Genomic DNA, 57671 nt, shown 5'->3' with positions numbered 1-57671 from the left:
GATTGAGTGAACGATCCTCAGTAGCTCAGTGGTAGAGCGATCGACTGTTAATCGATTGGTCGCAAGTTCGAATCTTGCCTGGGGAGTTTAATTAATTTAATTGTAAGGATGAAGCATGAAAGAGAAAATTTCAGACTTCATCCTTCGTCATTCAGAATTTCAGAAGTTATGGTCGCTTGACCCAGCCGTAACGTTCCTGAATCATGGTTCGTTTGGTGCTTGCCCGCTACCAGTTCTGGAAGCCCAACAACGCTTCCGAGCGCAACTGGAAAGGGAACCTTTGCGATTTTTTGTGCGCGAATTTGAGCCGCTGCTGGATGCTGCGCGGGATGAGTTAGCTCAGTTCGTGGGTGCTGATCCAGAAGAGTTGGTATTTGTCCCGAATGCAACAACTGGAGTGAATGCGATATTGCGATCGCTTGGCTTAGCCGATCCGAGCGATGCATCGCTTGCTTTCTCCCCAGACGACGAATTACTGACAACAGATCAGGAATACAATGCCTGCCGCAATGCGCTCAATTTCATTGCCAGTCGGACTGGGGCGCGGATAGTGGTGGCGACAGTACCTTTTCCCATCACATCGCCAGAACAAGTCATCGAAGCCGTGATGGAACAGGTTTCACCCAGAACAAAGCTAGCGCTGCTAGATCATGTAACCAGCCAGACAGGGCTAATTTTTCCTATCCAGCAACTCGCTCACCAACTGGCAGAGCGCGGCGTCGATACACTGATAGACGGTGCCCATGCGCCAGGGATGCTGCCGCTGAATCTGCGGGAACTCGGAGCGACTTATTACACTGGCAACTGTCATAAGTGGTTGTGTTCCCCGAAAGGAGCCGCATTTTTATATGTGCGGCGCGACAAGCAATCGGCAATTCGTCCGCTAACGATTAGTCATGGTGCCAACTCGCCCCGAAAAGAGCGATCGCGCTTTCATCTAGAATTCGACTGGATGGGCACCGACGATCCCAGCGCTTATCTGTGTGTCGCAGAGGCAATTCGGTTTTTGGGTTCGCTGTTGCCGGGGGGATGGCGCGAATTGATGGCGCGTAACCGAGCAATGGCTTTGACAGCACGACAACTACTTTGCGAAACGCTACAGGTGTCGCCACCGTGTCCCGATGAGATGATTGGTTCGATGGCAACCGTGCCATTGCCGGATGAAATACCGGACAGCCCAGGAGAAATGCAAATAACGCCGCCACTACAAGATGCGTTGTGCGATCGCTTTGGGATTCAGGTGCCGGTAATTTATTGGCCTGCACCTCCCAAACAGCTGATTCGGATTTCAGCTCAACTTTACAACACTCCGGCGCAGTATGAATATCTAGGTAAAACGCTTGTGGAATTACTGTCTAGCTGACGAAAGACAACTGATGTAAGCCACTAAAACATCCAGAAAACCTTCCTGGAAGATAGAAATTAACCTTACCTTTACAGTTTTTTCTGGATTTCTAAAACCGTGACTAAACTCACGTTTGCATTTTTACAAAAGTAAGATGTACTCTTTTTGTGAAAAAAAAACGAACCAAGCATTTCTACTTGGCTCTAAGAGCAAACACCAAATCACAGAAGTCTATAACCAAGGGAGAAAGACTATCTCAGGAAGGGAGATAATTTTGATAGCAGTTCTAATATTTAATACTTAGGCTCAGAACCGCGCTGTCTTTATACTTATAAAGTTATCAATTGCCAAAACAAACAGAATCAATCTTCGGTGGGAAACTTTCTGAGGTCTTAACTCTCTCTGAAGGAATATAAAGCTTTCTGTTTTGCTGGGACAAACGCCTGTAAGGGCAGAATGCCCAGTTAGACCATTTTTGATTGGAGATTGGAAATGCTTGCGGCTTATAGATAACAAGAGATCGCTTTTCTCTGAACCGATATCTACTGCGAACCTTGCTGAGTCACTCGCGCTAGCTGATTGGCAAAGTAAGTTTCCTGATACTTTAACGACCTTGCCAATTCCAACCCTTGTTCAAACGCTGCTTTTGCTGGCGCTAAGTCCCCGCGTTCTAGATAAATCTGACCGATTTGGTCGTAGGTTTTCATCAAGTTATAGTAATCGTAGGACTGCCGCTCTACCTGCAAAAGAGCTTGATAAACCTGCAAAGCATATTCAGGTTGTTTATAAGTTCGGTAGAGATCTCCTAGTTTTTTCAAAGCTTCGCTGGCAGAAGCAAACTGCTGTAAAGACCACGCTATATTATAGGCTTCTTGGTAGTTTTTACTCGCTTCATCTGGTTGTTTGAGAGCTTCGTAATCGGTAGCGATCGCTATCTTCAACGCTGGTATCTGAGTTAGATCATTAATGGCAAGGTAACTTTCTGCCAGCCGTTGCTTCACTTTGAGAGAATTTTCCGGTTGCTTCGCCTTGTCGTAAATGTAAGTCAGCTGTTGCAGATAAACCACTTGGTTGACCGTATCGCCCTGTTGAGTGGCAAAACTCAGCAATTCCTCATAAGTTGCCGCTGCCTTGGGATAATCAAACCAGTTCAGGTGCAATTGGGCAATGATTTTCAGCATTGCCTCTTCTGTGGCTTTATCTTGGCGCTGCCGTGCATCAGCCAGCAACAGCTGATAATCCTCCAGCGCGGGGGCTGGCAGTCGTATCTGCTGGTAAGCTTGACCCAAAGCTTGCAACAGCTTTATGTCCACTGCCGAGACAGGGGAAGACAAAACAATTTCTTCAGTTTTGCCTCCATTCAAGTTTGTTTGCTGGCGCGGCGTTTTGCCTTTCGGCTCTGGTGTCCTGCCAAAAGCCCGATCCTGAATTGCTTGCAAACGCTTGGTGATGATTTGCAAATCAAGTTTTTGATTATTTTCCCAAGCGATCGCTCCAACTCGTCCTAGCGCTTCTACCTCTTCCACCGTCCCTAGCGATCGCCGCAATCGCAATTCCCGATACCAAATTTCAAACGCTGCCGGTGCATTACCGGCTTTAAGCTGAGCAGCTGCCTGGGCATTTAATTCATCCAGAGCCTGCCTGAGTTGGCTGATTTCTTGAAGAGTCAGAGGACGATCTACCTGCGGCTGCGGCAGCAGCGGATCGGGTGTCGTTATCTCTAAGGGGTTGGGTTTGGGTTTATTATCCGCCGCAGTTGCTGCCCATCCGGCAGAACCAGAACACAGTAGGAACAAAACGGCAGCAATTCCCAGTCCTAAAGCGCTTGAGCGACGTTGCTGCAACCACAGACGAGCAAGCAAATTCTGCATAATATTTTTAGCGCGAGCAGTTTAAATTGTTAATAACAAACTATACAAGCAGACCTGGTTAATATCAGAAGTTGTAGCGTTTCTCACCCAACTGACTGCTACAGTAAAGCGATAGTTTCCGCGCTTGTTGTGAAGTTTAGGAGAAAGCTGGTGAACGGTGGGCAATTTAGACCACGATCTTGGGTGCTGGGGATAGCGATCGCCTTATTGACTTTTGTCACTTCCTGCGGAGTCCAGCCAGGAATGACACAAGATCGAGTTTTTCTGGATCTATCCCTCGACTTTTTGGGGGAATACCAGCTGCCCAAGACGAAATTTAAGGATACACCTGTTTCCGGCTTATCGGGGCTGACCTACGACCGGAAGCAGAACCGTTTTTACGCAATTTCAGATGACCGCAGTAAGTTTGCCCCAGCCCGGTTCTACACTCTCAACATGGTTATCGATGATGCCAGCGATGGCAAAATTGGCATCCAGAAAGTAGAAGTTGAGAACGTTACCTTTCTAACCAAGGAAGATGGCAACACCTATCCCAAGAGTACGGTGGATACGGAAGGGATTGCCGTGTCTCCTCAACAATCCGTATTTATCTCTAGTGAAGGGGTCGCCCGCGATGGCATTCCCCCCTTTATCGGGGAGTTTGACTTAAAAACTGGACGTTTGCGGCAGAACTTACCCATCCCGGAACGCTATCTTCCCGATGTCAGTGGCAATACAACCCAGACTCGTGGCATCCAGAATAACCTGGGGTTTGAAGCCCTGACCCTCAATCCCGTCGGTACTCTCCCAGCAGCCGGGGAACCGTTTCGTCTATTTACTGCCACTGAGTCATCATTGATGCAGGATAGCGAAGCAATTAGTTCAAAGCAGGGAGCAAAATGTCGGATCTTGCACTATTTGCTCAGCGATGGCCCACCGCTGTTGATTGCCGAACATTTATATGCAATGGAACCGCCTCCAAGTGGGGCACTCAAAGATGGCTTGCCGGAATTTTTATCTTTAGATGCAGGGGGGCACTTCCTCACCTTGGAACGTTCTTTGAGCCTGTTAGGTTACAGGGTGAGAATTTATCAGGCAGCAATGGGCGGGGCAACAGATATTTCTAGTGTTCCCAGCCTTAAAGGTGAGCTTACCGGCATTGAGCCAGTGAAGAAAAAGTTGCTGTTGGACTTGGATGAAATAGGCATTCCGTTGGGCAATTTGGAAGGCATGACTTTTGGCCCCCGCTTGCCGGATGGCAGCCAAAGTTTACTTCTAGTCAGTGATGATAATTTCCAAGATAAACAGACGACTCAGTTTCTATTGTTTCGACTCAAAAGTAAGCGTTAAAAACAGTTGACGCTCGCATTTCTCACCCTTCAATTCATCTCGATAATCTTTGCAATCCCATGACTAAGTTGTTTACCTTCAAACATTCGCGTCTCGCTATAGTATCCGGGATCAGCTTGATGACAATGATTGCTACGTCAAGAGCGATCGCGGCTTGGGTGCCCGTAAGCAAAACCCTCGACAACACCCCTATCTATATCGACGATGCGCGAATTGTGCGTCAGGGAAATCTTGTAGAATTCTGGCGACGGAATCTATTTCAAGCTCCGGAAGCAGATGGTGCGATTGGGGTGGACAATTATCATGCAATAGAGTGTAAAAAAGGCTTATTCCGATGGCGTCGCTCTATTCGTTTTGACCAAAGCGGTCGGATTGTCGGGGATATCGACGTAGGTAAAAACGACAAGCTGCTAGAAGCAAAAATTCAATCGGGAAGTATCATCGGGGATTTCTATCAAGCAGTGTGCCCAGCCCAGATAGAGGAACCTAAAAAAAAATAACAAAAAGGGGATTTTTTCTTCAGCTTAAACCTATTTGAATGCGATAAGAAAAACTTCACACTTAGCCACTCGACCTTCACGGAGAGGGGAGCAAGAAAATCTTGTGTGTATCTCCTGTGCATCTACCTAAAACGGGTAGCGCGTTCAGTTTTTTAACTTGATTTTGCATTTTTAATAACTTTCGCCAACAAAAATGCTTGAAAAATTATCTGGCAACGGTTCCCTCGCCTGAATCCACGGGGTAGGGACTCCTTTTTGGCGTGCGGAAAGGGCAACAATCCCGCCTACAATGGCGCAGTTTGTGTCCATGTCGCCTAAACCGCTAATTGTCGCCCAGAAAGCTTCCTGGTAGTCTTCCAGATGATGGGCAGCACACCACAGGGCAAAAGGCACCGTATCTTGAGCTGAAATTTTGTAGCCGGAACCCAGTTGTTGCGCTACCACAGGTGGAGAGCGATCGCTCGGAATATCTATCGCTTGCCGAATGCCTCTACGTGTCTCGCTTTCCGGGATATTTTCGACAACATATTGGAGAAATTGCTCTCCAGACATCAATTCACCTTCACCCACCCTGTAAGCGATCGCAGCCGCAACTGCAACAGCGATCGCTCCAGCAATTCCCTCTGGATGAGCGTGTGTTGGTTGCGCTGAGAGTATCGCGTTTTCTCTCACTGCGTCTAGATCGTGAGCAAAATAAGCGCCTAACGGTGCTACCCGCATCGCTGCACCATTGCCATAAGAACCAGTACCCCCGAACATCTCCGAAGCTGCCGTGCGCCAGTCTGCGCCCCATTGCAGCCTTGTTAACAGCTGCTGCGCCCCTGCACCGTAGCCGCGAGAAGGGTTGAAGCGTTCGGCAAACGCTGCGGCAAGAGCATCGGGATCTATCCTCCCATAACGCCACAGTGTCTCCACGATAGACAGTGCCATCTCGGTATCGTCACTGTAGCACCAGCGTCTGGGAGGAACTTGACGCTGTTGGATTCTTTCGTTCAGTTCCTCTACCAACCCAAAAAACCTTTCACCCAAGGCATCTCCGACAGAAAGCCCCGTCAAAGACAACTGCATTCGTTCTAATGGCTTCATCGTTTCAAGAAACTTTAGGAGGAGCGATCGCGCATCTTAAAATAAGGGGGATCATTTCTCAACAACGGCATTTTAATAAACAATGACGCATTCTACTGATATTGCTACCTTAGCTCGCTGGATGGCAGCAGATTTCAGCAACCAGGCACAAGCATTTGAAAATCCTCCCATCTTTGCCCATATCCGCGTCTGTATGCGTCCCCTACCGCTAGAACTGTTGTCTGGCGTGAGTTTCCTGGTGGAACAAGCGTATGACTATATGATTAATGACCCATATCGGCTGCGGGTTTTAAAGTTAATTACGAATGGCGATCGCATCGAAATTGAAAACTACACAGTTAAGAATGAAGAACAATTTTATGGTGCCTCCCGCGACCCCAAGCGCCTGCATAACCTCAAAGCAGACCAACTGGAAAAATTACCAGGCTGTAACATGATCGTCGAATGGACAGGCCACAGCTTCAAAGGTTACGTCGAACCCGGTAAAGGTTGTATGGTGGTTCGCAAAGGTCAAAACACCTATCTCGACAGCACCTTTGAGATTGACGAAAACAGGTTTATCAGTCTCGATCGGGGACGCGATCCCGAAACCGATGAGCATATTTGGGGATCGGTCGGGGGTCCTTTCGAGTTCGTCCGTTGGGGAAGTTTTGCCGAGGAAGTGAAGGTGTAAAGGGTTCAAAGCTAAAGGTTGAAGGTTCCTTGTCGCTAGGAACCTTCAACTTTCAATCTGGAGGTCTTGGAGACACTTTCACATCTGATTGCTAGGTCGCCCTGATTGCTGGGTCGCCGCCACTGGGACAACAACGCTTTCCTCCCAAAGAGTGATGACGAAGGAGGGAAGAAATACGAGAAAGAATCAAACGACTACAAGCTCGATGGGGTGTACCGGCGATCGCTCAGAAGGAATTCACTTCGATGGTCTAGAAGGTACCATTACCTGGTAAATTTACCGAGTGTTGGCAAGCAAGATTAATTGAACCCGTATGAAAGTCTTGGTTATTGGCGGTGATGGCTACTGCGGTTGGGCAACCGCGCTTTATCTTTCCAGTCGAGGATACGAAGTCGGCATTCTAGACAGCCTGGTGCGGCGTCACTGGGATATGCAACTAGGCGCAGATACCCTAACCCCTATTGCACCCATTCAACAACGCCTTCAGCGTTGGAAGGACCTCACCGGCAAATCCATAGACCTATTTATTGGGGATATCACTAACTACGAGTTCCTCCAGTCAGCGCTGCACCAGTTTGAACCACAGACAATCGTTCACTTTGGGGAACAGCGTTCGGCACCCTTCTCGATGATTGACCGAGAACACGCTGTCGTCACCCAGGTGAACAACGTGGTGGGGACGCTGAATCTGCTGTATGCGATCAAAGAAGATTTCCCCGACTGTCACCTCGTCAAATTAGGGACGATGGGCGAGTACGGGACACCTAACATTGATATTGAAGAAGGCTACATCACCATCGAACACAACGGGCGTAAGGATACTTTGCCCTATCCGAAGCAGCCCGGATCGATGTATCACCTCAGCAAAGTTCATGATAGCCACAATATCCACTTTGCTTGCCGGATTTGGGGGCTACGCGCCACCGACTTGAATCAGGGCGTCGTGTACGGCGTCTTGACAGAAGAGACGGGCATGGATGAGCTGTTAATTAACCGCCTGGACTACGATGGAGTCTTTGGGACGGCACTCAACCGCTTTTGTATCCAAGCAGCAATTGGGCATCCCCTGACGGTGTACGGGAAAGGCGGTCAGACGAGAGGCTTTTTGGATATTCGGGATACGGTGCGATGTATGGAACTCGCGATCGCGAACCCCGCCCAACCCGGCGAATTCCGCGTCTTCAACCAATTCACCGAACTATTTAGCATCGGTGACTTAGCCGCAATGGTGAAAAAAGCCGGGAATTCCTTGGGACTGAATGTTGATATCCACAACCTCGACAATCCCAGAGTCGAGAAAGAAGAACACTACTTCAACGCCAAAAACACCAATTTGCTCGATCTCGGCTTACAACCTCACTACCTATCCGACGCCCTACTCGACTCGTTGCTCAACTTTGCCGTCAAGTACCAGCACCGCGTCGATAAAAATCAGATCATGCCCAAAGTTTCTTGGCACCGTCAGTAATCAGGATTGAGGACTGAGGACTGTTAGCGAAGCGGTGCGAAGCACGGACTGAGTGAAAAGAAAGATAGAGGAGAGAGTGGCAACTGGCAAGCAATTTGTTGGGTTGAATTGTTGCATTGAAAAGACAGATAAACTTTAATAACTCCTCAGACTTGACCGTTCATTGAGTCCTTAGCCCTCAGTCGCGATCGCTCTTAAATCTATCACTCAGCCCTCAGTCCTCATCCCTCAGCACTGAATTATGCGAATTGCTCTTTTTACCGAAACCTTTTTGCCCAAGGTTGACGGCATTGTGACGCGCCTGCGCCACACCGTTGAACATTTACAGCGCAGCGGCAACGAAGTGCTGATTTTTTCCCCAGATGGGGGGTTAACCGAATATAAAGGAGCCAGGATCTACGGAGTCTCTGGCTTCCCGTTGCCTTGGTATCCAGAGTTGAAAATGGCTTTTCCCCGCCCCTCCATTGGTTATCAACTAGAGAAGTTTCAACCGGATATCATTCATGTTGTCAACCCAGCTATTTTGGGACTAGCGGGTCTGTATTACGCCAAAGCGATGCAGATTCCCTTACTAGCGTCTTATCATACCCATTTACCCCAGTATCTCCAGCATTACGGCTTGGGAATGTTAGAAGGTGTGCTGTGGGAATTGCTCAAATCAGCCCATAACCAAGCGCGGCTGAATCTCTGTACTTCTACGGCGATGGTGCAGGAACTTACCAGTCATGGCATCCAGCGAGTGGATTTGTGGCAGCGGGGGGTAGATACAGAATTATTCCAGCCCCACTTATCAAGCCGAGAAATGCGATCGCGTCTTAGCCAAGGACACCCGGAAAGCCCTTTATTACTCTACGTAGGGCGTCTGGGCGCAGAAAAGGAAATTGACCGCATTAAGCCCGTCCTAGCAGCCATTCCCAACGCGCGTCTCGCCTTAGTGGGAGATGGCCCCCATCGACAAGCCTTGCAACAACACTTTGCCGGGACACCCACCCATTTCGTCGGCTATCTGACCGGCGTTGAACTCGCCTCAGCCTTTGCCTCAGCAGACGCCTTTATTTTTCCCTCGCGCACCGAAACTTTAGGATTAGTGCTGTTGGAGGCGATGGCAGCCGGATGTCCCGTTGTCGCCGCGCGTTCCGGAGGGATTCCCGATATCGTTACCGATGGCGTTAACGGTTATTTATTTGACCCAAAAGATGAAGAGGGAGCGATCGCTGCTACCAAGCGCCTTTTGGCCCATCAAGAAGAACGGGAAACCCTACGGCAAAATGCCCGCCTCGAAGCCGAACGCTGGGGTTGGGCTGCCGCCACCCGCCAGTTGCAAAATTACTACGAATCAGCGATTCATTAACAATCAATCATTAGCAGTCAGGGTTCAGCAGTCAGGGTTTCCGAAAAACAACTGATAACTGAACCCTGAAATGCTCCTATTTAATACATATTCCTAAACACTACGGATGAGGATTTCAGGTCTCCGAGGTTAAATTAAGTTAGTGGGTGCTTATTTTTTAAGCGTTAACGATTAGCTCAGTAGGTGGAGACCAAACAAACCCAGATTGAACAACGCTTTTCCCCGTAAAGATGCGAAAATTTGCGTTTTTCGGCTAGTTTTTACAGAATTAATCGCGATTTTAGGCTTTTACGGGTATTTTGACTAAATTGAATCTAAAAAAAAGTGTGAATCGCATACTAATAACAGCTAACAGCTAAAACCACAGCTTGCAAATGCTTCTCCCCATGACACTCTCTAATACCGGCAGCGTTCTGGCTACGTTAACTCAGCTTACGCAACTCAATCGTACTAGCGCCCTGACCTCGCGCGTCAAAGACCTGTCATTCGGCGAATTTATCTGCTTACTCGACTTTATTACCGCTGAGTTCCAGCAGTTTCTGCGGGCGATCGACATGATCAACAACGAAGCGCTGGAAACCATGCTGGAGCAGGTCATGGACGCCTTTACCCTCAAAATGGGTCAGATTCTGCAAGCAGACCTCACCACTATTTTTTTAGTAGACGAAGAAAAAAATCAACTTTGGTCAAAAATTCCCGATACGGAGACTGGGAGAGCCACCAAACAAATCCGGATTCCCATTAATATTGGCGTTGCCGGTCACGTCGCCAGCACCGGCGAATCTTTGAATCTTCCAGACCCTTACTCTCACCCACTCTTTAACAAAGAAGTTGACGAGCGACCGGGCTACCGAACCCGCAGTCTGCTTTGTATGCCGATTTATAGCAGCAAAAACCAGATTGTTGCGGTCGTTCAGCTATTAAATAAAGCTGGGGATGGGCCGTTTACCGAGGAGGATGAGCAGGGATTCCGCGACTTTGCTGCCTCTATCGGCATTATCCTAGAAAGCTGCCAATCGTTTTATATGGCGGCACGCAAGCAGCGGGGGGCAGAGGCACTGTTGCGGGCAACCACCTATCTCGGTCAAAGTCTTGACTTGGAAGCAACTCTGCGCTTTGTGATGGAGCAAGCGCGGGATCTGATGCAGGCGGATCGCAGCACCCTATTTATGCTGAGCAAAGAAACGGGAGAACTCTGGACGAAAGTTGCCAACAAAGATGGCACGGAGATCATCCCGATTCGCATTCCTTCTAACAAAGGAATTGCCGGTTATGTTGCCTCCACTCGTCAGCCGCTAAATATCCCGGATGCTTATAAAGATCCGCGTTTCGATCCCAGCGCCGACCAACGGACGGGTTATTTGACACGCAATATCCTGTGTATGCCGGTATTTAATTCATCAATGGAATTAATCGGCGTTACGCAGTTAATTAACAAGCAACCCGGCAGCTTCACGAGTTCAGATGAAGAGTTTATGCAGGCATTTAATATCCAGGCGGGAATTGCGCTGGAAAATGCCAAACTCTTCGAGAATGTGTTGTTGGAAAAGCAGTATCAAAAAGATATCCTGCAAAGTCTCTCAGATGCAGTCATCTCTACAGACATGCAGGGACGGATTGTCACGATTAACGAAGCTGCACTGGAGTTGTTAGGGTGCCCAATTCGGGAAACCACGGGTAAAAACAACAAGCATCTGTGGGAGCAGAAACTAATCGGTCGTTTCGTTTGGGATGTGGTGCCCATCGAACATCTCCAGTTTCGCCTCCAGGATAGTCTGAAGACGGGTGCCAAGCAATATGTGCCGGAGCAAACCCTGACAGTGGGATTGTATGTAGAGAAGAACCACCAGCCGTCAGTAGCAGCCGTAGGAGCAATGCCAGAATTGTCCGTGCAGGCACAATGCGCCCAGTGTCAGCAGGTAGCAGAAGTTCTCAATTCGGAAGCGACTCACTCGGAGGGAGAACCCACTGGAGTCCATATTCTGGCAATTCGCGATCGCATCAATCCAAACATCTTCATTCCCTGGAATGAATCATGCAGTCCTGGCACTGTCGCCACTCACAGTTGTCATCAGATTTTGAGTGCCGATCAAGTCCAGGAAATTGAACGGAGTATGAATCTCACCGTTAATCCCCTTACCAACCCGGAAGGAGGCGTCAGAGGAGGCTTGGTGGTCTTGGAAGACATCAGCCACGAAAAACGGATGAAATCTACCTTGTATCGCTACATGACGCCTAGAGTGGCAGAGCAAGTCATGGCACTGGGCGATAAAGCGCTGATGATGAGCGAACGCAAGGAGGTGACAATTTTATTTTCTGACATCCGGGGCTACACCACTCTGACGGAAAATTTAGGGGCTTCGGAAGTGGTTTCGCTGCTGAATCAGTATTTTGAAACGATGGTAGAGGCAGTCTTTAACCACGAAGGCACCTTAGATAAATTCATCGGCGATGCCTTGATGGCGGTGTTTGGTGCGCCCCTGCCTTTGGCAGAAAATCATGCTTGGATGGCGGTTCAGTCGGCGTTGGATATGCGCCGCCGGTTGGCAGAGTTTAACCGTCGCCGTTTATTTGGAAACCAGCCGCAAATTCATATTGGCATTGGACTAAGTTCTGGAGAAGTCGTTTCCGGCAACATTGGTTCCCACAAACGGATGGACTACACGGTGATTGGGGATGGGGTGAACTTGAGTTCTCGCCTGGAAAGCGTCACCAAGGAGTACGGCTGCGATATTATCTTGAGCGAGTTTACCTACAACTTGTGCCGCGATCGCATCTTGGTGCGAGAGTTAGACAAAATCCGCGTCAAGGGCAAAAATACCGCCGTTAGTATTTACGAGTTGATCGGCGACCATCGACAGCATCTCGACGACTCCACGAAGAAGTTTCTCGATCTCTATCATCTGGGGCGTACAGCCTACACGGGAAGAAGCTTCCAGAAAGCGATCGCCTACTTTGAGGACGCCTACAGCCTACGACCCACCGATCAGGCAGTCACCGTCCACTTGGAACGGTGTAAGAACTACCTTCGGCAACCGCCTTCAGATGCCTGGGACGGAGTCCACACGATGACCAGCAAATGAGGTTAATCGCTATTCGCGAATTGGTGTAAATTCTCTAGACGCTGCCCTTTTGCACCTCACCTTTCCGGATTATCATCTCCACTCTGGAAAGGGTTCTCACCGATGGCGAGTTGCTTTTTGGTTTTTTTCAACTGCTTCCAGAGACTCTTAATTTGTTCGTAGGCTTCGGAGGATGAAATTTTCCCCCCAGTTTCCAGGTTGCAGATGAAATTCACCCGTTGAGCAAATTCCTGCAAATTTGCGTTAAAAACCAGGTTTTCTGGCTTGACTTGACCGTAGTAACGACTACGAGGATACAGAAAATCAGAGCGGTCTGCCATAGATTACCTCCTTGGGATAAACTACTCAACCTACTGGTGTGAGAAACGAACCTATCGTTAATCCTGTTTTTTGCCCAAGCTGGAAAAGCTAGCAACAGAAACAGGGAGATATTCCGACCGTTGCCCGATCCACCTTGGAGTCGGTAGAACTTTCTTGCGATCGCCCGCTGTTGGAATCAGGCTTTACCGGGTGTTTTGTTCGAGTCTTGACCACTATTGTGATCTTTGCACAAAGGGCTGCGCTTATTTTAATTACAAATTAATCAAAATTTAACCTTATCTTAATCAAAGATTATGCCAGTTACTCGCAGATGCCCAGATGTTGACGCCATTCGGCTCCTAAGGCATTAAAATCTTCTGTGCTGCTGCCGACGATCCATTAATACAAATAACGACTCTCCATGTCCGCCCAATCAACCAACCTTTACGAAGGCAAAGCCAAGATTCTCTATACCACGGACGATCCGGACATTCTGCTGGCTCACTTCAAAGACGACGCTACCGCCTTTAATGCCAAAAAGCGCGGTCAGATTATCGGCAAAGGTGAAATTAACTGCACCATTGCCGCTTATTTGTTCCAGGTTTTGGAAGCATCGGGCATCCCGACCCACTTCATTGACTGTCCGGCACCCAACCAAATGCGCGTCCAAGCGTTAAAGATTCTGCCCCTAGAAGTGGTGGTCAGGAACATTGCTGCGGGAAGTCTGTGTCAACAAACAGGGTTGCCCGTAGGTACTGTCCTGCCCGATCCGCTGGTGGAATTTTATTTTAAAAATGACGATCTCGGAGATCCCTTGTTAACACGCGATCGCTTGTTGTTATTGAAATTAGCGACACCAGAACAGCTTGACCAATTACAAAGTAGCGCCTTGCGGATTAACGAAATCCTCAGAGACTTTTTTCACCAATGCCGGATTACCCTAGTGGATTTCAAGTTGGAGTTTGGCGTTGACCGGCATGGCGAGATACGACTGGGAGACGAAATCAGCCCCGATACCTGCCGTCTTTGGGATGAGTCTGAAGACGATCCCGACCGGCGAGTGCTGGATAAAGATCGGTTCCGTCGGGATTTGGGGCAGGTGGAAGACGCCTACCAGCAAGTTCTAAAAAGAGTTCTTGAACAGGTAAATCGTAAAAAGTAAAAGCAAAAAAAATTCTTTCTTTGACTTTTTGCTTTTTTACTTTTGTCTCTATTTTCAAGGTGTGTGGAAGTGTCGAAAACGAGAAAAAGAATGCGCTTATCTCCCTTTTTATTGACGATTTTGGCTGCCTCATCTGCCTGCTGTGTAGCATTTCCTGCCAGAGGGCAAACGACAAATTCTTCGTCGGATACCTCAGAGAGAACAGCTTGGTATGGCGATTATATTGAGCAGACCCAGGCTGACGCAGGACGCGATCGCCCAGAATCTCAACCAACCAATAACGTAGTCGTCAATGCTGTGAGTGCCCCAGAGACGACACCGCCTGGGAGGGCGCTTAGACCGTCGTCCAGCCTCACGGAGATTGTTACACGCTCCACCACCGCACCCGCCCCAGTTAACGTCCCAGTTAAACCGGAGCGCGTAGAGGTCGCCAGTAGCAGTCGTCGGGAACCGCCACCCGCCAATAACGTGGTGGTTAACACCATGAGCGTTCCAACAACAAAAGAGCCTGTAGGGGCAAAATCCCCCTCATCCGTACTCAGCCAAACTCCCACAACCCAATCTCCATCCTCTCCCACGCCGGAAACAGAGCCAGTGGTTCCGCGCACCGGCGAAGAATCAACACCGCAACAAGAAACGCCGGATACCATTGAATTCGATCTCACGCCAGGGACGACTGGTGAGCCGAATCTTGAGTTGCCAGAGCCACGCGAACAACCTGTACCAACCCCTGAAGGTGGACAACCCGCGACAACGCCTGAAACGGTACAACCTGCGCCTACTGACCAGCCAGAAGCCAGAGTGCTAGTGGGTGAAGTCGTTGTTACTGGCGTAGAAGGGGATCTCGAAAACGAAGTTTATGAGGCAATTCGCACCCGACCCGGACAAACGGCGACCCGGAGCCAGTTACAGGAAGATGTGAATGCCATCTACGCCACAGGTTTTTTCAGCAACGCCAGAGTAGAGCCACAGGATACCCCGCTGGGTGTCCGTGTCGTCTTTGTAGTAGAACCTAACCCAGTTTTACGTCAGGTGGTCGTTGTCCCCGTCCCTGCCGACCAAAATCAGCGGGCACTCCCCCAAAAGGTAATCGATGACGCCTTCGCGCCTCAGTATGGTCGCACCCTCAACATCCGCGAACTGCAAGAAGGCATTAAAAAAATAAACCAGTGGTACAAAGAAAACGGCTATGACTTGGCACAAGTAGTTGCCGCACCCCAGATTGCTGAGGATGGCACGGTACGTCTAGAGGTAGCAGAAGGACTGATTGAGGATATTGAAGTCCGCTTTCTCGACAAAGACGGACAACCCGCAAATGATGAAGGTCAACCCATCCGGGGTCGCACCCGCGATTTCATCATCACGCGAGAAATTGAACTGAATTCTGGAGAAGTCTTTAACCGGACGAAAGCCGAAAGGGATCTGCGCCGAGTCTTTCGCTTAGGTATCTTTGAAGATGTGCGACTCTCATTCAGACCGGGGCAAGATCCGCGCAAAGTAGTGGTGGTCGTGGACGTGATTGAGAAGAACACCGGCTCAGTGGCGGCGGGTGCTGGGATTAGTTCCGCCAGTGGATTATTCGGCACCATTAGCTATCAAGAGCAAAATCTGGGGGGCAATAACCAGAAGCTGGGGGCAGAGTTGCAGGTCGGTCAGCGAGAACTGCTATTTGATGTCAACTTTACAGATCCCTGGATTGCTGGCGATCCTTACCGGACTTCCTACACCGTCAATGGGTTCAGACGCCGATCCATTTCGCTGATTTTTGATGGCGGTGACACAGAGGTGGAATTACCCGATGGAGACAGACCCCGCGTCCTGCGATTGGGGGGTGGCGTCACCTTTACCCGTCCGCTTTCCCGAGATGTTTTTGCAGATCCGGAATGGAGAGCGAGTCTGGGCTTGCAGTATCAACGGGTTTCGATCCGAAATTCCGACGGCGACATTAGCCCGAAGGATGAGCTAGGCAACGACCTGAGCTTTAGTGGGGAAGGGAAAGACGACTTGTTGACCCTGCAATTTGGGGTTGTGCGCGATCGCCGGAACAGCGCCGTAATTCCGACCTCTGGATCTCTACTGCGCCTAGGCGTTGAACAGTCTCTCCCCGTAGGTGTGGGAGGGATTCTGTTTAACCGTCTGCGCGGTAGCTATAGCTACTATCTTCCTGTCAGATATACGAACTTCTCCCCAGGGCCACAAGCGCTCGCCTTCAACGTTCAAGCCGGAACCGTCCTCGGCGATTTACCTCCCTATGAAGCTTTCTCTCTAGGCGGTAGTAACTCGGTGCGGGGTTTTGAGGAAGGAGATGTCGGCAGCGGTCGCAGCTTTATCCAAGCGACCGCAGAGTATCGCTTCCCGATTTTCTCGATTGTGGGTGGTGCTTTGTTTGTCGATGCCGCAACCGATTTCGGGACTGGTAGCACCGTGCCCGGAGATCCGGCTGGGGTGCGGGGTAAGCCCGGAAGCGGCTTTGGTTATGGTCTTGGCGTCCGCGTGCAATCTCCCCTCGGCCCGATTCGTATCGACTATGGTTTTAATAACGAAGGGGACAGCCGCCTCCACTTTGGAATTGGGGAGAGATTCTAAAAATTAAAAATGTAAAATTAAAAATTAAAAATTAGGAGAATTTCTTCAATTTTTAGTTTTTAATTTTTAATTTTTAATTATGAAACAACACACGCTAAAAGGATCTTTTGAACAATCTGGCGTCGGTCTACATAGCGGCGTCCCTACCCATGTCCGAGTGCTACCAGCGGCGGCTGGAGAGGGACGTTACTTTGTCAGAGTTGACCTGGCTGGGGCACCCGTGATTCCAGCGCGGGTGGAAGCAGTCAGTCAGACAACCCTCTCCACCGAACTTGCTAGCAGTGGAGAAGCGCGGGTTCGGACTGTGGAACACCTGCTAGCCGCTTTAGCAGGCAGCGGTGTCGATAACGCTCGAATTGAGATTGATGGCCCGGAAGTGCCCCTGCTGGATGGTTCAGCGCTGATTTGGGCGGAAGCGATCGCGCAAGCGGGCGTGGTCGAGAACGATGAATTAATTCCCGATTCAACTTTTAAGCTGGAAAAACCTGTATGGGTCTATCAAGGCGATGCCTTTGTCGCCGCCCTACCTGCACCGGAGTTGCGCTTTTCCTACGGAATTGACTTCGACTCAGCAGCGATTGGCAACCAGTGGCACAGCTGGACGCCGAGGCAAGAAAATTTTGCAGACGCGATCGCACCCGCCCGCACGTTTGGTCTGGCGCACCAAATTGAGCAGTTACAAGCCGCAGGTTTAATCAAAGGCGGAAGTTTAGAAAATGCCCTGGTTTGCGATTCACAAGAATGGCTTAATCCTCCCTTAAGATTTTCAAATGAGCCAGTGCGTCATAAACTTTTAGATTTAGTAGGAGATTTAAGTTTACTGGGATATTTCCCGCAAGCTCATATCCTCGCCTACAAAGCCAGCCATCACCTGCATATTCAACTCACCCAGCAGTTACTCCAAGAAGTTGCGAGTCGCCCTGAGTGAGCCTGTGTAAAGTGGCTGCGCGATCGCAACTCTAGCCCCTAGCCTCTAATCCCTGTCATACAGCCCATGTCCACACTGATTGAAGTCAATACACCCGATGCTGAGACTGCGACGCCCCAAGCCAAGAATGTCGGGGAAGAAACAGCACAAAACAGCCAGTCTGCTGCCAAAACCATCCTGACGATCGAAGACATTCAAAAATTGCTGCCCCATCGGTATCCTTTTGCATTGGTGGATCGGATTATCGAGTACGTGCCCGGAGAAAGGGCTGTGGGCATCAAAAATGTCACCTTTAATGAACCCCATTTTCAAGGGCATTTCCCCGGTCGTCCGATTATGCCTGGGGTATTAATTGTGGAAGCAATGGCTCAAGTGGGCGGGATTGTATTGACCCAACTCCCAGATATTGAAAGCGGCTTATTTATGTTTGCTGGCATTGATAAAGTCCGCTTCCGTCGCCCCGTAGTACCGGGAGATCAGCTAGTCATGACCGTGGAACTGCTGTGTGTCAAACGGCGTCGTTTTGGAAAGATGCACGCCCGTGCCGAAGTCGATGGTCAATTGGCTACAGAAGGCGAACTGATGTTTTCCATCGTTGACTAAAACAGTCATGAGGACTGAGGAGTGTTTGCTTAGCCCTACTCTATTCGCAGGCTAAAAAACAGGTTTGAGAAAAGAAGTTTGATGGCACATTAGTTGAAGAAGCTGATGGTTAAATTCTGACTCATAACTCCTAACGCTAACTTTATTCCTCATTCCTCAGTTTTGATTTGTGACTTGTCACTTTTGTTTACTCAGTCCGTGCTTCGCTAACAGTCCGCGCGATCGCGCCGAAGAGCGCTAACAGTCCTGTATATGATTCATCCCACCGCGATAATTCACCCTGACGCTCAACTACACCCCAGCGTGCAAGTTGGGCCTTATGCGGTGATTGGAGAACAAGTAAAAATTGGTGCTGAAACCACGATTGGCGCTCATGTTGTAATCGAGGGACCAACGGAAATTGGTGCACAAAATCACATTTTTCCGGGGGCAGCAATTGGCTTAGAACCCCAAGACCTCAAGTATGACGGGGCTAAAACCTGGGTAAAAATTGGTGATGGCAATCGAATTCGAGAGTATGTCACAATTAACCGGGCAACTGGCGAGGGTGAAGCGACGGTAATTGGCAATGGCAACTTGTTGATGGCTTATGTCCACGTTGCTCATAATTGCGCGATCGCAGATAAAGTGATTATTTCCAATGCGGTGTCGCTCGCTGGGCACGTCCAGATTGATTCGCGGGCGGTGATTGGTGGCGTCCTAGGGATTCATCAATTTGTCCACATCGGGCGAGGCGCGATGGTGGGTGGGATGAGTCGCATTGACCGCGATGTGCCTCCTTATCTGCTCGTAGAGGGAAATCCATCGCGGGTACGCAGTCTCAACTTGGTGGGACTCAAACGCGCTGGTTTATCTGCCGCTGAGTTGGGAATTCTCAAAAAAGCTTTTCGGATTCTCTATCGTTCTGGATTACCCCTGAATCAATCCCTAGAACAACTGGATCTGCTCCCAGATAACGAATACTTGCAACACCTGCGCCGGTTCCTGCAACTTTCTCAAGCGTCAGGGCGACGCGGTCCGATTCCAGGGAAAAGAACGAACCACAAGGATGCAGAGTAATTGGGAAAAAAGTTGTAGAGACGCCCTAAACCGCGTCTGAGTTTTGAGTTCAAAGTAATTTGTTTCATTCAAAACTCAACTCAAAACTCAAAACTCGATTACCCATTACCCATTACCAAACTAATGCGTATATTTATCAGCACTGGCGAAGTTTCAGGGGATCTGCAAGGGGCGCTACTGATTGAGGCACTTTATCGACAAGCACAGGCAACTGGCTTGGAATTAGAAATTGTTGCCTTGGGGGGCGATCGCATGGCGGCAGCGGGTGCGACTCTCTTGAGCAATACCAGCGGGATTGGTTCGGTGGGGCTTTTTGAATCTCTCCCTTATGTGTTACCGACCTTACAAGTCCAGCGTCGAGCTAAACAGTACCTTCGAGAGAATCCGCCCGATCTGGTGGTGTTAATTGACTACTTGGGTCCAAATATTGGCGTCGGCACTTATCTTCAGCGACAGATGCCGCAGGTGCCAGTCGCGTACTACATCACGCCGCAGGTATGGGTTTGGTCGCCCTTTAAGCGCGACACCACTCGAATCATCGAGATTAGCGACCAAGTGTTGGCGATTTTCCCAGAGGAAGCACAATATTTCCAAAAACGGGGGGCATCGGCTGCCTGGGTGGGGCATCCCTTGGTGGATCGGATGCAAAAGGCTCCCAGCCGAGAAGCGGCGCGAAGAATCTTAGAGATAGAGTCAGAACAAATTGCGATCGCGCTTCTCCCTGCCTCCCGTCCTCAAGAACTCAAGTATCTCATGCCAGTTATGTTTGAGGCTGCTAAAACAATCCAAAACAAACTGCCTCAAGTTCATTTCTGGATTCCTTTGTCTCTAGAAGCTTATCGGCTCCAAATTGAAGAGGCGATTGGACGTTATGGTTTAAATGCGACTCTGGTTGCTGGTAAAAGTCAGGAAGTTCTGGCGGCTGCCGATTTAGCGATCGCTAAGTCGGGGACTGTAAATCTAGAACTTGCTCTTTTAAACGTGCCGCAGGTGGTTCTCTACCGCGTTAGTCGCTTTACCTATTGGATTGCCCGGAATCTTCTAAAATTCTCTATCTCCTTCATGTCGCCAGCAAATTTGGTACTGATGCGGTCGATTGTGCCAGAATTGCTGCAAGAGCAAGCTACGCCAGAAAACATTGTCCAAGAGGCTTTAGAACTCTTACTCAATCCCGAACGCCGCCAGCAAACTGTTGCAGATTATCAAGAAATGCGCTCCTCATTGGGAGAAGTGGGAGTTTGCGATCGCGCTGCCAAAGAAATCTTTCAAATGCTTTGAAAATTTTTATTAAAACTTCCTTTAACTACTGACATCATTCCTTCCTAAAACCCGAATTTCATCAATTTGTAAGGTTCTATAGCACTTCTTGTGAGATTCCAGGGGTTCAGATCCCGACTTCCGTAAGAAGTCGGGGAGCTCGCCTTCACAAATCATTTAGGATTGCGATATCAGGAACAGTTTCCTCAATTTTGGCATCTTGACGATAGGGAAACTTACACGGGGCGACTGACAGCCTAGCCTGGACAATCTGTTGCTTCCAGCTCATCAGTAGCAAGAAGGTCGCTTTGTGGTGGCAGGGCCACAATATCCGAATAATATTAACTTGCCCAAAAATGTTGAGCAAATCGAGCATTTGCCACCTGCTCGACACCGCTAGTTTTACCCTTTCCAACTGTTCACTCTTAATATTACACGGACTGATATGGTTCAAGCGGGTTATTCTCCCAGCGTGCGTTTATTTGAAGCATCTGCATGTGGAACTCCAATGATTAGTGATTATTGGTAGGGGTTGGAAACAATTTTTGAAATGGGTAAAGAAATTCTGATTGCCGAGTCGCCTGCCGATACTTTACAGGATCTTCAAGAAACTCCGGAAGCTGAGAGAATTGCAATCGGCGATCGCGCTTGGACTCGCGCTTTGGCACAACATACGGCAGCCCATCGAGCCTCTAAATTGGAAGGCTACGTCTTGGAGCGAATCACTTTGTATTCTTCCTTTAAAAATTAATACTGGCTGTAAATTTTTTACCGACTGCTAGGCTTTTGTGGCAATTTCTCGATTCTGGGAAATTCCCGATTTTGCTTTGTTTTGATGAGGCTTAATTTTAGAGATTATCTTGGCAAAAATGCTTTATTTATGATAGAAAAGCGGGGGATCTATCTTCGGGAATATTTAAGTTATTTTTAATATTGATTTATCTTGAAGAAAGGCTGTTAACGTTCGGTTCTTAAATTCTGATGGCAAGCCAGCAAGCTAGATGTGGGGAGTTCCAAGACCTCACGGGGCACCAAGGGGACACGGGGACACTAAGGCTGTATGACCGAGCGATGGCAGCAACCAGCTGTGGCATCGTCATTAGCGACGCCAGTCTGCCAAATAATCCAATTATCTATTGCAATCCTGCCTTTGAAAAAATAACCGGGTATTCGACCGCCGAAGTTTTGGGACGAAACTGCCGATTTTTGCAAGGAAATGATACAGATCCAGCCGCAATTGAGCAAATTCGTCAAGCCGTGCGGACGGGGAAAGAATGCCAGGTTGTTCTCAAGAACTATCGCAAAGATGGGACGCCTTTCTGGAATGACCTGAGTATTTCGCCGGTGTATGACGACGAGGGTCGGGTGACGCAATTTATTGGCGTCCAGACGGATATTACCGAGCGTAAAGCCGCCCAAGAGGCGCAGTGCGAAGGGGAAACGCGGCTGCGGCTGGCTCTGGGTGCGGCAAGTATGGGGGTTTGGGACTGGGATCTGGGAACCAATCGGGTGACTTGGTCTGAAGAGGTGGAAGGGATTTTTGGTCTGGCTCCTGGTTCCTTTACTGGCACCTACGAGGCTTATCTCCAATGCATTCATCCTGAAGATTGCTACCGCGTGGGACTTGAGATTGCGAGCATCGTAGAAGTCGGGAAAGACTTAAAGATGGAGTATCGCGTCATTCGTCCTGATGGAATTGGCTGGGTGGCGTCACGGGGTGCCGTTGTGCGCGACAATACGGGGAAGTGCGTGCGGATGATGGGAACGGTGATGGATATTACCGAACGCAAGCAAGCAGAGGAAGCGTCGCGACAGCAATTTTTGAGAGAACGGCTGGTCGGAGCGATCGCTAAGCGCATCCGTCAGTCTCTAGATTTAGAAGAAGTTCTCAATACAACTGTGGCAGAAGTGCGCCATTTTCTCTCTACTGACCGGGTACTCATTTACCGCTTCGATCCAGATCGGAACGGAGTTGTGGTTGTAGAGTCGGTCGGTGAGGATTGGACGCCTATTTTAGGAACCAGCATCCAAGATCCTTGCTTTGGGAAAAGCTACGTCTCGCCATACCAGCAAGGTCGGGTTCGAGCGATTGACAATATCTATACTGCGGGTATCCAACAATGCCATATTGATTTACTTGCCCAGTTTCAGGTGAGAGCTAACTTGGTAGTTCCGATTCTGCAAGGGGAAAATTTATGGGGGTTGCTGATTGCCCATCACTGTCGGGAACCCCGAAAATGGCAAGAATCAGAAGTAGAATTACTCAAACAGCTGAGCGTGCAGCTAGCGATCGCAATTAAGCAATCCGTTCTCTTCCAACAGCTAAACGCCGAACTGGTCGAACGCAAACAGGCAGAAATCGCTTGGCTGAAATCAGAAGCGCAGCTAAAAGAACAAACAACCCAACTAAAACGAACTTTGGGAGAATTGGGACAAACCCAATCTCAGCTAATTCAGAGCGAAAAGATGTCCAGTTTAGGGCAGTTGGTTGCAGGTGTTGCCCATGAAATTAATAATCCAGTCTCCTTCATCTACGGCAATCTCGACCATGCGAATCAGTATGCTCATGACCTGCTGAACCTGTTAAATCTCTATCAAAAGCACTTTCCCAAACCCCCTACCGAAATTCAAGTTGCAAATCAGGATATCGATTTAGATTTCTTGGTGGAAGATTTTCCCAAACTACTGACTTCCATGAAAATGGGAGCCGACCGCATCCGCGATTTGGTCTTGTCGCTGCGGAATTTCTCCCGCCTGGATGAATCCCAGAAGAAGGCGGTTGATATTCATGAGGGCATAGATAACACGCTGTTGATTTTGCAGCATCGGTTGAAAGAAGACAGCTCCCATCCCAAAATTCAGATTATTAAAGAATACGGCGATTTGCCCAAAGTAGATTGTTACGCTGGGCAACTCAACCAAGTGTTTATGAATCTCCTCAGTAATGCAATTGATGCTTTAGAAGAATACAATGCCCAGCAAGTCTCCGCAGGAGGAGCATCGCTGACGCCGGAGGATCTCAAAGCCAACCCCAGCCAGATTACCATTCGCACCTCTTTGAAGGATGAAGGAATCAGGATAAAGGATGAATTCAATGCCAATCCTCATCCCACCCTTCGAGAAGGGCAAAGCCCTACATCCCTAAGTCCCAATCCTGCCTCTGTTGTCATCAGGATTGCGGATAATGGCCCTGGTATTCCCGAAGCAATTCAGAAACAAATTTTTGACCCCTTCTTTACGACGAAAGCCGTGGGAAAAGGGACTGGCTTGGGCTTGTCCATTAGCTACCAAGTTGTGGTTGAACGTCACGGGGGTCAACTCGAGTGCGTGTCAACACCGGGAAAGGGAACAGAGTTTATTATCGAAATTCCGATCCAGAAGGTAGAAGAGGAATCTCTTTTAGGGGCGCATTGCCCAATTCCTCTATCTATACAGTCCCATCGGGTGGCTTAACACTCCCTTATGCTTGGCACTCCCTGCTTGCCAAGGTCGGTTTTTTTGCTTTCTCCGGGAAGCTTAGAACCGTTCCATTTTCTTCAAGCAGACCTTCCCCACCTAGGAAGAAAGGGCTGTTGATGAACACATCTTGATGAACACAACACAGGCAAATCAACAATCAATCAGCTTGCGTCTGTGCTAACTTGCTCTTCAGTCGGCAACTCCAGACAGTAGCCCGCACCATAGACGGTCTTAATATAGCGCGGGTGGCGGGGATCGGGTTCTAGCTTCGTTCTCAAGTGCCGAATATGCACCCGAATCGTTTCAATGTCATCGTCGGGATCGTAGCCCCAAACTTCCCGCAGGATTTCACTAGGAGAAACGGTTTGACCATGACGCTGGAGTAAGCAGTGCAGTAATTCAAACTCCAGATGCGTTAACTTCACTGTCTGATTGAACCAAATAGCCTCAAAGCGTTCTGGGACTAAGGTTAAAGAGCCATAGTGCAAAATTTCCGAGTGTTTGGCGGCTTGGGGAATACGGTCTGTTCGTCGCAGCAAGGCTCTGACCCGTGCCAGCATTTCTTCGAGTTCAAACGGCTTGGTCAGGTAATCATCGGCTCCGGCATTAAAGCCTTCTACCTTATCTTGAGTCTGACCCAGTGCTGTCAACATTAACACCGGAATATCGGCAGTGCGTTCATCCCGCCGCAACCGCTGGCAGACGGTGAAACCGTCCACATTGGGCAGCATTAGGTCAAGCATAATGAGGTCTGGTTGCAGTTGCAAAGCCAGTGCCTGACCTTTAATGCCATCTGGTGCTTGGCTGACATCGTATCCAGCCATTTCCAGATTGATGGTAACTAATTCTGCGATCGCAGCGTCGTCGTCGATGACGAGTATCCGGGGCATCACTACTAAATTATTGCTACAGTATTTTAAAGTTTCTATAAGAACCTTTATCGGAATCCAAAGATTCCTGTACAGATTATACGCAAGGATTCTAAATTCTTTCTAAAGAAAACCTTGGATTATCAAGAGAGTTGGCGATCGCACAAACACGCAGAGCATTCTATCTGCCCCACCACAAAGGATCGTGACTGGGCGAAATGCACTCGTTTAGCTTTGAGCGTCAATCCAATCTCCCAGTGCCTTGCCCATCTTTTTTAGCTGAAGAGGGCGCTTGTAACTGAAATTAGAAAGTTGGGCTGCGGGCTTGATAATACCCCGATTTTTCTCACCGTCACACCAGTACGAGTTTGGAGCAGATTGTGGCGTATCAATGAGGGTAAAGTGCAACAAGCCAATCAATCCAGCGTTTTGCAGTTCTAAGGAGCGCTGTTGTAATTCCTGGTAAACTTTCGCGCCTCCCTCATCCCAATCGGTGCCAGCATCAGCCATCAGGAAAAAGTAATCGATCAGAGACGGCTTTTGCAGTTGGGTTTGGATGAATTGAGCGATCGCAATTACTCGGTCGGGCATATCATAAAGCTTCGCTTGATCGGGGGTTAAGCGTTGGCATCCGTTTCCGTCATTCCGCCAGGGGCCTTGGGTTACTTGAAACCCAAAGAAATCGACTCCCGGTGCAGCCGCCTTCAAATCAGGTAAATAGTTTTGCAGACCCGTGGGGGAGGCATTGAAGTCACCGAAAGCCAAACCCACTTTCAAATTCAGTCCCGGAACCGAATTCGCTGAGGTACGTAATCTTTGGGCAGCTTCAGCCATTAACTGCCCGAATTTCTGCGGAATACTGGCATCCCACCCATAATTGGCATTGACGGGATCGCGGAGCGTTCCTACCAGATTATGCTCCGGTTCCAGCGATACATATACCGTCCCTTGGGTCTTAGAGAGTACATCTTTCGCGAGGCGATCTAACTCCGAGAAGTACCAACTCTTTCTGGCTTCAATTTCAGCCCAAGTTTTTTTACTTTGGACATCGTGGGTAATCAAGTTAACGATAAAGACGGGGACAACCCCTTCTTTAAACATTCGGTCTGTCGTCGCGCAAGTTTTCTGACCAGCCACACAACCAAACCAAATGGGTTGCCATCCCACCTCCACCCCAAGCGATGCAGCTTTCGGTTTGGGTAAACCGACTTCTTTGGCAACGTCAAGGCTGTGCATCCAAGTTTCTTCCACGTTGCTAGTGTCGCCACCAAAACCAATTAGCAATGAATTATTGGGTTGGGGAGTGTTGGGTACGGGTTGAGGTGTTGGGGGAGGAGTTGCGGGTGTCTGAGCAGTTTTCGGAGGAGTATAGATGGTCTGACCTTGACCCATCAGCTTTTTCTGACTCAGAACCATCCGGAACCAATTTTGAAAAATCACTTGGGTTCCGTTTCGCTGCCTCGTGGTTCTCCGGAGTTGAGAGTTTGCATTCCCATTCCAAACGATCAGCTGCCGTTTGCGGGTTTCCACATAACGGATTGAAGAAACGCGATTTTTTTGACCATCCACCAAATAAGCAAATACAAGACCGTAGTTAGGATTGCTGCGTTCAACTGGAATCCAATACTCCCGACCGCAGGCGGCAGGATTCACTTTCTCTGGAACTCGATTGAAGTGATGGAAAACATAGTAAAGGCGACCATCCTTATCAACTCCTTTACCGGGTTGAGTTAGCATCCCAGAGCCACAATAGTTTTGAGCTGCTGTTTTGCTGGTTTGAGGGTTTGGGGAAGCAGAAGTAAAGGCGGTTTGGGCTGCTGTAGAAGCTTGTTTCTGGTTATTTATAAGGGTTTGGGGGATAGAGGCAGTCTGAATGCGCCTTAGCTGCCTCCAATTCAGAATCCGCGCGATCGCATGAGAAAGGGCTTGGTTTCCATCTTGCCGCGTCAGGATTCTTCTCAGTAGAGGATTGACTGGATTACCATCCCAAACAATGAGTTTCCCGTTGTTCGTTTCCACATAACGAGTAGAAGAAACACGATTTTTGTATCCATCCACCCAATAAACAAATACAAGTCCGTAGTAAGGATTGCTTTGCTCGACTGGAATCCAATATTCCCGACCACAAGCGGCAGAATTCACTGACTCTTGACCTCGGCTGAAGTCATAGAAAACGGAATACACTCTCGTGTCTGTATCGATTCCCCTGGTAGGTTTGGTGATGGTGCCAGAACCACAGTAATTTGTCGGGGCGGTCCTCTCAAAAGGGCTGGGTTGGCTTGCTAGGATTTGCGGTTGTTGCGACTCAGAAGCAAATTGATTCAGCTTATTGTTGAATGCAGATTGAATGGCGGGCGGATGAGCAGCAACGGCAACAGAGGAGGTATCGGTATGGGTACTGCTAATACCCATATTCAGGGTAAAAACGGTGCTGAGCGCTATTGCGAGAAGGCGGTGCAGGAATGTTACCGGGTCAAACAAGGAGCCTACTAGAGTCGCAACAAAGCTGATGGTAGCTAAAGCAAGCAGCCGAATTCTACGCATTATGCAGCCGGAAATCTAAATAGATTATTGGCTGCTTCCTTTCCCTACTTCATCGGGAAATTTGCTGGATATCTCATTAACTGGCATTTGGCTCTCAGTGCGATCGCGGAGTTCCCACCTTCTCAAACACCGTTACTGTCCGTTAATCAACCTAAAATGAGGCTGCATATCAGAAACCCGGTTTCTTAAAGAACCGGGTTTTCAACCACTTCCATCACTTCTGCGTCACCATACTTCACCGAATCGTTGCAACAGGTGAAGGTTGTCGCTCGCTCAATACCGCAGCCGAAGCACCATAAAGTTCCGCTTTTGGCAACAAGGGCAGCAGCCAATCAAGATGGCTGAATTAATTTCCCCCTATCAACCAAAACCGATTAATTTAGCCATTTTTTTGTCTTAGTTGCCGGTTTTAGTAACGAATTCGAGGGTCGATGTAAGCATTGATAATATCAATCAAAATGCTAGCAACTACAACAATCGACGCAAAAAATACCATGATTCCCTGCACCGTAGGGTAATCTCGTAAAGAAATGGCTTCATAAAGCCGATTTCCTAAACCAGGCCAAGAGAAGGTAACTTCTGTTAAAACTGCGCCGCCAAGCAATGCGGCTAAAGTCAGCCCCAGGACGGTAATGACTGGAATCATGGCATTTTTCAGGGCGTGGGCAAAGAGAATCCGCGATTCTGGAATACCTCTGGCTCTAGCAGCTTCTACATAATCCGCTTTAAGCGTTTGCTTCAGGTTTACCCGTACAATCCGCTCGAAAATACCGCTGAGGAGGACTCCGAGGGTCAAGCTGGGGAGGGCGAGATAATGCAGTGCGGTGAAAAAATGCTCCAAGTTACCGCTCAGGAGACTATCAATCGTGTAAAGACCCGTGATGATCGGTGGTGGTGCTGTAGTTAGGGGAAAGCGCGATCCTAGGGGAAACCAGCCTAGCTGAACGGAGAAAATCAACTGTAGAATCATCCCTACCCAGAATATCGGGAGCGAGTAGGTGATGATGCCAAACAAACGACCGCTCGCGTCTAAAGCCGTGCCAGGGCGGGTGGCGGAAAGGATGCCAACGCCGACGCCGACTAGGAAAGCGATCGCCATACTAAATACTGCTAATTCTACTGTCGCGGGAAAGTATTTCTGAATCTCACCCCAAACATCTTGACCCTGACTGGTCAGCGAAGTCCCCAAGTTCAAGCTAAGTAGGGAACCCAAATAGCGAATATATTGCAACGGTAAGGGATCTGATAGCCCCAACTGTTGACGATATTGCTCTTTGACGCTTTCTGGGGCGCGACCGCCTAAAACCGCATCCACCGGGTCGCCTGGGGTGGCACGGAGGAGCAAAAACACTAGGGTGATGATGATCCATAGCATCAAGGGTGCTAGGAGAAGGCGGACGAAGATGTAAGACTGTAGGGCTTTGGAGCGTGACATTACTGTTTTAACGCAAAGGTTCGCAGAGGTTTACGCAAAGGTAGCGCTGTCGCGCCGCTTTCGTTACGCAGAGTTAAACCTCTGCGTAACGAAAGCGCTTCCCTTTGTGTTCCTCTGCGTTTAAAAGGGAATTGTAAAACTAAGCGATCGCTACTTTTTAATTGTCCAGAAGGCGAAATCCTGGGTGGGGTTGATGCGGAGACCGCTGACACCTTTTTGGGTAAAGGCGAAGTCTTTACTTTGCCAGAGTGGAACGTAAGGTACGTCTTTCGCCAGTAGGTCTTGAATATCCGCAAAAATCTTCTTGCGGGCTTCGGGGTTTTGCTCTTTTCGTTCTTGGGCAATCAGCTGGTTCATGCGATCGCTGTAATAAAAGGAACCCTGATTCTGGCTTGCGCCGTCTTCACAGCCGTTTGCCGCCGATCCTTTCGGACACTCCAGAAATGGCTGAACATAGTTGTCAGGGTCGAGAAAGTCTGGATACCAATCCAGTAAGACGGTCTGATAAAGACCTTGGGAGACGCTTTTAAAGAAGGTGGCGGAGTCTACAGTATTGACTTCAAATTGCAGCGTTCCTCCTAGTTGTTGATCTGCCACTGCTTTGAGGGTACTGGCAGCGAGTCGGCGAGTCGGTGAAGTCGAGGGATACCAAATTTGCAGCTTCAAGGGATTGGTAGGAGAGTATCCCGCTTGCTGCAACAGTTGTTTTGCTTTTTCGGTATTGCCGTCCCCGTATTGGTCTTTAAATACTGGCTTGTAGACATCAAAGGTAGTGGGCACCATGCTGTAGAGAGGTTCAGCTTGATTTTTGAGCGATCGCTCATTCACCAAAGGTCGGTTGACGATGGATGCGATCGCACCGCGCACGACTGGGTTATCTAGCGGCTTACTCTTGGTGTTCAGCACCAGAAAGCTAGCAGCACTCCCCTGAGACTCGATCGCTTGCCAGCTCCCTTTGGTCGCCCCATCTTTCAAGCTGGCAATTTGGTCGGGATCGAGGGATAGGTAGGCGACATCCACGCCTCCCGTGCGAAATGCGTTAAACAAGTTGGCTGAATTACTCAGCACTTGCACGTCAATTCCTTTATTTACTGGTTTCTCGCCCCAGTATTGGTCAAAAACATCCAATCGCTGCGACTCACTGCTAAACTGAGCCAACTTGTAAGGGCCAGTACCCACAAATGTGTTTGGCTTGAACTTTCCAGCGCCAATTTCATAAGCTTTCGGTGAAACCGCAGCGGCACCGGAAAAGGCCAGCAGGGCGGGAAAAGCAGCAAACGGCTTTTTCAGCTTAATCGTTAACTCATAGTCGCCAGTTGCCTTCACTGAGTCCACCGCATCGCCGAGAAGAAATGACGGCTTTCCTTTATTTTCGATAAAGCGTTGCAGGGAAAATTCCATCGCTTTGGCGTTAAAAGGAGTGCCATCATGGAAGACGACGCCCTGGCGCACAGGAATGGTGTAAGTTAACCCGTCTGGACTCACTTTCGGCATTGCCGTCGCCAGTTGCGGCTTGAGTTGGGTGCTTCCCAATTCGTAGGTATACAGGCGATCGCTCAGGTTATAGAGCAAGTAGACGGCTGCTAGCTCGTAATTATCTGCCGGGTCCATCGTCCGTGGCTTCTGGGTGGTGCCGATGGTAATCCGACCGGAATTGGCACCACCAGGACTAGGAGAAGTCGCAGAATCAGACGCCGGTCGCTTCCCACAGCTGATGGCTAAAAAACAACAAAGACAGAATAGACAAAAGAATTGTCCGATGAACCGCCACCGATGAATAGACAGGCGTCCCCACTTCATAACTTAACTATGCGCTCTTTCAAATCGACTTAGATATCTAATTAAAGCCGATTAAGCTGAAAGCTGAGTGTTGACGCCTGAAGTGCTAGATCGAAAAATACAGCGGGAAAGATTTCGCATCCTTTGGTTTGACGAATACTCGCTGTTGCGGCTCCAAATTTAACTCATCGAACCGCTCTCGCGTGATATGAGCCATGACGACCTGACCATCGTCTAAGATTAATTCTGCCTGAATTTCCCAGCCGAGATGAATCAAGCGGTTCACTCGTGCGGGTACGGAGCTGCCGTTGGGATTCGTCTCTACGACGACATCATGGGGACGCAGGAATATCTCAGCTTGGGTCGAATCAAACCCGTTTGCCTCGAAAATGCGGGAAGTGCTGGGCAACACATTCACCGGGCCAATGAAACTCATGACAAACGGTGTCGTTGGGCGATCGTAAATCTGAGCGGGTGTGCCGATTTGTTCGACTCTGCCTTTGTTCATCACTACAATTTCATCGGAAACTTCCATCGCTTCTTCTTGGTCGTGGGTGACGAACACGGTAGTGACGTGGACTTCATCGTGCAGGCGTCGCAACCAAGCCCGCAAATCCTTACGCACTTTGGCGTCTAAGGCTCCAAAGGGTTCATCTAGCAGCAATACTTGGGGTTGAACTGCTAGCGCTCTGGCTAAGGCAACTCGTTGTCGCTGACCGCCGGAGAGTTGGGAAGGGTAGCGATCGCCTAGTCCGCTTAGTTGCACTAACTCCAGCAATTCTTCTACCCGCGCCTTTACTTTGCCTTTGGGAGTTTTTTGAATCTCTAAGCCAAAGGCAATATTTTTGCGGACGGTGAGGTGTTTAAATAGAGCATAGTGTTGGAATACAAACCCGATGTTGCGGTCTTGAACGCTCTGATGAGTAGCATCTTGACCAGTCAACCAGATTTTCCCGCTATCTGGCATTTCCAGACCGGCGATCAGTCGCAGCAGTGTAGATTTACCAGAACCAGAAGGTCCTAAAAGCGCGACCAAGGAGCCTGATTGAATTTCTAAGTTGACTTCGTCAACGGCTTTAAAACTGCCGAACTCTTTAGAGACGTTTTCAACAACAATGCCCACTACTTTCGACCCCTAGACAAGAATATTTTTTTAGCTATCCTAATCTGGGTTTTCATTGACCCATCAAAGTTCAGGATAGACAAATCTCCGGTTTATCGATGAGATTAACGTACATATATACCATACCTAAAATCTATTTGCATTAATTGACATTTGCTAGAAACCTGGGGGTCAACAAAACTGGCAGGCAAAATGAGAACAGTTAGATTTTGCCTGCTCTCCCCCACAGCATTCTTAAATTAAGTTGAAGTCGGGGGGTAACAAAAAGAAGGATGAATGTTTTATTCTCCGCAACTCCCGCAATCTGCGACTCCACAATCTATCCCAGAGCCACAATCTGCGACTCCACAATCTAAGGAAGCAAAATCCATTTCAGAGAAACAATCTAGCGCTTCACAGCTCAGCTCTGAGACACCTGAGACACAATCTACAGCACCATAATCATCACAGTTGCAGCCCCAGTTTCTATTTCTGCGTTCGCGCTTGGAGCGATCGCTATCAGCTTGACTGCTATACCTGGCTTGCAAAATTTGGTTTGCGATTTTACAAGCTCGGAATCGTTGGCGCACCGTGGCGATCGCCGCTACCAAACCCTGTTGTGCAATCATGCGCTTGGCGTACTGCGAGCAAGATTCCCCCTTGTAAAGCAATCGATGAGCGCAAGAAAACCCTTTGCGGGGTGAAATGTGCCTCTGATAGCCGCCGATAGAAGCGATCGCGATTTGCCGAATTGCAGAATCGAGGGAAGGAGCATTCATAGAGTTGGAGCAAAAATCTCTGGAGTGATTGGGAGTAGCTACAACCCCAGGAACCGCGATTTAGTTTTCAATGTGTTAAGCTCTGTTGCAATTCAGTCACAACCTGCACGATCCTGCTGGGACAACCGAAAAGTCCGTGATACCATCTCACCTTGTAGCCGTAAGAGAATCGGGAGAATAGCTTTGGTACTACGGGTTGCTGTTGTGGGATCGGGTCCGGCGGGTTCCTCTGCTGCCGAAACGCTAGCAAAAGCTGGAATTGAGACTTACCTGTTTGAGCGCAAGCTAGACAACGCAAAGCCTTGTGGCGGGGCAATTCCGCTATGCATGGTGAGCGAGTTTGACCTACCGCCTGAGATTATTGACCGGCGGGTTAGAAAAATGAAGATGATCTCACCTTCCAACATTGAGGTAGATATCAACATTGAAAAAGAACATGAATATATCGGTATGTGTCGCCGCGAGGTATTGGATGGATACCTACGCGATCGCGCAGCTAAATTGGGTGCAAATTTAATTAACGGCACTGTTTATAAACTCGATATTCCCACGGGCAATACTGACCCTTACACCTTGCACTACGCCGATCACTCGAACGGTAGCGCTGAAGGGGAGATGAAAACCCTGAAAGTCGATCTGGTGATTGGGGCAGATGGGGCGAATTCCCGCGTTGCGAAGGCAATTGACGCCGGGGATTACAATTATGCGATCGCCTTCCAAGAGCGCATTCGCCTGCCAGAAGACAAAATGGCTTATTACAACGACCTGGCAGAAATGTACGTCGGGAACGATGTTTCCACCGATTTCTACGCCTGGGTATTCCCCAAATACGACCACGTCGCTGTTGGCACCGGCACCATGAAGGTGAACAAAGCCGACATCAAAAATCTGCAAGCAGGCATCCGCAAGCGTGCCGCTAGAAAACTTGCAGGCGGCGAAATCATCAAAGTAGAAGCTCACCCAATTCCAGAGCATCCCAGACCCCGCCGCGTTGTCGGTCGCGTTGCTCTAGTGGGAGACGCCGCCGGAACGGTTACGAAGTCTTCTGGAGAGGGAATTTACTTTGCCGCTAAGTCGGCGCGGATGTGTGCAGAAACCATTGTTGAAACTTCCAACGGTGGTACCCGCATCCCTACAGAAGCCGACCTGAAGCTGTACCTGAAGCGTTGGGATAAGAAATACGGCATCACCTACAAGGTGCTGGACATTCTGCAAACCGTCTTCTATCGCTCTGATGCCACTCGCGAAGCGTTTGTGGAAATGTGCGCCGACAAAGACGTGCAGAAGCTTACCTTCGATAGCTACCTGTACAAAACAGTCGTTCCGGCAAATCCCTTGATTCAGATGAAAATTACTGCCAAAACGATTGGTAGCTTGTTACGGGGTAACGCGCTAGCTCCTTAGTGGTTTCTATCGGTAAGCAGAATTTGAAAAGCAAAAAAACCTAGAACATTAACAAATGGTTTTTCAGCCAGCGTTGGATCTTAAGAATCCAACGCTGGTTTTTTTATCCTCGTAATATTCAGATAGCGCTCCTCTGAGAGTTTTGATTGACGACAGAAGAAGACCGACCGCTACTTGAACTTAGAACAGTCACAACTAAACTTAGTAAGCGACTTAGTAAGCGAACGATTGATAAACCTCAACCTCGGATTTATCGTTTACGGATTCCACAATCGGATTAAAACGCAACAAGTGACGGGCGCGTTCGGAGAGTGTATCTAGGGTTGCACGCGGAATATTAATCGACACCTCAGGACGAAACATCCAGCGGCGACTATAGCCAATTACAACCATCGGACGCGGTGTTTCTGTGTAGTTCGGAGTGCCCCGGTGCAGACCCCGAACATCCCGGATCATCACATCACCCAGTTGCATTGTGACAGGTTCTAACTTGGCTTCTCCAGACTCCATGCGGCGCAGTCCTTCCTCTTTGGAAATCATGTGCGTACTGCGCGTAATCTCCATTGGCCCGTTTTCCAGAGTGATATCTACGAGTGGAAAGTTGACAGCTAACTGGAATGGCGGCGTTTCTGTACCCATTTCGGGGAAAAGTGGCGGCGCATCTCGATGCACGTCTTGATATTCAGACCCCAGCAAAGGTGTGTCAGTTGCTAGTTGGCACATCACTGCATCTTTGCCTACTAATAACTCTACAAGTGCCAGAATATCGTCATCTTCGTAAATACTAGGATCGGCAAAAGGAGCCGTGAAAGGAAGGGTTACATAATAGCGGGCTGAACCGCGATTGCGAAGCTTGCCTTCGCGGACAATATGATCTTCTAGCAAAGGCGTGAAAGCTTCACGCCAAGAATTAAGTGTTACCGGAGAAAAGTGATTGGGCAACACACAATAGCCATCGTTCAGAACCGCTTGGGCGAACGATTCGATTTGTTGGTGGTTATAGCGCTTTGTCATCATCTTTTGATTTTAGCGATTGAGTATAGCGAATGGCTGTAGTTTAAAGTTTTATTTATGATAATTAATAATCAATAATTAGGCGCTTTAAAACCTTGCGCATGGAGGTGCAGCGTATCTTTTTATAAAATTAAGTTTTTTATGAATAAACCTATCAATATAAATTAGAAAAATCTACTCATCTACTATTTTTCTAAACATCTCTTCTCCTCGAATTGCGCTAAAAGCTTCATCGGTTTTAGCAATCTCTTTATACATAGGCTCAATATCAATTGCCCATTGTAAGTTGCCGACTGCTAGATTGAGGCGGTATTGCATTGCATAGCAGCGAGCATTGTTATATCGAGCTTCCGAAAAATTTGGTTCAATCTTAACCGCTAAGTTGTAAGATTGATTTGCCTCTAAATATCGACCTTCAGAAAAGCAAGAGTTGCCTAAAATCAAGTAATCATTGGCATTTAAATCTAGATTTTGATTGACAGATTCTGTTTCTGTCACTCTTTGCTCAGACACTGCATCGTTTGTTTGGGCTACAGGCTCCGATAGGGTATCGGAAAGCAGTTCATGATTGTGATAAGAATGCTCAAAGTTAGAGGTTTCAATTTCTCTATCTATAACGGTCGGAATTTTAACAGCTTGTGCGTACCTAAATTTTGCAATTTCTTGTTGTACACTTTCTTTCTGTTCTTTTAAGTCTTCTAATATAATCTGAGCTTGGGTTAAAATTGCATTTAATTGACTTAAAGTATCCGTTTCCAAAAAATTAGCTTCTTGCGGTAAAGCAGATTGTTCTAATTTTAAATTAGCCTTAGCGGTCTCTTCTATTTGTCTAATAAGTTGTTCTTGTAGCTGCGTGAATTCCTTTTGAGCATCTGAAATTATTTGATTTGTCATACTGCGACGAAGCAGAACCACACTAACAGCGATCGCAATCGGAAACAGCGTCAGAATAAGTACCAAAGTATTGAGCAGCGTGGTGATGCGGCTAAAGGCTCGGTCAACTTCAGCTTGGACGCGATCGCGTATTTCTTTCTCTTGCCGCAGTCGTTCTAGTTCCTCTCGTTCTTGATTCGACAGGGTTGGAGATGAATTAGGCTGGGGTTGGGCAGTGGTAGCAACGGCAGATACTAGCAGGGAAGAAAGCGCCAGTGCAGGAAGCGCAAGCTTTGCGATCGCAACCAGATTGGGAATTTTCATTTTTCATCCTGTTAGCTTTCAGTCTTAGTATTCCCAATCCGAGCCAAAACTATCAGCCGATGTGCATTTAATTTGCAGATTAGTCGCAGAGGGTTGGAAATGGGGAATGGGTAAAGACTTTTTGAGTTATAACCCTTGGCTTCGCTCAATGCCAGGGGTTTGAATTTTGAATTAAAGAATGCTCTTATCACTCAAAACTCAGACGCGATAAATCGCGTCTCTAAAACTAAAAACGCTAATTTCCCCTTCCTAGTCCCAACCCATCGGCACGTCTAAAATGTAAAGCTAGGGCGATCGCTTTTAAACCACCTGATAAATAAAGCTGAGTGTTGCCCAGCTTCTCACATCTAGAGCGTAGGAGTCAGAAGAGACAGCAATCGTTTCGGTAGGGACTGAAGCGATCGCTTCGGTTTCCCCTTCATGCCGCTTCCCTAACGTACTCGCCTGATGCAAGTCTTGCAGCACCGCCTGCGCCACATTCAGCGGCTTAAACAACTCGCCCACTCCCTCTCCCTTCAACCCGCGAATTGATGCTACAGCCGCCATCGTCTGGGTAAAGGGTGCCGAGGAGCAAATTAGAAGAGTTTCTTCTAACCCACTAGGACCGCGAATCGTCAATTCAAAAGAGCCAGCAGGTTGTGGCACGATCAGGGTAGCACCCGCCTCCACAACCAGCTCTTTGACCGTTGGTTTCGCATCCGGACTGTCCCCGATTTGGGGAAATTGCAACGGATAGAGAGCAACACCAGCACCGCCGCTATCAACGCCGATAAGCATCAAATAGATCGGGTGATCGCTATAATTTTGGACTCGGTACTGGATGCGGCTACCGATGGGGATGGTGGGGATGCCTGCATCGGAAGGAATTTTTGAGTCGTCAAGACGCGATGACTCGCTTCTAGAATTAGAATCCACAATGGCGTCCCCTGTCATCCGCAGCGTTTCTCGTTTTAGCAGCACCTTTTGATTGGGATAAATCATCTCCAACGTTGCTCCCACTCCCAAGCGGGAAGACCCTTCATTGACCGTCAGACGCAATAATTTCGCTGTCAGCAACGTTTTCAGTTTGGGCACTAACCGATTCACAGCCGCCTTCACCGCCTCACCCGATTCCCCAACGGTATTGGGAATCAAATCCCGACCGAGAGAAAATAACCCATATCCCCCCTGATAATCGGGTGTCTGCGCCTTGCCAAACAAATAATCGGCGGGTTGCTCTCCTGCCGTTACCACGGATGATACAGAGCGAACGCTGGCAAAAGCACTGGTGGCATCCACCCGTTCAATTCGCTCCAGTCCGGCGTCTAAGGCAATCGTCAAGCCTATATTTTTGGGCAACACCCGGACGGATTCGTGAACCAGTTGCCCCACTTGGAGGCTAGAGAGGCTAGAAGTGTCTGTGCTGCCGATAACTCGCGCCTTGGCGGTGAGACCCTCCTTGGAACGAATGTGTAGTTGCAGTTGAGTCGGAACTGAGGAAACTTCACCTGTCGCGTTGCTGTCTGGAGTCTGAGCTTCCGACATAGGTAGGGAAGCACTCAGCTGAGAATTCACTCCGTAGTATTCCAAAACGGGTGCAGGTAATCCTGCTAGCCACAGATGTACCGTTTTACCGCCCTCTTCCACCGCTGTAACGACGCCATCCGCACCGATACTAATTTCCGGCTGATATGGTAACAAGGAAGGCTGGTTACTTTTTTGACCGCTCAACTGGGGTTGTTGCTCTTTCCCCGCCAGCTGCTCGACGACCCCAGCTGCTCGACTGAAAGTGACTTGAACCGTAGTGGGAGGAGTCGCCTGCCAGAGATGTTGCGTCAGGGCATAGGTGAACAATCCAGCGCTGAAACCGCCCCAAGGAGCCTCTGCCGCCAGTTGACTGGGGCCAGCCGCTGCCAGCACGATTCCAGGCATTTGACCGGGCTTATACTGCTTATTGAGCTGTTCCCGCGAAGATTTGAGACGCAGCAGGAGTTTTTCCTGAAAAGCGAGTTCCTCGTCACTCGCTTGCTCTGCTAGCGGTTGTCGGGCAGAACGAATCCGCAAGTTGCCTTGGAGGAGAGTATCGGCGTCAGTATAGCTGGTATCCAGTACCGTTGTGACTTGGTCTGTGGGAAGCGATCGCAACAGCAACAGCAGAGTCTCTTCCAACAAATCATTCGCCGGTGCCCCTTTCGTCAGCAGCACCCCATCTACTGGCACCAAACTATTTTGAGTGTTGAAGACTGTAGGCGTTAGCTGTGCAGCCGCAACCCTTTCCCCGTCCCCAAGGGTAGACTCAGGACTGAGTGAAGATTTATCGGCACCCAAAGTCCTCAGTCCATTCTCCTCAGCCCCGATTCTGACGCGGCTACCGCAGCCGCTGAAGTGGAACAAGACAACATCTCCCGCCGCCGCCTGCTCTGTGAGATGCTCCAGAAAAGCAGTTTCAATATTCTGCCGCGTTGCTTGGCTATCTGTCAGCGTCAGAATATCGCTAGGGTGAAAACCAAAGCGATGAATCAAAAGTTCCCGTTGCAGTTCTACATCTGTGACACAACCTTGGAGAGACGGAAGCGATCGCGTCTCTGTCCCACGCGGATACTGATTAATTCCTACCAGTAGCGCTAACTTCCGCCCACTCGGTTGTGCCAGCGCCTGATAATAGCGATCTAGCAGAGGCACCGCAAAGCTTTGATCTCCCAGTAGAGATAGGGCCGTTTCGCTTACGCCCAGCGCCGCTAGCGCCAACCCCGCCCGTTGCAGAAAACTTCGCCGATTCAATCCCATATCAGCCATTAGCCATTAGCCAGTACTCGATCAGCCTATCAGGGGCTAGGCTTTAGAGAATAGAAAGAATGGCAAATTTTCAAATTTAAGCAGCATCCCCTCTCAAATTTCAAATTTGAAACTTGCAATCTTAAATTTGCTTGCTTCCTCCGGCACCTGCATCGCCCTTGCCAATTCTGCCGCAACTTCTGGACGAGAAAACTCTGGTGGTGGCAATTCACCCCGACGTAGCATTTCTCGCACCTTCGTTCCCGATAGATGGATGCGTTCACCGGGAGTGCTGGGACTCGTCTTTGTCGTCGCCATTGTCTGCGTGCGCGTGCAGTAAAAGGCGTGTTCAAACTTCATCGGCATGATGCCCAATTCACCCGGCTCAAACTCATCAAAGATGTGCTGAGCATCGTAAGTTCCATAATAATCGCCGACACCCGCATGGTCGCGTCCAACGATGAAGTGCGTACAGCCGTAATTCTTGCGAAGCAGGGCATGGAAAATTGCCTCTCTAGGGCCAGCGTAGCGCATTGCGGCGGGATTAATTGCCAAAATTACCCGGTCTTGGGGGTAGTAGTGTTCCAGCATAATCTCGTAGCAGCGCATCCGAATCTCTGCCGAGATGTCATCATCTTTTGTAACTCCCACTAAGGGATGCAAGAACAAGCCATCTACGGTTTCTAAAGCGCACTTTTGGATATATTCATGCGCCCGGTGGATGGGGTTGCGAGTTTGGAAGCCGACAATCGTTTTCCATCCCCTTTCTTTGAACATGGCGCGAGATTGAGCGGGATCGATCTGGTAATTAGGGAATAAAGGATGAGAGTCGCGTTGCAACAGCCAAACTGAACCCGCGAGATTTATTTCCCCTTGTTTGTAGACAACCTTAACGCCTGGGTGCTTTTCATCGTGGGTACGATAAACATTCACCGCCTCGCGGGTTTTGTCGTAGCGATACTTTTGTGTGAGTTCCATGACACCCACAAATCTACCAGTCGGGTCATCCAGACGCACCAAACCGCCTTCTTTGAGATTCGCCGCAACCGACTCATCCACCGAAAGCGTGACGGGAATTGCCCACGGTAGCCCATTGGCAAGCCGCATTTCAGTCACTACGCGATCGTAGTCTGCCTGTTCCATAAAGCCAGTCAGCGGACTAAATCCACCAATGGCAATCAACTCTAAATCCGATGTTGCTCGTTCGTCGAGTTGCACTCTGGGCAGAAAGTCGGCTTTATCGAGAAATACTTGTCGTTGTTCTGGTGTTGCGATGCGATTAATTAGCTGACCGCCGTGAGGTGCTATGCCGTCTGGACGCTGACTCATATCGAATTGTTAATTTTAGCTGCAAAAAACATCGTACCAATATATAGAACCGGACGGTGAAAAACCTAACCCCCCAGTTCCCTTCTCTTGGGGTTGAAGAGGAGCGATTTTTCAACTAATGTGTTTGCGCTCATTATGCGATCGCTTCCCATTCATCCAAGGTAACTTGAAACTCTTTATAGACTTGTTCCATAGCTAAATCTTCTGTTTCAAAGTAATCCTTCTTCGGAAGCTCCCCACTCCTGCGATATTTGAAAGAGATAGAAACCAGAGTCAGTTGTGTATTGCACAATTCTAATTTCTTGAGGTGGAGATAGCTCTATTTTTTCCCCATTTACATAGCGATACCGACGCACGACTCTAGTAGATGTATGTTGCGAACTTAGAAACACACGATGCTTTAAGATGGGCAATCGTTGTTTGAATAATTCGAGTAGCTCAAAAAAAACATCTAGAGCTTTGGCTTCGTCTCTAACTTCTTGCAAAATAATGTTATTCCATCCTGCTGTTGATGATTCCCAATTGTAATATCTAGCAATCCAATCATGAAATTGTCCAAATGGAGGAATTTCTTCTAGAATAGCAACATTATTTGTTTGTCTAGCAAAATAGTACCCGGAAATAAATGCCTTTAATAAGGTAATAGACTTCTTTCCCAAGTACATACCAGGTCTAGGTTTTATTCTTTCCAAAAGCTCATAGATAGGCATTTTTGAAGGGATATAAAGGTACCAGACAGTATCTTACTTTACCTAGAAACAGGACAGAAATTTGAATTCAACCGTTTTCAAGAGTCGATGCAGGAAATGTATAACATTACGGCACGGATAGGATAATATAATTAGCTTCTAGTCTGCGGCTGCAAGAGATGCCTCGGATAACTTTTTGGTGCTGTTTGAAGAATTTTAGAATCTGTAATGGCTTCACTTATCCAGTTTTAATCAGAAAAAAGTCTAAATTAAATTCATGATTTTCCCACAAAATTACCTCTGTAGCTGATTAAATATGGATAAAAAAGAGGCAAAAGACTTTACCTTTGCCTCTAAATAAATTATCTATTTCTTGCGGAGGACGCTAAGTATAATTCCCTTTACGTATCTTGGCGAGCCTTTGAGTTTCTAATTACTCAAACCTGTCGATGATGCCACCGCCGAGTACAATGTCTCCATCGTACAAAACCGCAGCTTGTCCAGGGGTAATCCCGAACTGAGGTTCATCGAAAACAAGCTTGATTCGCGAATCTTCCAGAGGAATTACGGTGACTGGCACTGCCTTGGAACGATAGCGGACTTGCACTTCGGCGCGGATGGGACTGGTGGGTTCTGGGATAGAAACCCAGTTTAACCGCGCTGCGGTGCATTCAGGCTTATGAGTGCTAGCGCGATCGCCTACAATCACTCGATTCCGTACCGCATCCAACGCCACCACATACAGCGGTTCCGCCGCCGCAACACCAATTCCCTTCCGCTGTCCAATGGTGTAGTGATGGATACCCGTATGCTGACCTAACACCTTCCCGGACTGGTCAACAATGTCACCCGTTTGCTGAGAAATGTACTTGTCTAGAAACGTCTGCATGGAACCGTGGGATTCAACCAAACACAAATCCATACTTTCCGGCTTATCAGCGGTTTTTAAGCCGAATTCTGCGGCGATACGCCGAGTTTCTGTCTTGTGTAGTTCTCCCAACGGAAACATCGATCCCGCTAGCATTTCTTGGCTCAAATCGTACAAAAAGTACGACTGATCCTTAGATAAATCTACAGCCCGACGCAGCTGATAACGTCCGGTTTCTGCGTCATACCCGATCCGCGCATAATGACCCGTGGCAATTTTATCAATACCCAACTCTTCACGGGCATAGCCCAGCATCGGGCCAAATTTCACCGCCTTATTGCACTGAGAACAAGGCAACGGAGTAATTCCCGATTCGTATCCCGCAACCAGGTAATCGACTATATTTGCCTGAAAAACATCCCGACTATCAACAATGTAATGGGGAATGCCCAACTGTTCGCAAAGAGAAGCCGCATCGACCATTCCTTCAGAACAGCATTGACCTTTACCCTTCATTAGCCACAGGGTAAGACCAACAACTTCATATCCTTGATGATGGAGGGTTGCGGCTGCGACGGAACTATCAACTCCACCGGAGAGGCCGACGACGACTTTATTCATAGAACGAAAAAGTGAATTACTGAATTATCAGTTTTTTCTTTTCTAGACTAACACTTTGATAATCGTCATTCGTCTAGAGTGATTAGTCCTTTGTCTGTAGGCGTTATCAAGTTAGAACGTTCCAACCTGACAATATTCCAACGTTTTAATCACTAATGATGAAGGACTGATGACTAATTATGCTAGATTGACTACAAATTTTGTCCGCACAATTCCTGGAAGATCGCCGAGGAGAGCTGATTTTAAATGAGGAGCAATCAGCAGCGTTTACTCACTCATGGCAACAGAGAAAGAAAAACCTGTTGGCTGTTGTCCCTTGCCTCGTGCTTGTTCTGGGGTGGATATTTGCTCATTCCACACCCGATTCCAGCAGCAGCCAGACCTCTCCCTACACCACCTGATGTGCTTCCTGGCTTACCTACATCACCAAATACTCCGCCAGCGTTTCCTCAAGATACTTTGCCCTCGATTTCACCGAATCCTTCGGGCAGGCGTGAGATTGAATTTCAGGCACCACCACCAATTACACCTAGCAGAAGGACACCTAGCAGAAGTAGAGATGAGAATTCTCCCCCGGTGCGTCGGAATTCTCGTCTCTTTGGGGTTTTTATTAATGGGGATAGCCCGCTGTTGTTAGCCCAAGTCCGAAAAATAGAACCCGAAGCTTTTGTGCGGTACGGCGGGGGTGTCATCCAAGCGGGAGTATTTGCTGATGAATTTAAAGCCCAGCAGCGGGTTCGGGATCTAGAAGAATGGGGTATTCGGGCAAAAATCAGTGCTTATTCTGAGGAGAATTTTGATGCTGATGCAGAGAATTTCGATTCTCGTCCAGTCACTCGTAGGGATGAAGTGGAGGAAGTTACCTATTTCGTTGTGATTCCAGGGAGTCAGGAGTATTTACCTGACATTGCTGCCCACATGATCCGGCTGGGGTTCCCCAAGGATGAGGTGTTTCAAAGAGAGGTACCACGCGGACCCCACGTTGCGGTCGGCCCTTTTGAGAATCAGTCACAAGCAGAACGCTGGAGTCGCTTTCTTCGCTCTAATGGTATGGATGCGCGGGTTGTTTATTTCGGTCAATAGCGTGCCCCGGCTGTAGGGGCGGGGAGACCTTGCCCGTGCTTATGCTGAGTAAGATAAAACTTAGAACTCACAGAAATCAGCACTGAAATTGGCACAGATGCAACAGAGGCAGGAAAAGATTCAGCAAATCGTGGTGACTGCCCAGCAGATGCGCGAGATTGAAGGGCGTATCTTTGCTGCTGGAATGCCGGTGGCGGCTTTGATGGAAAAGGTGGGGGGACTGATTGCTAGTCGAGTTCAAGCGCTTTATCCTTGTTTGCCCCCCTTATTCCCCTCGTCAACGGGGGGAGGGAAAAATGGACTGCGTGTAGGCGTTTTGGTGGGACCGGGTCATAATGGGGGCGATGGGTTGGTAGTCGCCCGTGAGTTGCATTTTCAGGGTTATGAAGTTGTTATCTATTGTCCGATTGCCAAGCTGAAGGAATTAACTTCGCAACACGCCCAGTATGCTGAGAGTTTGGGCATTCCCTGTGTTGAGCAAATTGAGCCGTTGCAAGGGTGCGATCTAATTATTGATGGTTTATTTGGGTTTGGGTTAGAAAGAGCGATCGCAGAACCGATATTTTCTGCGATTCATCAACTTAATCAGTGGTCTAAGCCAGTCATTAGTATCGATTTGCCTTCCGGTTTGCACACCGATACTGGGGAAGTTCTGGGAACGGCGGTTCGTGCAACTTACACGTTTTGCTTGGGCTTGTGGAAATTAGCATTTCTGCAAGATCGAGCCTTGGAATCTGTTGGAAAAGCCGAACTGATTGATTTTGGTATCCCGGTGGCGGATATCTCGGCGGTACTGGGTGAGACGCCCGACATTCAGCGGGTGACACCGGAAGTTGCGATCGCGCATCTTCCCATTCCTCGCCCCGCAGTAACTCACAAGTACAAACAAGGACATTTGCTGTTGATTTGCGGTTCTCGCAAGTATGCTGGAGGCGCGATTTTAACGGGACTGGGAGCGAGAGCCAGTGGCGTCGGGATGCTCTCAATTGCGGTGCCAGAATCGCTGAAACCTTTGCTGGTGGCTCAGTTGCCAGAAGCGCTGATTATCGGTTGTCCGGAGACAGAGACAGGTGCGATCGCATCTTTGCCTGAAGAAATTGATTTGAGTTCCTATAATGCGATCGCTTGTGGTCCCGGTTTGACAAAAGATGCCACGTCAGTCGTCGAAAAAGTATTAGAAAGCGATTTGCCGATTGTTTTAGATGCTGATGGCTTGAATATCCTCGCCCAATTAAACCCGATACCGACTCTCTCTAAACGACAAGCACCTACTGTTCTCACCCCTCATACAGGTGAGTTTAAGCGTTTGTTTCCAGATGCACCCGATACCACGAAAGATCGGGTAAGTGCAGTTCGGGAAGCAGCCCAGCAAAGTGGGGCAGTGGTACTCCTGAAGGGGGCAAGGACTGCGATCTGCCATCCTGGTGGCTCAGTATGGATTGTTCCCGAAAGCACTCCCGCTTTAGCCCGTGGCGGTAGTGGAGATGTGCTAACGGGGCTAATGGGTGGATTGGTCGCAACGGCATCTCAGCAAGAGTTACCCATCGCAGAGATGGTGCAAAGTGCGGCTTGGTGGCACGCTCAAGCCGGAATTTTGGCAGCCGAGGAGCGGACTGAGTTAGGAGTTGATGCGTATACTTTGACTCAGTATTTGATGGCAGTTGTGCATAGAGCTTACGGCACTGCGATCGCCACGGCGTTCTAGTATTCTTGGCAACAGAAGGAAACAGCGCGAAATTTAGCCGTATCGCAGCGGTATTGCTTTTAGCAAATGGCTTCTTGTCACTGCAATTCTTCTCTGTTATCAGCCGAATTTAGTTGAAAATATTGTCGGATGGTTGTGGGAAATGATGATGGAAGATTAGAGAAATCGCCGTTGTTTTTTATGAAGCGCTTGGAAGGCGATCGCTTTCTCCTTACTCTTCTCCTAACGTCAGCAAACCTGCTTTTCTATCTACTACTAACCGCCGATTTTCTAGCCAGGGTAAACCCAGTAAAACCTCGGTAATTTCTTCACCCCCTAAAACGGGAATAGTAAACTCTTTACCCTCCATAACAACAGTTCCTCGATAAAGATTAAACGTTGCTTCTCCCCTTGCTGTCTGCATTTGCTCTTTCTTGACAAATGACCATCCCAAACTCTCTACATCTTGGATATCCATTACCAACCAGTCAGTGAATCCGGTGTCTAGCAACGCATTCACTGTAACTAATGAACCATCATCCGCGATTAAGTCAATCTCAAAAAATAGCTCGCCCTTCTCGCCAAAATAGCCTTGGATCATATTCTGCCGCAAGTCCCGGTTTCATTCAGGCGCATTGCCATCAGCACTGCTGTAGGGTGCTTCTGCTTGGCTTTTTGGAAACTGACTTCTTCATCGGGGTCAATGAAATAGTCTCCGCTTTCTGGCTCAATATGTATGAACCAGTCGTAATGCTCCGCGACTAATTCCGGGTAAACTTGGTTAAAAATTTCCCGACATCGCTTACCAAATGCTTCATCCTCAGCTTTGCGTTTTGCTATCTCTTCTGGAGAAAGCGGGGGGCGATCGGGAAAAATTCGGCTGCCACGCGGTACTCGTCTGTGGGTTTTCTGGGTCATGATTACCGTTCCGTAGTCGTGTAACTATTTAATAGTATATCTTTATGTAGGTGTGGCGATTTAATGGGCGCGATCGCTTAATTTCAATTATTTAAAATCGACAAGATTATGGAAGCGATCGCATTTTAAAATAACTGAAACGGATTAGTAATAAAAAAGTGATTATTCTCGTCATGGGCGTATCTGGTAGCGGCAAATCTACCGTCGCCCAGCTACTCGCACAAGAACTAAACTGGGGCTTCAGCGACGCCGACTGCTTCCACTCAACCGCTAATATTGAAAAGATGAGCCGAGGCATTCCCCTGACCGATGCCGACCGAATGCCGTGGCTGCAAGCAATGCAACACGCCATCGACCAATGGCTACAGGAAGGTAAGAATCGGGTACTAGCGTGTTCTGCCTTAAAAGAATCCTATCGTCAGATGCTGTGGCGAGATCCACAACAGATGCGCCTCGTTTATCTCAAAGGGAGTTTTGAGGCGATCGCGCAGCGGCTGGAGGAGCGTCAAAGTCACTTTATGACCAAAACACTCCTGCAAAGCCAGTTTGACACCCTTGAGGAACCACATAATGCCCTCTGGGTGGACGTTTCCGAGCCGCTGGACGTAATTGTGCAGCAGATTCGCAGGCGTCTAGAAATCTAAAACGAGCGATCGCATATCATTTCAAATCCACTGTCTCGCCACAGGCAATCCTAAAATCTCAAACCCACACCACCCTGCACTGAAACAGCAGTACCACCGCCATCGCGGTAGGCATCAAAAGCAATAATCGCATTGCCAAAAAGAACAGCATTGCTGTTGGGAACGACGTAATCAATCCCCGGTTGAATCGCAAAACTGGTTTTATCCCCTACCGGCGAAGGTGTCCGATTCCCACTGCCAAAAGCAACGCCTGCACCCACATAGACATCTGTTTGCCAGTTGAGGGGGATATCATAGGAAATCGTTGGCACAACCGCTGGACTCGCCCCAATTAGCGCTTGTGCCCTTAAGGAAAGGGGAGCTTGCAAGAGTTTGTAGCGTACAGCAACCACCCCACCGATTTGGCGACCTTCTCCAAAATCATTATCATTAATCCCCACCGTAGCACCAACACCCACATAGCTGCCGTATGCTGCTTGAGCCGATGCTGGCTGACAAAAAGCAAACCCTATCTTACCGGAAGTCGAATCGGTTACGGGAAGCAAAAAGTAAAACGCAAAAAATAAAAAGTAAAAAAGGCTTTTTTTTACCTTTTTCCTGTCACCTTCTAAGGCGACTCCTTCTTGCAGAAATAAATCCTTGAAACGCTCCATTTCCCCACTCCTCAGCGCCCATGAAGCAAAATGCTCCATGTTTGTGTCGATTGTATTCTAATTTATCCTGAATTTCCTCAGTACCAAATTATTCATAGCCAGAGATAAAAAACACCGCCCCAAGCTTTCTCGGAACGGTGTTTATTCTTTTGAAACGTTAGCGTTACAAACGATGACTCTGTTTCACATCTACTTGGTCGGCATCGGTGGCATAATCACCTTGTCAATCGCATGAATGATGCCATTAGTGGCTTCGATGTTAGCCTGAGAGACATTGGCGTTGCCCACCATCACGCCATCGTTTCCAACCTTAACGGTGACTGGGCTGCCTTCAACTGTCGTCACTTCTCCAGATTTCAACTGGGAAGAACTCACTTTGCCGGGAATGACGTGGTAGGTCAAAATCTGAACCAGCATCGCTTTATTTTCTGGTTGCAGTAACTTTTCGACAGTGCCTTCGGGTAAAGCTGCAAATGCTGCATCAGTCGGTGCAAAAACCGTGAACGGTCCTTGTTGTTCGAGGGTTTCGGTCAAACCTGCGGTTTCCAAAGCAGCAGTCAGAATTTTGAATGAACCATTTTGGGCAGCAAGCGCAACCAAGTTGCTACTTGAAGGCATCGTCCCTTGTGTAGCAGCCGGGTCAGGACCTTCGCCGGGGGCTGGCATCATCCCTTCTGTGGCAGGGGGCTGAGTGCTGTTGCTGGGGGATTGCATCATCCCTTCTGTAGCAGGGGGCTGAGTGCTGTTGCTGGGGGATTGTATCATCCCTTCTGTAGAAGATGGCTGCGGCTGAGCGCCTTGGCTAGGGATAGCGGTAGGGGATGGTACGGTTCTTGGGGTTGACTGAGCGCTGCGATCGCGATTGTAGGGCGGCTTGCTGAAAACGTCTGATTGAAGAATTTCAGGGTTGGGATTCACCTGGGCACCAGCTGGCAGACCCATAAGGGTACTAGCACCGATAACTCCCATCAGGCTAGCCAGTTGTTTAATCAAACTGTTGCGTTTTTGATTGGTCATTGCTAAGGGTTTCCCTAAAAACTTAGACTTAGTTAAGTTCACATTTTGTTACATATGTTTACCTCTGCCTAAAGTGTGAGTTCCTCTGCCAACCGATCGGGAAACCGGGACAACACAGGGGGATTGAACAATCTAAGTAGCTAAATAGGCGAAAAGGCGCGACTTATTTCTTATTAAGAATGTCAGCGTTAGCTTTCTTCGTGGCGGCTTGTTAAGAGCTAGGGGTTGCAAGGCGGCTGGTATGCTCTTGAGACTAAAAGGAGAATTTTGTTGCGATCGCGCCTACGTTTACCCACGCTCATCTAGGCAGAAACTATTTCTATTTCGTAGCGATTCCGGCTTTTCTCCCTCCTGCCTACTTTCTGTTGGGGGGAGTAAAAAGTTCGCGTGCCTGACTAAATAGAGCTTTGTTCTCCGCTTTGCTGAGGCTAGCACCGCCCTCTCCACTGGGCGAGTTGAGTCATGATTGCCGTTTCTGGCTTCAACCGCCCTCAGTCAGCCAAAATTTATTGCAATCGAGTTAATTAACTGGAAATACTACTTCTTTATATATAAACAAACTTAAGCAATAGCTTCATTATCTATGCCTTTTGATTATACCCTCTGATAGAGGTGGACAATTAAGCCAGCTTGTTATTCTAATAACAACAAAAAGATAACAACATCAACAAAAAACATTAATAAGAACGGAGCAAAAAAATGGGAATTATTGCTTGGATTGTTTTAGGTCTGATTGCAGGTGCGATTGCTAAAGCTATTTATCCCGGTCATCAAGGCGGCGGTATCCTCGCCACAATGGTATTAGGTATTTTAGGTGCCTTGGTTGGTGGTTATTTAGGACAAGTTTTACTGGGGTCATCGGGAGGCGCAGCCTACGGAGCGTTGACAGTACCGAGTATTGCTTTTGCTGTTCTAGGCGCAATGGTTCTGCTATTCCTGTGGGGCTTGTTAACTCGCCAGAGAGCTTAATTAAGGGTTCCCTTTTATTACCATCTAGCATTTAGAAAGCACCCCCAGCTTAGCCTGGGGTATTTTTATTGGGTCTATTTTGTGTTACAGCCGTCGTTATTTGGCTGCATTTAATAGAGCCAATTTGCTCATTTTTTATTAAAAATAAAAAGAAAGCCATTTGAACTAAACTTTTAATTTGGCAAAGTTGTAATTTTTCAAGTTGAATTTTTCATCAGCAAAAATAAGTAATTTAATAAGTATAACTGCCCAAAAACAATAATTTTTGCTTCTAGTTCCACCGATGCAAATAATAACAATAGTAGCCTAAAAGCGTTAGATTAACAGTGTTACTTAAAAATAGAAGGAGATAAAAAATGCTGGAATTGTACCAATTTGAGCTATCCCACTACTCCGAAAAAGTGCGACTGCTGCTGGATTATAAAGGTCTGCCCTACCGCAAAATTGAGGTAACACCAGGAGTGGGACAGGTAGAATTGTTCCGGATGTCTGGTCAACGACAGGTACCTGTCCTGAAGGATGGCAACACAGTAATTGCTGATTCGACAGCGATCGCTAAGTACCTCGATAAGCAATATCCCGACCGACCCCTAATCCCCGTTGACCCGAAACAAAAGGGACTGTGCTTACTGATTGAAGCCTGGGCAGATGAATCTATTGGTTCCAAAAGTCGTAAGGTGTTATTTGGGGCACTCAGCCAAAATCAGAACTTCCGCACCTCGATTTTACCGAGCAACACGCCAGATGCTCTCAAGACTCTCGTGGGGGCACTGCCTGGTGAAGTGCTGAATCTCCTGGGTCTTGGCGTCGGATACGGCCCCGATGCCGTACAAGCGGCGACAGAGGATCTTCAGCAAGACCTAGAGAGCCTATCCCTGCTACTATTGGAAAGCCCTTACTTAGTCGGCGACTATCCAACCTTGGCAGATTTTGCCGTCGCTGGGCTGAGTATGCTGATTAAATTTCCCTCTGGCCCCTATCTTGACCTTCCCGAAACCCTTAGAGGCAAAGGAATCCCTGGTTTGGCTGACCGTAGCGCTTACGAGACATTTTTCAACTGGCGCGATCGCCTTTATGCCGATTATCGCAAACCCCTAAGTGCCAACACAACCGCCGGAGCCACAGGCTCAACGCCAACATCAATTGAGATAGATTAGGAAATCCATTTTAGATTTTAGATTTTGGATTGGTTGAAAAATCCAAAATCTAAGATTGAGCGAATAGTTAGGCTCCGAGAATTAGGGTAAACTTTGGATGCCTAAGTGTTCTGAAGCAACACTAAAAAGACTCCAGAAGCGATTATGGAAATGCCATTAGGGTCGGTAATTCAAGGCTCCCTCAGTCAGGGACTAGAAGTAAGACTGCATCCCGATATTTCTGTAGAGGATATGCGGGTTGGCAAATTTCTGGTAGTCAAAGGTGCCCGTTCAGACTTCTTCTGTATGCTCACAGACGTTTCGCTGGGCACCTCCAGTCAGCGAATTGTTGCCAACCCTCCCAGTCCAGAGGACACTTTTTTGCAAGCGGTTCTAGCAGGGAGTGGCACCTATGGCACCATCAATCTGACGCCGATGTTAATGCTGACACGAGAAGCAACAAAGTCAGTAGGCGCTTATGTGGTGGGTGCCGAAAATCCTAACTCCAACGGCAAATCCAACGGAGGAACTCTCGCATCCTTTCAGCTGCAAAGTAGCGCTGATACTGAGATGGAGTTGATGCCTGTTAAGACAATTCCCAGCCACTTCAGCCAGGTTTATGATGCGACGGAACGCGATTTCCGCGCCGTCTTTGGTTGGGAAGATGACCCCACTCGGTGCAACTTCGCCATCGGTCAACCTTTGGATATGGATGTGCCCGTATGTCTGGATTTACACCGATTCGTGGAACGCAGCAACGGCGTTTTCGGGAAATCTGGCACCGGCAAATCCTTTCTTACCCGCCTACTTTTGTCTGGCATTATCCGCAGACAAGCAGCGGTCAATTTAATTTTTGATATGCACTCGGAATATGGCTGGGAAGCCGTCCGCGAAGGCAAACACTTCAGCACTGTCAAAGGCTTGCGGCAGCTATTCCCAGGACAGGTGCAAATTTATACCCTTGACCCCCAATCTACCAAGCGGCGGGGGGTGCGTGACTCTCAGGAACTGTACCTCAGCTACGACCAAATCGAAGTCCAAGACATCATGCTGGTGCGGAATGAGTTAGGTCTTTCTGAAGCAGCTTTGGACAATGCCAATATTCTGCACGCCGAGTTTGGCAACTCCTGGATTGTCCAACTGTTGAATATGACCAACGAGGAAATCCAGCTGTTCTGCGAGGAGAAGAAGGGTCATAAGGGTTCAATTATGGCGTTGCAGCGCAAGCTGATGCGCCTGGAAAATCTCAAATATCTGCGAACTGCCTGTCCCCACAACTACGTTAATCAAATTTTGCAATGCCTCGATGCAGGTCAGCACGTGGTGATTGAGTTTGGTTCTCAGTCAGATATGCTCTCCTATATGCTGGTGACGAATATGATCACCCGCCGCATTCACAAAGCTTATGTAAGTAAGTCTGAATTGTTTTTGCAGACCAAAAACCCCATCGATCGTCCTCAGCAGCTAGTCATTACGATAGAAGAAGCCCACCGCTTCCTTGACTCCGCCATCGTGCAAAGTACCATTTTCGGTACGATTGCCCGCGAGATGCGAAAATACTTTGTCACCCTTCTGGTGGTAGATCAGCGTCCCTCTGGAATTGATAATGAGGTGATGTCCCAGATTGGCACCCGCATCACTGCTTTGCTAAACGATGACAAAGACATCGACGCCATTTTTACTGGCGTCTCTGGCGGCATGAGTCTGCGTTCCGTTCTGGCAAAGCTGGATTCTAAGCAACAAGCCTTAATTTTGGGTCACGCGGTTCCGATGCCCGTCGTGGTAAGGACTCGCCCTTACGATGAAACGTTCTACAGAGAAATTGGCGATACTTGCTGGGAAGAGATGCCAGACGATGAAGTGTTCGCTGCGGCTGAAGCCGCTAAAGCTGATATTGGTTTTTGATCGTGGTTTTTAATTCGTAGTCAATAGTCCAATGATTATTGACTACGGACTTCTAGGCAAAAATAGTTCGGTTATCCCACAAGGACTAGAGTACCCGTTGAAGGGTTTTCCGTGGATGATTATATATATAGGACACAGATAGGACGCTTTTAGCTAATGATTTTCCGGGTGGTACTCAAGGGTTAACAGGAATTTGCCAGAGCAGCAAGTTTAACCCAATCGGATGAACCTTTCAACCTGGAGCGTCGTCTATCATTAGTGATACGATAGAAATGTAAAACAAACTCATACCGACTTTGACTTTTTAGCCTTTATTACCTATCAGGAGTGGCTAAATGGGGGTCGATACCAGCTCTTTAAGGCATCCCCCAGCCGAAAGGTTTGACGATTAGCTTTTTGTGTGTTATGTTTGCCTATTCAATTGGGTAGGCGATCTTTACAACTTTTGCAGGATGTGTTCCACTAATTGACCTAGCTACTCTCATTGTAAGAGCTGGCAATCTCCCGCTAAGGTCAACCCCTGCTACAGAATTGTTGCTTGTTTACGGAGTCACCACTCACTCATGCCCACTGCCAACACCCTAAAAAAGACGACTAAACAACCCACGTTTACGGCTGATATGGTTCGCACCTATCTGCATGAGATTGGGCGCGTGCCCCTGCTGACCCACGAACAAGAGATTGTCTTCGGCAAGCAGGTGCAGCAAATGATGGCGCTGCTGGAGGCGAAGGAGACCTTGGCTGAGACATTGCAGCGAGAACCAACTCATCAAGAGTGGGCAGACCATGTTAGCTTGAGTGAACCCGAACTTGACCGGATAATCAAACTGGGAACGCGGGCAAAGCGCAAGATGATAGAAGCTAACTTGCGTCTAGTGGTCGCGATCGCGAAGAAGTACCAGAAGCGTAACATGGAATTCCTGGATTTGATTCAGGAAGGTACTCTCGGCTTGGAACGCGGCGTCGAGAAATTTGACCCGATGCGCGGTTACAAGTTTTCGACCTACGCCTACTGGTGGATTCGCCAAGCGATTACTCGCGCGATTGCTCAACAAGCCCGTGCGATTCGTTTGCCCATCCACATCACCGAAAAGCTTAATAAAATTAAGCGGGTGCAACGGGAACTAGCTCAGACGCTTGGTCGCAGTGCTACCCCCGGTGAAATCGCTAAGGCGCTGGACTTAGAACCCGCGTTGATCCGCGAGTACTTGAATATCGCCCGTCAACCAATTTCTCTGGATGTGCGCGTTGGCGATAACCAGGATACCGAACTGCAAGACCTTCTGGAAGACGAAGGCCCAACCCCTGACCATTATATGACCCAGGAGTCGCTGCGGCAAGACCTAGACGATCTTCTGGCGGAACTAACCCCACAGCAGCGGGAAGTGCTAACTCTGCGCTTTGGCTTGGAAGATGGCAACGAGCTGTCTCTAGCAAAAGTCGGCGAACGCCTAAGCCTCAGCCGCGAACGGGTACGCCAGCTAGAACACCAAGCCCTCGCCCATCTGCGCCGTCGTCAGGCGAATGTCCGCGAGTATATCGCTGCTAGTTAATTGTAGAGGCGGGATTGAGCCGCTATGCTCCTGCCTCCCACATCATCCTATAGCGATCGCTCCTAAAACCCGTCCTTACAGCTAAGTAAGGGCGGGTTTTTCAGTCATTTCAATCCCCGCTTTTAGCCCCTGTCGAGTAGATGTGTCTACCTGTTGAAGTTTTTTGTAGACATCTAAAATCTGTTACTGCTCTTTTTTTATATTTTTGTAAAGTTTCGTAAAGCAGTTCGGGAACTCGAACGGGTGCCAGTGAAGTCATCCACAGTTAAGGAACAAGTACTACAGACAAGCCCACACTGACCCGATTTGGGAAAGCTCATAAAACGGGTGAATAAAGTGAGTATAAATACGCATTTTGATTTTAGAAGGCAATTTAATAACCGGGAATCAAAGATGAATGCGTTGCTTGTCTTAACAAAAAAAACTCCTTTCGGATGACCTACGGTTCATTCAAATGGGTGAAGCTTTACACCTAAGGAATTAGGTACTTTGTAATTAGATGCTTGAGGGTGTCTGCTCGTAATTGCTAGGGGGGAAAAAACGGTGCTTAACAAGTTTTATCAGCAATTTATGTCTCGGCTTCCGCTTGAAGTACCTGCCCTAGGATTACTTCTAACGATGAGCTTCGCAACCAGCACAGTTGCATTGCAAGCACCAACATCCTTCAGTAAGACGGGAATCGTTGGCACAAATTCCGTTTCCCTTGCACAAATGCCAGCATCAGACACTTCAGTGGCTGACGGTATTTATTTGTATGGTAGCTCCCAAAAGACAGAAGAGATTGGTCAAGAATATATAGTATTTGAGGCGCGTCAGGGAAAGGTAAGGGGTGCGTTTTATATGCCTTCCTCAGAATATAGTTGTTTTTCCGGCAAGGTTGGGGCACAGCAAATCAATCTAACCGTTCAAGATCCCTACGACAGTACAACCTATTCTCACTCAATAGCCCTCAGCGAAGCCCCCCCAGTCGCCTCTGCCGATAGTCGGTTGCCCATTGAAGATAGTTTACGGCTCCAGGGCTATCACCCAATTAACAAAATTAGCGCTAACGACCAGCAAATCTTGAACGCTTGTAAAGTTAACTTCTAACAATTAGTAAGCTTTGGCGGTGCAAATCAAGGTAGTTGTCAGTAGTTTGTTGCTACTAACCAAGGACTAATCACCAGAAAAACAATTAGCTCCTCCAAAAACCCGTTTTCTTGAAGAAAACGGGTTTCTTTATTTTTTGAACTTCAAAACTCGATTCCTGGCTGCGCTTTGACGCCCTGTTCCCGGAACGGATGCTTAACGAGGGTCATTTCCGTTACCAAGTCGGCTCGTTCAATTAGGGCTGCTGGGGCACCTCTGCCGGTGAGAATAACGTGAGAATCCGCAGGCTTTTCCTCCAACCCAGCTAGCACTTCCTCAACGCTCAAATAGCCGAGTTTTAAAGCTACGTTGATTTCATCCAACAGCACTAGCTTAAATTCAGGATTGCGGATAAAGCTGAGTCCAGTTTCCCAAGCCTGATGCGCTTTCTGGATATCTCGCTGTTGGTCTTGAGTTTCCCAAGTGAAGCCTTCTCCCATCGCGTGGAACTCTAGCTGACCTTCCCAGAGACCGAGGACAGCTTTCTCAGCGGGTTCCCAGGCTCCTTTAATGAATTGTACGATCCCGACTCGATAGCCGTGACCAAGCGATCGCATTACCATTCCCAAAGCAGCAGTGGTTTTTCCCTTGCCATTGCCTGTATTAACAATAATTAAGCCTTTCTCCTGAGATGCCTTTGCCACCCGCTGCTCTTGAACTTCCTTGCGCCGCTGCATCTTGCGCTGGTATTGTTCTGGAGTTAGTGATGATGTTTCTGTCTCCAGTAAGTCAGCAGATTCTAAATTCTTATTTAAATCAGTCGGGGTAGGAGTTGTCATCAAGTCTGCCTAGAAAAAACTTTCACACCTATTAAAATAGCCCCAAAGGGATATGCATCAGGATAAGCCATCGGCAATTCCTTCTAATTGCAGGGAATCGCTCCCAGTCATCACTTCAAGACAGAGGGCATAACCCCCCTTCCATTTTGCCTATAGATTCAGCAACACTGATTTCAGTATAAATTTACTTACCTTCTTTTAAGATTTATGTCTTTAACCTTATCAATCTCTTCTGAACAAGGTGCAGAGCAACTTAATCTGAATTTGGAGTCTACATTGCAGGGATTAACCCTGTATGAGGCTTGCATTGAATACAACCACACAGCCGCAGAGGTTCTCAGGCTTTTCGAGGAAAAACCGCTACTACCGGGTTTAATCCTCATGGATAAAAACCAACTAGTCGGGATGATCAGTCGCAGGCGTTTTTTTGAATATCTGAGCCGTCGTTACAGCTTGGAGTTACTGTCGAAACGAAGTTTGCGATCGCTCTATCAATTTAACCATACCGAAATTCTAGTTTTTCCCAGTTATACTTCCATTACCGCAGCGGTGCGGGAGTCTTTGAAGCGCTCGCCTGAATTGATCTATGAACCAATCATCGTACAAACAGCACCCGGAATTTATAAATTGTTAGACGTGCATCAACTTCTGCTGGCTCAGTCAGAGGTGCATGAAATTACAATGGCAGCATATAAGCAAATGGGATTGGCGCTGCAACAGGCAAAAAACCAACTTTTAGCCGTCTTAGATGCCGTGCCTGGATTTGTCTCCTGGATTAGCTCGGATTTACAATACCTGGGCGTCAACCAGCATTTAGCTGCATCCTTTAACTTGTCTTCAGAGGAATTTGTCGGTCAGGAACTTAGCTGTTTTGATAGTAGCTCCAACTTTAGTGAATTTGTGGAGCAATTTTTTGCTTCCCCGACGAAAACAACCTCTCAGGAAGTGACCGCAGAAGTTGACGGCAATATCAAAAATTATCTTATGGTGGCGCAGAAATACAACCAAGATCAAGCGGCTGTCACAGTAGGAATTGATATTACCAAACGAAAGCAATTAGAAGAAGAACTGCGAGCATCGCTTGAGCGAGAAAAAGAACTCGGCGACCTAAAATCCCGCTTTATCTCCATGACTTCCCACGAATTCCGCACTCCCCTGAGTACGATCCTCTCTTCTGCCGAATTATTGGAACATTACAGTAACAATTGGTCTGAAGAGAAAAAACTCATCCACCTGCATCGCATTCAAATCGCTGTTAAGCACATGATTGGACTGCTTGATGATGTATTAATCATTGGTAAAGCCGAAGCCGGACAGTCGGACTTCAAACCTGAACCGCTGCATCTGGAAGAATTTTGTATTGAATTAGTGAAAGAATTGCAACTGAATGAGGGCAATTCCCGTGCAATTAACTTGATTAATCATTGCAAATCTACCTCCTTTAGTCTAGATGAAAAATTGCTGCGACATATTCTTAGCAATCTCCTTTCAAACGCGATAAAATATTCGCCTGAAGGGAGTCCAGTCAGATTTAAAATTACCCAACAAAAAGATGCAATCGTCTTCCAAATTGAAGACAAAGGAATTGGGATTCCTCTGCAAGAGCGTCAGTGCTTATTTGAAGCATTTCATCGATCCGCGAATGTCGGCAACATCCCTGGAACTGGTTTAGGATTAGCAATCGTTAAGAAGTGTGTGGATCTTCACGGGGGTGAGATTACCGTTAAGAGTAAAGTGGGTGTGGGCACTAAATTTAAA

The 57671-nt window shown here is 48.2% G+C and carries 47 protein-coding genes, 1 tRNA gene and 1 pseudogene (1 of these 49 only partly in view); 27 read left to right on the top strand and 22 right to left on the bottom strand.

Annotated elements, in window-relative coordinates; all coding sequences use genetic code 11:
• Window positions 1-14: 14 nt before the first annotated feature.
• Both NC994_RS16735 and NC994_RS16730 read left to right on the top strand, forming a co-directional pair.
• Window positions 15-86, top strand: a tRNA-Asn gene (locus NC994_RS16735).
• Between the two features lie 29 nt (window positions 87-115).
• Entirely contained in the window at window positions 116-1363 is a 1248-nt protein-coding gene (locus tag NC994_RS16730) for an aminotransferase class V-fold PLP-dependent enzyme (RefSeq protein ID WP_190437616.1), read from the top strand.
• Between the two features lie 524 nt (window positions 1364-1887).
• Here NC994_RS16730 and NC994_RS16725 read toward each other — a convergent pair.
• Entirely contained in the window at window positions 1888-3216 is a 1329-nt protein-coding gene (locus tag NC994_RS16725) for a tetratricopeptide repeat protein (RefSeq protein WP_190437613.1), read from the bottom strand.
• A 150-nt stretch (window positions 3217-3366) separates the two neighbouring features.
• On the opposite strand from NC994_RS16725, the gene NC994_RS16720 reads away from it, so the two are divergent.
• Complete coding sequence (locus NC994_RS16720) at window positions 3367-4545, top strand: esterase-like activity of phytase family protein (protein WP_347276533.1); 1179 nt, start codon at window positions 3367-3369, stop codon at window positions 4543-4545.
• Window positions 4546-4670: 125 nt separating this feature from the next.
• The gene (locus tag NC994_RS16715; protein ID WP_190411747.1) at window positions 4671-5045 is read left to right on the top strand and encodes a surface-adhesin E family protein; all 375 of its coding nucleotides are present in this window, start codon (window positions 4671-4673) and stop codon (window positions 5043-5045) included.
• Window positions 5046-5216: 171 nt separating this feature from the next.
• On the opposite strand, the gene NC994_RS16710 is transcribed toward NC994_RS16715, so the two are convergent.
• On the bottom strand, window positions 5217-6131 hold the full coding sequence (locus tag NC994_RS16710; protein WP_190437611.1) for an ADP-ribosylglycohydrolase family protein: 915 nt from the start codon (window positions 6129-6131) through the stop codon (window positions 5217-5219).
• Window positions 6132-6213: 82 nt separating this feature from the next.
• Here NC994_RS16710 and NC994_RS16705 point away from each other — a divergent pair, with 82 nt between their 5' ends.
• The 5 genes from NC994_RS16705 (at window position 6214) to NC994_RS16685 (ending at window position 12706) form a co-directional block, all read left to right on the top strand.
• Window positions 6214-6804: a chromophore lyase CpcT/CpeT gene (locus NC994_RS16705; RefSeq protein ID WP_190411745.1), complete on the top strand. Its 591-nt coding sequence runs from the start codon at window positions 6214-6216 to the stop codon at window positions 6802-6804.
• Window positions 6805-6892: 88 nt separating this feature from the next.
• Window positions 6893-7078, top strand: a complete 186-nt coding sequence (locus tag NC994_RS16700; RefSeq protein ID WP_190437608.1) for a hypothetical protein — start codon at window positions 6893-6895, stop codon at window positions 7076-7078.
• 39 nt (window positions 7079-7117) lie between these two features.
• Window positions 7118-8272, top strand: a complete 1155-nt coding sequence (locus NC994_RS16695) for an NAD-dependent epimerase/dehydratase family protein (protein ID WP_190427239.1) — start codon at window positions 7118-7120, stop codon at window positions 8270-8272.
• Between the two features lie 241 nt (window positions 8273-8513).
• Complete coding sequence (locus NC994_RS16690; RefSeq protein WP_190437605.1) at window positions 8514-9623, top strand: glycosyltransferase; 1110 nt, start codon at window positions 8514-8516, stop codon at window positions 9621-9623.
• A gap of 386 nt (window positions 9624-10009) precedes the next feature.
• On the top strand, window positions 10010-12706 hold the full coding sequence (locus tag NC994_RS16685; protein WP_190427233.1) for a GAF domain-containing protein: 2697 nt from the start codon (window positions 10010-10012) through the stop codon (window positions 12704-12706).
• A 56-nt stretch (window positions 12707-12762) separates the two neighbouring features.
• Here the strand turns inward: NC994_RS16685 and NC994_RS16680 are convergent, their stop codons facing one another.
• Window positions 12763-13026, bottom strand: a complete 264-nt coding sequence (locus NC994_RS16680; RefSeq protein WP_190437603.1) for a hypothetical protein — start codon at window positions 13024-13026, stop codon at window positions 12763-12765.
• A 401-nt stretch (window positions 13027-13427) separates the two neighbouring features.
• Between NC994_RS16680 and purC the strand changes: the two genes are divergently transcribed.
• The 6 genes from purC (at window position 13428) to lpxB (ending at window position 20622) form a co-directional block, all read left to right on the top strand.
• Window positions 13428-14168 (top strand): phosphoribosylaminoimidazolesuccinocarboxamide synthase, encoded by a 741-nt coding sequence (gene purC, locus NC994_RS16675; protein WP_190437600.1) that lies wholly within the window; start codon window positions 13428-13430, stop codon window positions 14166-14168.
• Window positions 14169-14258: 90 nt separating this feature from the next.
• Window positions 14259-16754: a BamA/TamA family outer membrane protein gene (locus NC994_RS16670; RefSeq protein ID WP_190437596.1), complete on the top strand. Its 2496-nt coding sequence runs from the start codon at window positions 14259-14261 to the stop codon at window positions 16752-16754.
• 79 nt (window positions 16755-16833) lie between these two features.
• On the top strand, window positions 16834-17682 hold the full coding sequence (gene lpxC / locus NC994_RS16665; protein ID WP_190437594.1) for a UDP-3-O-acyl-N-acetylglucosamine deacetylase: 849 nt from the start codon (window positions 16834-16836) through the stop codon (window positions 17680-17682).
• A gap of 66 nt (window positions 17683-17748) precedes the next feature.
• Window positions 17749-18285: a 3-hydroxyacyl-ACP dehydratase FabZ gene (gene fabZ / locus NC994_RS16660; RefSeq protein ID WP_190411736.1), complete on the top strand. Its 537-nt coding sequence runs from the start codon at window positions 17749-17751 to the stop codon at window positions 18283-18285.
• Window positions 18286-18537: 252 nt separating this feature from the next.
• Window positions 18538-19344 carry an acyl-ACP--UDP-N-acetylglucosamine O-acyltransferase gene (gene lpxA, locus NC994_RS16655; RefSeq protein ID WP_190437589.1) on the top strand — a complete coding sequence of 269 codons (807 nt, stop codon included), beginning with the start codon at window positions 18538-18540 and terminating at the stop codon, window positions 19342-19344.
• Window positions 19345-19467: 123 nt separating this feature from the next.
• On the top strand, window positions 19468-20622 hold the full coding sequence (lpxB, locus tag NC994_RS16650; protein WP_190437587.1) for a lipid-A-disaccharide synthase: 1155 nt from the start codon (window positions 19468-19470) through the stop codon (window positions 20620-20622).
• Window positions 20623-20767: 145 nt separating this feature from the next.
• Here the strand turns inward: lpxB and NC994_RS16645 are convergent, their stop codons facing one another.
• Window positions 20768-20995, bottom strand: coding sequence for a hypothetical protein (locus NC994_RS16645; RefSeq protein ID WP_190429662.1), 228 nt, complete (start codon window positions 20993-20995; stop codon window positions 20768-20770).
• Between the two features lie 51 nt (window positions 20996-21046).
• Here NC994_RS16645 and NC994_RS16640 point away from each other — a divergent pair.
• Together NC994_RS16640 and NC994_RS16635 are read left to right on the top strand one after the other, a co-directional pair.
• Window positions 21047-21352: pseudogene (locus NC994_RS16640) on the top strand (glycosyltransferase).
• A 230-nt stretch (window positions 21353-21582) separates the two neighbouring features.
• Window positions 21583-24054, top strand: coding sequence for a PAS domain-containing protein (locus NC994_RS16635; RefSeq protein ID WP_242030331.1), 2472 nt, complete (start codon window positions 21583-21585; stop codon window positions 24052-24054).
• 167 nt (window positions 24055-24221) lie between these two features.
• On the opposite strand, the gene NC994_RS16630 is transcribed toward NC994_RS16635, so the two are convergent.
• The 7 genes from NC994_RS16630 to yidD all read right to left on the bottom strand — a co-directional run bounded on the left by NC994_RS16630 (window position 24222) and on the right by yidD (window position 32568).
• Window positions 24222-24950 (bottom strand): response regulator transcription factor, encoded by a 729-nt coding sequence (locus NC994_RS16630; protein WP_190411733.1) that lies wholly within the window; start codon window positions 24948-24950, stop codon window positions 24222-24224.
• Window positions 24951-25157: 207 nt separating this feature from the next.
• Window positions 25158-27473: a hypothetical protein gene (locus tag NC994_RS16625; RefSeq protein WP_190437584.1), complete on the bottom strand. Its 2316-nt coding sequence runs from the start codon at window positions 27471-27473 to the stop codon at window positions 25158-25160.
• Between the two features lie 185 nt (window positions 27474-27658).
• Window positions 27659-27805, bottom strand: a complete 147-nt coding sequence (locus tag NC994_RS16620; protein WP_190437582.1) for a hypothetical protein — start codon at window positions 27803-27805, stop codon at window positions 27659-27661.
• A 77-nt stretch (window positions 27806-27882) separates the two neighbouring features.
• Entirely contained in the window at window positions 27883-28908 is a 1026-nt protein-coding gene (locus NC994_RS16615; RefSeq protein ID WP_190437579.1) for an ABC transporter permease, read from the bottom strand.
• 150 nt (window positions 28909-29058) lie between these two features.
• Window positions 29059-30708 carry an ABC transporter substrate-binding protein gene (locus NC994_RS16610; protein WP_190437575.1) on the bottom strand — a complete coding sequence of 550 codons (1650 nt, stop codon included), beginning with the start codon at window positions 30706-30708 and terminating at the stop codon, window positions 29059-29061.
• Between the two features lie 85 nt (window positions 30709-30793).
• A complete protein-coding gene (locus NC994_RS16605; RefSeq protein ID WP_190412956.1) occupies window positions 30794-31810 on the bottom strand; it encodes a TOBE-like domain-containing protein in 1017 nt (338 codons plus the stop codon).
• Window positions 31811-32091: 281 nt separating this feature from the next.
• Entirely contained in the window at window positions 32092-32568 is a 477-nt protein-coding gene (gene yidD / locus NC994_RS16600; protein WP_190437572.1) for a membrane protein insertion efficiency factor YidD, read from the bottom strand.
• Window positions 32569-32751: 183 nt separating this feature from the next.
• Between yidD and chlP the strand changes: the two genes are divergently transcribed.
• The gene (gene chlP / locus NC994_RS16595; RefSeq protein ID WP_190412958.1) at window positions 32752-33972 is read left to right on the top strand and encodes a geranylgeranyl reductase; all 1221 of its coding nucleotides are present in this window, start codon (window positions 32752-32754) and stop codon (window positions 33970-33972) included.
• 213 nt (window positions 33973-34185) lie between these two features.
• On the opposite strand, the gene NC994_RS16590 is transcribed toward chlP, so the two are convergent.
• The 6 genes from NC994_RS16590 to mnmA form a co-directional block, all read right to left on the bottom strand.
• Window positions 34186-34989 carry a phytanoyl-CoA dioxygenase family protein gene (locus NC994_RS16590; protein ID WP_190412959.1) on the bottom strand — a complete coding sequence of 268 codons (804 nt, stop codon included), beginning with the start codon at window positions 34987-34989 and terminating at the stop codon, window positions 34186-34188.
• Window positions 34990-35160: 171 nt separating this feature from the next.
• A complete protein-coding gene (locus NC994_RS16585; RefSeq protein WP_190437568.1) occupies window positions 35161-36183 on the bottom strand; it encodes a hypothetical protein in 1023 nt (340 codons plus the stop codon).
• 300 nt (window positions 36184-36483) lie between these two features.
• Window positions 36484-38949 (bottom strand): caspase family protein, encoded by a 2466-nt coding sequence (locus NC994_RS16580; protein WP_199299699.1) that lies wholly within the window; start codon window positions 38947-38949, stop codon window positions 36484-36486.
• A 102-nt stretch (window positions 38950-39051) separates the two neighbouring features.
• Entirely contained in the window at window positions 39052-40266 is a 1215-nt protein-coding gene (gene sat, locus NC994_RS16575) for a sulfate adenylyltransferase (RefSeq protein ID WP_190437564.1), read from the bottom strand.
• Window positions 40267-40475: 209 nt separating this feature from the next.
• On the bottom strand, window positions 40476-40976 hold the full coding sequence (locus NC994_RS16570) for a hypothetical protein (RefSeq protein WP_190437562.1): 501 nt from the start codon (window positions 40974-40976) through the stop codon (window positions 40476-40478).
• 412 nt (window positions 40977-41388) lie between these two features.
• Complete coding sequence (mnmA, locus tag NC994_RS16565) at window positions 41389-42444, bottom strand: tRNA 2-thiouridine(34) synthase MnmA (RefSeq protein WP_190437559.1); 1056 nt, start codon at window positions 42442-42444, stop codon at window positions 41389-41391.
• A 246-nt stretch (window positions 42445-42690) separates the two neighbouring features.
• Here mnmA and NC994_RS16560 point away from each other — a divergent pair, with 246 nt between their 5' ends.
• Both NC994_RS16560 and NC994_RS16555 read left to right on the top strand, forming a co-directional pair.
• Window positions 42691-43527: a hypothetical protein gene (locus NC994_RS16560; protein ID WP_190437556.1), complete on the top strand. Its 837-nt coding sequence runs from the start codon at window positions 42691-42693 to the stop codon at window positions 43525-43527.
• A gap of 97 nt (window positions 43528-43624) precedes the next feature.
• Window positions 43625-45232, top strand: a complete 1608-nt coding sequence (locus NC994_RS16555) for an NAD(P)H-hydrate dehydratase (protein ID WP_190437553.1) — start codon at window positions 43625-43627, stop codon at window positions 45230-45232.
• 211 nt (window positions 45233-45443) lie between these two features.
• On the opposite strand, the gene NC994_RS16550 is transcribed toward NC994_RS16555, so the two are convergent.
• Together NC994_RS16550 and NC994_RS16545 are read right to left on the bottom strand one after the other, a co-directional pair.
• Window positions 45444-45812 carry an aspartyl protease gene (locus NC994_RS16550; protein WP_190412966.1) on the bottom strand — a complete coding sequence of 123 codons (369 nt, stop codon included), beginning with the start codon at window positions 45810-45812 and terminating at the stop codon, window positions 45444-45446.
• Entirely contained in the window at window positions 45809-46129 is a 321-nt protein-coding gene (locus NC994_RS16545) for a hypothetical protein (protein WP_190437550.1), read from the bottom strand. Before NC994_RS16545 ends, NC994_RS16550 begins: the two co-directional genes overlap by 4 nt.
• 158 nt (window positions 46130-46287) lie before the next feature.
• Between NC994_RS16545 and NC994_RS16540 the strand changes: the two genes are divergently transcribed.
• A complete protein-coding gene (locus NC994_RS16540) occupies window positions 46288-46773 on the top strand; it encodes a gluconokinase, GntK/IdnK-type (RefSeq protein WP_190437547.1) in 486 nt (161 codons plus the stop codon).
• Between the two features lie 50 nt (window positions 46774-46823).
• Here the strand turns inward: NC994_RS16540 and NC994_RS16535 are convergent, their stop codons facing one another.
• Window positions 46824-47426 (bottom strand): hypothetical protein, encoded by a 603-nt coding sequence (locus NC994_RS16535; protein WP_242030332.1) that lies wholly within the window; start codon window positions 47424-47426, stop codon window positions 46824-46826.
• A 189-nt stretch (window positions 47427-47615) separates the two neighbouring features.
• The gene (locus tag NC994_RS16530) at window positions 47616-48443 is read right to left on the bottom strand and encodes a fasciclin domain-containing protein (RefSeq protein WP_190437544.1); all 828 of its coding nucleotides are present in this window, start codon (window positions 48441-48443) and stop codon (window positions 47616-47618) included.
• Between the two features lie 699 nt (window positions 48444-49142).
• Here NC994_RS16530 and NC994_RS16525 point away from each other — a divergent pair.
• The 5 genes from NC994_RS16525 to NC994_RS16505 all read left to right on the top strand — a co-directional run bounded on the left by NC994_RS16525 (window position 49143) and on the right by NC994_RS16505 (window position 55095).
• On the top strand, window positions 49143-49412 hold the full coding sequence (locus NC994_RS16525) for a GlsB/YeaQ/YmgE family stress response membrane protein (RefSeq protein ID WP_190412970.1): 270 nt from the start codon (window positions 49143-49145) through the stop codon (window positions 49410-49412).
• A 356-nt stretch (window positions 49413-49768) separates the two neighbouring features.
• On the top strand, window positions 49769-50569 hold the full coding sequence (locus NC994_RS16520; protein WP_190437541.1) for a glutathione S-transferase family protein: 801 nt from the start codon (window positions 49769-49771) through the stop codon (window positions 50567-50569).
• A 144-nt stretch (window positions 50570-50713) separates the two neighbouring features.
• Entirely contained in the window at window positions 50714-52453 is a 1740-nt protein-coding gene (locus NC994_RS16515) for an ATP-binding protein (RefSeq protein ID WP_190437538.1), read from the top strand.
• 563 nt (window positions 52454-53016) lie between these two features.
• Window positions 53017-54006, top strand: coding sequence for an RNA polymerase sigma factor, RpoD/SigA family (locus tag NC994_RS16510; protein WP_190412973.1), 990 nt, complete (start codon window positions 53017-53019; stop codon window positions 54004-54006).
• Between the two features lie 570 nt (window positions 54007-54576).
• Window positions 54577-55095, top strand: a complete 519-nt coding sequence (locus tag NC994_RS16505; RefSeq protein ID WP_190412974.1) for a hypothetical protein — start codon at window positions 54577-54579, stop codon at window positions 55093-55095.
• A 143-nt stretch (window positions 55096-55238) separates the two neighbouring features.
• Here the strand turns inward: NC994_RS16505 and cobO are convergent, their stop codons facing one another.
• Window positions 55239-55913 carry a cob(I)yrinic acid a,c-diamide adenosyltransferase gene (gene cobO, locus NC994_RS16500; protein WP_190437533.1) on the bottom strand — a complete coding sequence of 225 codons (675 nt, stop codon included), beginning with the start codon at window positions 55911-55913 and terminating at the stop codon, window positions 55239-55241.
• 207 nt (window positions 55914-56120) lie between these two features.
• On the opposite strand from cobO, the gene NC994_RS16495 reads away from it, so the two are divergent.
• Window positions 56121-57671 carry the 5' portion of an ATP-binding protein gene (locus NC994_RS16495; protein WP_190437530.1) on the top strand. 54 nt of this gene lie beyond the right edge of the window, so 1551 of the gene's 1605 nt are visible here — the first part of the coding sequence; its start codon is at window positions 56121-56123; the stop codon falls past the right edge of the window.

Source organism: Trichocoleus sp. AS-A1 (genome assembly GCF_039962015.1).
Classification (GTDB): Bacteria; Cyanobacteriota; Cyanobacteriia; order Cyanobacteriales; family FACHB-T130; genus FACHB-T130.
Note: the sequence above shows the minus strand (reverse complement) of the source record. Positions and strands in the feature narration are given on the sequence as shown.

Excerpts from the sequence above, each read along its gene's own strand:
- NC994_RS16730 (WP_190437616.1), top strand. The coding sequence starts at position 116 with ATGAAAGAGAAAATTTCAGACTTCATCCTTCGTCATTCAGAATTTCAG.
- NC994_RS16725 (WP_190437613.1), bottom strand. The coding sequence starts at position 3,216 with ATGCAGAATTTGCTTGCTCGTCTGTGGTTGCAGCAACGTCGCTCAAGC.
- NC994_RS16715 (WP_190411747.1), top strand. The coding sequence starts at position 4,671 with ATGATTGCTACGTCAAGAGCGATCGCGGCTTGGGTGCCCGTAAGCAAA.
- NC994_RS16710 (WP_190437611.1), bottom strand. The coding sequence starts at position 6,131 with ATGAAGCCATTAGAACGAATGCAGTTGTCTTTGACGGGGCTTTCTGTC.
- NC994_RS16705 (WP_190411745.1), top strand. The coding sequence starts at position 6,214 with ATGACGCATTCTACTGATATTGCTACCTTAGCTCGCTGGATGGCAGCA.
- NC994_RS16695 (WP_190427239.1), top strand. The coding sequence starts at position 7,118 with ATGAAAGTCTTGGTTATTGGCGGTGATGGCTACTGCGGTTGGGCAACC.
- NC994_RS16690 (WP_190437605.1), top strand. The coding sequence starts at position 8,514 with ATGCGAATTGCTCTTTTTACCGAAACCTTTTTGCCCAAGGTTGACGGC.
- NC994_RS16685 (WP_190427233.1), top strand. The coding sequence starts at position 10,010 with ATGACACTCTCTAATACCGGCAGCGTTCTGGCTACGTTAACTCAGCTT.
- NC994_RS16680 (WP_190437603.1), bottom strand. The coding sequence starts at position 13,026 with ATGGCAGACCGCTCTGATTTTCTGTATCCTCGTAGTCGTTACTACGGT.
- purC (WP_190437600.1), top strand. The coding sequence starts at position 13,428 with ATGTCCGCCCAATCAACCAACCTTTACGAAGGCAAAGCCAAGATTCTC.
- NC994_RS16670 (WP_190437596.1), top strand. The coding sequence starts at position 14,259 with ATGCGCTTATCTCCCTTTTTATTGACGATTTTGGCTGCCTCATCTGCC.
- lpxC (WP_190437594.1), top strand. The coding sequence starts at position 16,834 with ATGAAACAACACACGCTAAAAGGATCTTTTGAACAATCTGGCGTCGGT.
- fabZ (WP_190411736.1), top strand. The coding sequence starts at position 17,749 with ATGTCCACACTGATTGAAGTCAATACACCCGATGCTGAGACTGCGACG.
- lpxA (WP_190437589.1), top strand. The coding sequence starts at position 18,538 with ATGATTCATCCCACCGCGATAATTCACCCTGACGCTCAACTACACCCC.
- lpxB (WP_190437587.1), top strand. The coding sequence starts at position 19,468 with ATGCGTATATTTATCAGCACTGGCGAAGTTTCAGGGGATCTGCAAGGG.
- NC994_RS16635 (WP_242030331.1), top strand. The coding sequence starts at position 21,583 with ATGGCAAGCCAGCAAGCTAGATGTGGGGAGTTCCAAGACCTCACGGGG.
- NC994_RS16630 (WP_190411733.1), bottom strand. The coding sequence starts at position 24,950 with ATGCCCCGGATACTCGTCATCGACGACGACGCTGCGATCGCAGAATTA.
- NC994_RS16625 (WP_190437584.1), bottom strand. The coding sequence starts at position 27,473 with ATGCGTAGAATTCGGCTGCTTGCTTTAGCTACCATCAGCTTTGTTGCG.
- NC994_RS16615 (WP_190437579.1), bottom strand. The coding sequence starts at position 28,908 with ATGTCACGCTCCAAAGCCCTACAGTCTTACATCTTCGTCCGCCTTCTC.
- NC994_RS16610 (WP_190437575.1), bottom strand. The coding sequence starts at position 30,708 with ATGAAGTGGGGACGCCTGTCTATTCATCGGTGGCGGTTCATCGGACAA.
- yidD (WP_190437572.1), bottom strand. The coding sequence starts at position 32,568 with ATGAATGCTCCTTCCCTCGATTCTGCAATTCGGCAAATCGCGATCGCT.
- NC994_RS16590 (WP_190412959.1), bottom strand. The coding sequence starts at position 34,989 with ATGATGACAAAGCGCTATAACCACCAACAAATCGAATCGTTCGCCCAA.
- NC994_RS16585 (WP_190437568.1), bottom strand. The coding sequence starts at position 36,183 with ATGAAAATTCCCAATCTGGTTGCGATCGCAAAGCTTGCGCTTCCTGCA.
- NC994_RS16580 (WP_199299699.1), bottom strand. The coding sequence starts at position 38,949 with ATGGGATTGAATCGGCGAAGTTTTCTGCAACGGGCGGGGTTGGCGCTA.
- sat (WP_190437564.1), bottom strand. The coding sequence starts at position 40,266 with ATGAGTCAGCGTCCAGACGGCATAGCACCTCACGGCGGTCAGCTAATT.
- NC994_RS16570 (WP_190437562.1), bottom strand. The coding sequence starts at position 40,976 with ATGCCTATCTATGAGCTTTTGGAAAGAATAAAACCTAGACCTGGTATG.
- mnmA (WP_190437559.1), bottom strand. The coding sequence starts at position 42,444 with ATGAATAAAGTCGTCGTCGGCCTCTCCGGTGGAGTTGATAGTTCCGTC.
- NC994_RS16560 (WP_190437556.1), top strand. The coding sequence starts at position 42,691 with ATGAGGAGCAATCAGCAGCGTTTACTCACTCATGGCAACAGAGAAAGA.
- NC994_RS16555 (WP_190437553.1), top strand. The coding sequence starts at position 43,625 with ATGCAACAGAGGCAGGAAAAGATTCAGCAAATCGTGGTGACTGCCCAG.
- NC994_RS16550 (WP_190412966.1), bottom strand. The coding sequence starts at position 45,812 with ATGATCCAAGGCTATTTTGGCGAGAAGGGCGAGCTATTTTTTGAGATT.
- NC994_RS16545 (WP_190437550.1), bottom strand. The coding sequence starts at position 46,129 with ATGACCCAGAAAACCCACAGACGAGTACCGCGTGGCAGCCGAATTTTT.
- NC994_RS16535 (WP_242030332.1), bottom strand. The coding sequence starts at position 47,426 with ATGGAGCGTTTCAAGGATTTATTTCTGCAAGAAGGAGTCGCCTTAGAA.
- NC994_RS16530 (WP_190437544.1), bottom strand. The coding sequence starts at position 48,443 with ATGACCAATCAAAAACGCAACAGTTTGATTAAACAACTGGCTAGCCTG.
- NC994_RS16525 (WP_190412970.1), top strand. The coding sequence starts at position 49,143 with ATGGGAATTATTGCTTGGATTGTTTTAGGTCTGATTGCAGGTGCGATT.
- NC994_RS16520 (WP_190437541.1), top strand. The coding sequence starts at position 49,769 with ATGCTGGAATTGTACCAATTTGAGCTATCCCACTACTCCGAAAAAGTG.
- NC994_RS16515 (WP_190437538.1), top strand. The coding sequence starts at position 50,714 with ATGGAAATGCCATTAGGGTCGGTAATTCAAGGCTCCCTCAGTCAGGGA.
- NC994_RS16510 (WP_190412973.1), top strand. The coding sequence starts at position 53,017 with ATGCCCACTGCCAACACCCTAAAAAAGACGACTAAACAACCCACGTTT.
- NC994_RS16505 (WP_190412974.1), top strand. The coding sequence starts at position 54,577 with ATGTCTCGGCTTCCGCTTGAAGTACCTGCCCTAGGATTACTTCTAACG.
- cobO (WP_190437533.1), bottom strand. The coding sequence starts at position 55,913 with ATGACAACTCCTACCCCGACTGATTTAAATAAGAATTTAGAATCTGCT.